49 protein-coding genes (1 of these 49 cut by a window edge) are annotated in these 57671 nt (G+C 65.5%); 27 read left to right on the plus strand and 22 right to left on the minus strand.

Going from position 1 to position 57671, the window contains the following annotated elements:
• On the plus strand, window positions 1-794 hold the 3' portion of the coding sequence (locus tag V9E98_07685) for a HAMP domain-containing sensor histidine kinase (GenBank protein ID MEI2716863.1). It extends 226 nt beyond the left edge of the window; only the last 794 of its 1020 coding nucleotides appear in the window; its start codon lies beyond the left edge, outside the window; its stop codon occupies window positions 792-794.
• Between the two features lie 45 nt (window positions 795-839).
• Here V9E98_07685 and V9E98_07690 read toward each other — a convergent pair whose 3' ends face one another.
• A complete protein-coding gene (locus V9E98_07690; protein MEI2716864.1) occupies window positions 840-2339 on the minus strand; it encodes a VCBS repeat-containing protein in 1500 nt (499 codons plus the stop codon).
• A 199-nt stretch (window positions 2340-2538) separates the two neighbouring features.
• Between V9E98_07690 and V9E98_07695 the strand changes: the two genes are divergently transcribed.
• Entirely contained in the window at window positions 2539-6093 is a 3555-nt protein-coding gene (locus V9E98_07695; protein MEI2716865.1) for a TM0106 family RecB-like putative nuclease, read from the plus strand.
• Window positions 6094-6203: 110 nt separating this feature from the next.
• Window positions 6204-8759 (plus strand): fibronectin type III domain-containing protein, encoded by a 2556-nt coding sequence (locus tag V9E98_07700; GenBank protein ID MEI2716866.1) that lies wholly within the window; start codon window positions 6204-6206, stop codon window positions 8757-8759.
• A gap of 69 nt (window positions 8760-8828) precedes the next feature.
• Here V9E98_07700 and V9E98_07705 read toward each other — a convergent pair whose 3' ends face one another.
• A complete protein-coding gene (locus V9E98_07705) occupies window positions 8829-8966 on the minus strand; it encodes a hypothetical protein (GenBank protein ID MEI2716867.1) in 138 nt (45 codons plus the stop codon).
• Between the two features lie 114 nt (window positions 8967-9080).
• Between V9E98_07705 and V9E98_07710 the strand changes: the two genes are divergently transcribed.
• A complete protein-coding gene (locus V9E98_07710; protein ID MEI2716868.1) occupies window positions 9081-9575 on the plus strand; it encodes a DUF427 domain-containing protein in 495 nt (164 codons plus the stop codon).
• A gap of 33 nt (window positions 9576-9608) precedes the next feature.
• Here V9E98_07710 and V9E98_07715 read toward each other — a convergent pair whose 3' ends face one another.
• From V9E98_07715 to V9E98_07725, 3 genes are all read right to left on the minus strand, one after another.
• Window positions 9609-10355, minus strand: a complete 747-nt coding sequence (locus tag V9E98_07715; protein ID MEI2716869.1) for a MerR family transcriptional regulator — start codon at window positions 10353-10355, stop codon at window positions 9609-9611.
• Between the two features lie 208 nt (window positions 10356-10563).
• Window positions 10564-11619 carry a WYL domain-containing protein gene (locus tag V9E98_07720; protein MEI2716870.1) on the minus strand — a complete coding sequence of 352 codons (1056 nt, stop codon included), beginning with the start codon at window positions 11617-11619 and terminating at the stop codon, window positions 10564-10566.
• Window positions 11616-12518 carry a WYL domain-containing protein gene (locus V9E98_07725; protein MEI2716871.1) on the minus strand — a complete coding sequence of 301 codons (903 nt, stop codon included), beginning with the start codon at window positions 12516-12518 and terminating at the stop codon, window positions 11616-11618. Before V9E98_07725 ends, V9E98_07720 begins: the two co-directional genes overlap by 4 nt.
• Window positions 12519-12760: 242 nt before the next feature.
• On the opposite strand from V9E98_07725, the gene V9E98_07730 reads away from it, so the two are divergent.
• The 3 genes from V9E98_07730 to V9E98_07740 all read left to right on the plus strand — a co-directional run bounded on the left by V9E98_07730 (window position 12761) and on the right by V9E98_07740 (window position 16688).
• Window positions 12761-13354, plus strand: coding sequence for a hypothetical protein (locus V9E98_07730; GenBank protein MEI2716872.1), 594 nt, complete (start codon window positions 12761-12763; stop codon window positions 13352-13354).
• Between the two features lie 595 nt (window positions 13355-13949).
• Window positions 13950-15227, plus strand: coding sequence for a VWA domain-containing protein (locus V9E98_07735; protein MEI2716873.1), 1278 nt, complete (start codon window positions 13950-13952; stop codon window positions 15225-15227).
• 549 nt (window positions 15228-15776) lie between these two features.
• Window positions 15777-16688: a type IV toxin-antitoxin system AbiEi family antitoxin domain-containing protein gene (locus V9E98_07740; protein MEI2716874.1), complete on the plus strand. Its 912-nt coding sequence runs from the start codon at window positions 15777-15779 to the stop codon at window positions 16686-16688.
• A gap of 799 nt (window positions 16689-17487) precedes the next feature.
• Here V9E98_07740 and V9E98_07745 read toward each other — a convergent pair.
• Complete coding sequence (locus tag V9E98_07745) at window positions 17488-17865, minus strand: hypothetical protein (protein MEI2716875.1); 378 nt, start codon at window positions 17863-17865, stop codon at window positions 17488-17490.
• Between V9E98_07745 and V9E98_07750 the strand changes: the two genes are divergently transcribed.
• The gene (locus tag V9E98_07750; GenBank protein ID MEI2716876.1) at window positions 17864-19441 is read left to right on the plus strand and encodes a cellulase family glycosylhydrolase; all 1578 of its coding nucleotides are present in this window, start codon (window positions 17864-17866) and stop codon (window positions 19439-19441) included. The genes V9E98_07745 and V9E98_07750 overlap by 2 nt on opposite strands.
• A gap of 380 nt (window positions 19442-19821) precedes the next feature.
• Here the strand turns inward: V9E98_07750 and V9E98_07755 are convergent, their stop codons facing one another.
• The 5 genes from V9E98_07755 to V9E98_07775 all read right to left on the minus strand — a co-directional run bounded on the left by V9E98_07755 (window position 19822) and on the right by V9E98_07775 (window position 24609).
• Window positions 19822-20844, minus strand: a complete 1023-nt coding sequence (locus V9E98_07755) for a LacI family DNA-binding transcriptional regulator (protein MEI2716877.1) — start codon at window positions 20842-20844, stop codon at window positions 19822-19824.
• A 973-nt stretch (window positions 20845-21817) separates the two neighbouring features.
• A complete protein-coding gene (locus V9E98_07760; GenBank protein MEI2716878.1) occupies window positions 21818-22786 on the minus strand; it encodes an SDR family oxidoreductase in 969 nt (322 codons plus the stop codon).
• A 161-nt stretch (window positions 22787-22947) separates the two neighbouring features.
• The gene (locus tag V9E98_07765; protein ID MEI2716879.1) at window positions 22948-23229 is read right to left on the minus strand and encodes an excalibur calcium-binding domain-containing protein; all 282 of its coding nucleotides are present in this window, start codon (window positions 23227-23229) and stop codon (window positions 22948-22950) included.
• 85 nt (window positions 23230-23314) lie between these two features.
• Window positions 23315-24100: a cytochrome c biogenesis protein CcdA gene (locus V9E98_07770; protein ID MEI2716880.1), complete on the minus strand. Its 786-nt coding sequence runs from the start codon at window positions 24098-24100 to the stop codon at window positions 23315-23317.
• Window positions 24100-24609 carry a thioredoxin family protein gene (locus tag V9E98_07775; GenBank protein MEI2716881.1) on the minus strand — a complete coding sequence of 170 codons (510 nt, stop codon included), beginning with the start codon at window positions 24607-24609 and terminating at the stop codon, window positions 24100-24102. Before V9E98_07775 ends, V9E98_07770 begins: the two co-directional genes overlap by 1 nt.
• 307 nt (window positions 24610-24916) lie before the next feature.
• Here V9E98_07775 and V9E98_07780 point away from each other — a divergent pair, with 307 nt between their 5' ends.
• Complete coding sequence (locus V9E98_07780) at window positions 24917-25171, plus strand: acyl-CoA-binding protein (protein MEI2716882.1); 255 nt, start codon at window positions 24917-24919, stop codon at window positions 25169-25171.
• Between the two features lie 73 nt (window positions 25172-25244).
• Window positions 25245-25757 carry a hypothetical protein gene (locus V9E98_07785; protein MEI2716883.1) on the plus strand — a complete coding sequence of 171 codons (513 nt, stop codon included), beginning with the start codon at window positions 25245-25247 and terminating at the stop codon, window positions 25755-25757.
• A 61-nt stretch (window positions 25758-25818) separates the two neighbouring features.
• Here V9E98_07785 and V9E98_07790 read toward each other — a convergent pair whose 3' ends face one another.
• Entirely contained in the window at window positions 25819-27441 is a 1623-nt protein-coding gene (locus V9E98_07790; GenBank protein MEI2716884.1) for an alpha/beta hydrolase, read from the minus strand.
• A 214-nt stretch (window positions 27442-27655) separates the two neighbouring features.
• Between V9E98_07790 and V9E98_07795 the strand changes: the two genes are divergently transcribed.
• Together V9E98_07795 and V9E98_07800 are read left to right on the plus strand one after the other, a co-directional pair.
• Complete coding sequence (locus V9E98_07795) at window positions 27656-28267, plus strand: hypothetical protein (GenBank protein ID MEI2716885.1); 612 nt, start codon at window positions 27656-27658, stop codon at window positions 28265-28267.
• Window positions 28268-28365: 98 nt separating this feature from the next.
• The gene (locus V9E98_07800; GenBank protein ID MEI2716886.1) at window positions 28366-28761 is read left to right on the plus strand and encodes a VOC family protein; all 396 of its coding nucleotides are present in this window, start codon (window positions 28366-28368) and stop codon (window positions 28759-28761) included.
• 64 nt (window positions 28762-28825) lie between these two features.
• Here V9E98_07800 and V9E98_07805 read toward each other — a convergent pair whose 3' ends face one another.
• The 4 genes from V9E98_07805 to V9E98_07820 all read right to left on the minus strand — a co-directional run bounded on the left by V9E98_07805 (window position 28826) and on the right by V9E98_07820 (window position 34758).
• On the minus strand, window positions 28826-30487 hold the full coding sequence (locus tag V9E98_07805; protein MEI2716887.1) for an NAD(P)/FAD-dependent oxidoreductase: 1662 nt from the start codon (window positions 30485-30487) through the stop codon (window positions 28826-28828).
• 175 nt (window positions 30488-30662) lie between these two features.
• Window positions 30663-32540 (minus strand): DEAD/DEAH box helicase, encoded by a 1878-nt coding sequence (locus V9E98_07810; GenBank protein ID MEI2716888.1) that lies wholly within the window; start codon window positions 32538-32540, stop codon window positions 30663-30665.
• 750 nt (window positions 32541-33290) lie between these two features.
• Window positions 33291-34199, minus strand: coding sequence for an APC family permease (locus V9E98_07815; protein ID MEI2716889.1), 909 nt, complete (start codon window positions 34197-34199; stop codon window positions 33291-33293).
• Window positions 34183-34758: an amino acid permease gene (locus V9E98_07820; protein MEI2716890.1), complete on the minus strand. Its 576-nt coding sequence runs from the start codon at window positions 34756-34758 to the stop codon at window positions 34183-34185. Before V9E98_07820 ends, V9E98_07815 begins: the two co-directional genes overlap by 17 nt.
• Before the next feature lie 568 nt (window positions 34759-35326).
• On the opposite strand from V9E98_07820, the gene V9E98_07825 reads away from it, so the two are divergent.
• From V9E98_07825 to V9E98_07840, 4 genes are all read left to right on the plus strand, one after another.
• The gene (locus V9E98_07825; GenBank protein ID MEI2716891.1) at window positions 35327-35962 is read left to right on the plus strand and encodes a sulfatase-like hydrolase/transferase; all 636 of its coding nucleotides are present in this window, start codon (window positions 35327-35329) and stop codon (window positions 35960-35962) included.
• Window positions 35919-37307: a sulfatase-like hydrolase/transferase gene (locus V9E98_07830; GenBank protein ID MEI2716892.1), complete on the plus strand. Its 1389-nt coding sequence runs from the start codon at window positions 35919-35921 to the stop codon at window positions 37305-37307. Before V9E98_07825 ends, V9E98_07830 begins: the two co-directional genes overlap by 44 nt.
• 133 nt (window positions 37308-37440) lie before the next feature.
• Entirely contained in the window at window positions 37441-37602 is a 162-nt protein-coding gene (locus tag V9E98_07835) for a DUF2510 domain-containing protein (protein ID MEI2716893.1), read from the plus strand.
• A 165-nt stretch (window positions 37603-37767) separates the two neighbouring features.
• Window positions 37768-38301: a hypothetical protein gene (locus V9E98_07840; protein MEI2716894.1), complete on the plus strand. Its 534-nt coding sequence runs from the start codon at window positions 37768-37770 to the stop codon at window positions 38299-38301.
• A 15-nt stretch (window positions 38302-38316) separates the two neighbouring features.
• Here V9E98_07840 and V9E98_07845 read toward each other — a convergent pair whose 3' ends face one another.
• Window positions 38317-40062 carry an aminotransferase class V-fold PLP-dependent enzyme gene (locus tag V9E98_07845; GenBank protein ID MEI2716895.1) on the minus strand — a complete coding sequence of 582 codons (1746 nt, stop codon included), beginning with the start codon at window positions 40060-40062 and terminating at the stop codon, window positions 38317-38319.
• 145 nt (window positions 40063-40207) lie between these two features.
• Here V9E98_07845 and V9E98_07850 point away from each other — a divergent pair, with 145 nt between their 5' ends.
• Window positions 40208-41599, plus strand: a complete 1392-nt coding sequence (locus tag V9E98_07850) for an amino acid permease (GenBank protein MEI2716896.1) — start codon at window positions 40208-40210, stop codon at window positions 41597-41599.
• Here the strand turns inward: V9E98_07850 and V9E98_07855 are convergent.
• Window positions 41542-42987: an alpha/beta fold hydrolase gene (locus tag V9E98_07855; protein MEI2716897.1), complete on the minus strand. Its 1446-nt coding sequence runs from the start codon at window positions 42985-42987 to the stop codon at window positions 41542-41544. The two genes, V9E98_07850 and V9E98_07855, sit on opposite strands and share 58 nt — an antisense overlap.
• A gap of 372 nt (window positions 42988-43359) precedes the next feature.
• Between V9E98_07855 and V9E98_07860 the strand changes: the two genes are divergently transcribed.
• Together V9E98_07860 and V9E98_07865 are read left to right on the plus strand one after the other, a co-directional pair.
• Window positions 43360-43959, plus strand: coding sequence for a hypothetical protein (locus tag V9E98_07860; GenBank protein ID MEI2716898.1), 600 nt, complete (start codon window positions 43360-43362; stop codon window positions 43957-43959).
• A 2-nt stretch (window positions 43960-43961) separates the two neighbouring features.
• Complete coding sequence (locus V9E98_07865; GenBank protein MEI2716899.1) at window positions 43962-44519, plus strand: hypothetical protein; 558 nt, start codon at window positions 43962-43964, stop codon at window positions 44517-44519.
• A 16-nt stretch (window positions 44520-44535) separates the two neighbouring features.
• On the opposite strand, the gene V9E98_07870 is transcribed toward V9E98_07865, so the two are convergent.
• Window positions 44536-46206, minus strand: a complete 1671-nt coding sequence (locus V9E98_07870; protein MEI2716900.1) for an SLC13 family permease — start codon at window positions 46204-46206, stop codon at window positions 44536-44538.
• 255 nt (window positions 46207-46461) lie between these two features.
• Between V9E98_07870 and V9E98_07875 the strand changes: the two genes are divergently transcribed.
• Window positions 46462-47958: a hypothetical protein gene (locus V9E98_07875; GenBank protein MEI2716901.1), complete on the plus strand. Its 1497-nt coding sequence runs from the start codon at window positions 46462-46464 to the stop codon at window positions 47956-47958.
• Between the two features lie 196 nt (window positions 47959-48154).
• Here V9E98_07875 and V9E98_07880 read toward each other — a convergent pair whose 3' ends face one another.
• Complete coding sequence (locus V9E98_07880; GenBank protein MEI2716902.1) at window positions 48155-48397, minus strand: CsbD family protein; 243 nt, start codon at window positions 48395-48397, stop codon at window positions 48155-48157.
• A 328-nt stretch (window positions 48398-48725) separates the two neighbouring features.
• On the opposite strand from V9E98_07880, the gene V9E98_07885 reads away from it, so the two are divergent.
• The 4 genes from V9E98_07885 (at window position 48726) to V9E98_07900 (ending at window position 52570) form a co-directional block, all read left to right on the plus strand.
• A complete protein-coding gene (locus tag V9E98_07885) occupies window positions 48726-48872 on the plus strand; it encodes a hypothetical protein (protein MEI2716903.1) in 147 nt (48 codons plus the stop codon).
• A gap of 100 nt (window positions 48873-48972) precedes the next feature.
• On the plus strand, window positions 48973-49707 hold the full coding sequence (locus V9E98_07890) for a M15 family metallopeptidase (protein MEI2716904.1): 735 nt from the start codon (window positions 48973-48975) through the stop codon (window positions 49705-49707).
• 156 nt (window positions 49708-49863) lie between these two features.
• Entirely contained in the window at window positions 49864-51657 is a 1794-nt protein-coding gene (locus tag V9E98_07895; protein MEI2716905.1) for a M23 family metallopeptidase, read from the plus strand.
• 16 nt (window positions 51658-51673) lie between these two features.
• Window positions 51674-52570: a hypothetical protein gene (locus V9E98_07900; GenBank protein ID MEI2716906.1), complete on the plus strand. Its 897-nt coding sequence runs from the start codon at window positions 51674-51676 to the stop codon at window positions 52568-52570.
• 41 nt (window positions 52571-52611) lie between these two features.
• On the opposite strand, the gene V9E98_07905 is transcribed toward V9E98_07900, so the two are convergent.
• Window positions 52612-53031, minus strand: coding sequence for a hypothetical protein (locus V9E98_07905; GenBank protein MEI2716907.1), 420 nt, complete (start codon window positions 53029-53031; stop codon window positions 52612-52614).
• Window positions 53032-53312: 281 nt separating this feature from the next.
• On the opposite strand from V9E98_07905, the gene V9E98_07910 reads away from it, so the two are divergent.
• From V9E98_07910 to V9E98_07920, 3 genes are all read left to right on the plus strand, one after another.
• Complete coding sequence (locus V9E98_07910) at window positions 53313-53957, plus strand: hypothetical protein (protein MEI2716908.1); 645 nt, start codon at window positions 53313-53315, stop codon at window positions 53955-53957.
• 106 nt (window positions 53958-54063) lie between these two features.
• Window positions 54064-54930, plus strand: a complete 867-nt coding sequence (locus tag V9E98_07915) for a class II glutamine amidotransferase (protein MEI2716909.1) — start codon at window positions 54064-54066, stop codon at window positions 54928-54930.
• 188 nt (window positions 54931-55118) lie between these two features.
• Window positions 55119-56615 (plus strand): peptide MFS transporter, encoded by a 1497-nt coding sequence (locus V9E98_07920; protein ID MEI2716910.1) that lies wholly within the window; start codon window positions 55119-55121, stop codon window positions 56613-56615.
• A gap of 6 nt (window positions 56616-56621) precedes the next feature.
• On the opposite strand, the gene V9E98_07925 is transcribed toward V9E98_07920, so the two are convergent.
• Window positions 56622-57371, minus strand: coding sequence for a DUF554 family protein (locus V9E98_07925; GenBank protein ID MEI2716911.1), 750 nt, complete (start codon window positions 57369-57371; stop codon window positions 56622-56624).
• Window positions 57372-57671 lie beyond the last annotated feature (300 nt).

Here is a 57671-nt window from a genome sequence, read left to right on the forward strand (position 1 = left end):
TCTCCACTCCTATCGCCGTGATGTTCGGTGTCATCGCCGGCCGACGGGTCGCGGCGCTTCAGCAGCGGGCCGCCGAAGAAGCGGCAGCCCGGCAACGCGACCGCGCCGTCGAAGACCGCCGCCGAGAACTGATCTCCTGGCTGAGTCACGACATCCGCACTCCGCTGGCGCGCATGCGGGCCCTTACTGAGGCGTATGAGGACGGGCTCGCCCCGCCCGACTACGCCACGCGCATGACCCGAGAGGTGGACGGTCTCGCGGTCATTATCGAGGACCTCGCGACGTTGTCCCGGCTGCAGGGGACCGAGGCGCAGATCCAGGTCGAGGCCCTCGATCTCTCGGATCTCGTGTCAGATGTCGTGGCCGACAACCAGCCACTGGCACACCGGTTGAACATCACGCTGGAGGGCGCGGCCCGCGGTTTGGCGGAAGTATCGGCCGATCCCACGGAACTCGGTCGGGCGATCAACAACCTCATCGTCAACGCTCTGCGGCACACCCGACCTGACGGTTTCGTCGCCGTGACCGTGACGGGATCCGACGGCACTGCGCAGGTGTCGGTGCGCGACCAGTGCGGTGGCATCCCCGATGAGCACATGGACCGACTCTTCGAGGCGGGCTGGCGCGGAACCTCTGCGCGGACCCCGGGAGACGCCGGCGCCGGTCTGGGCCTCGCGATCACCCAGCGCGTGGTCATGGCGCACGGGGGGAGCCTGGCGGTGCACAACACCGACGATGGGTGCGAGTTCAGCATCAGTCTTCCCGCGATCTCTGCCCAGCCGGTCGCGACGTAGCGGTTGAGTCGCGATCACGGACCGCGTCACGGGCGGTGTCCGACTTCAGCGTCGGGTTACGGTCAGGTCGTCCCGGGCGCGGATCCACTCTTCGGCCGAGCCGGTGGTGGGCCGCACCTTCGCGATCAGGCGGTAGGTATACGTCTCTCCCGAATCGTGTGTGCCCAGGGCACGGCGACAGATTGCGCTCGGCTTGCCCGCGACGGCGCACTCCTCCCGGGTTCGGGTGTCCTTCAGCGGGATGGTCAGACGATCAGCGGGCCAGCGCTTCGCCCAGGTGCGCCAGGGCCTACCGGCCGCCACCCGGTGCGGCTTGTTGTACTGAACCGTGTAGCGCACGGCCACACCGACGGTTCCCGGCGGCGGTGTGATGTGAAGGCTGCCACGTTCCTCGGTCAGTTTCAGCGGACTCGTGTTGAGCAGGACGCTGATGGAGTTCGCGTTCATGTTCGCGGTCACAATGTCCGGCTTGCCGTCCCTGGTGAGATCCCCGAGCGCTACACCTCGCGGTCCCTTCCCCGTCGCATACTGGGTTCGCGCGGCCAGGGTGCCCTTGCCCGTGTTGGGCAGAACGCTGACCTCGCTGCCGTCGAAGTCAGTGACGACGGCGTCCATCAGACCGTCGCCGGTAAGGTCCTGGAGAGCCAATGCGGACGGCTGGGATCCAGCGGGATACTCGACGCTGGGCTTGAACCCGCCTTTGCCGTTTCCGGTCAGGACACTGGCAGATGCGCCTTCACTGTTGGCCGTGACGATGTCCAGCTTGCTGTTGGGATCGACGCGCCCGAGTGCGACCGCGGCCGGCTTTCGTCCGGTCGGGTAGTCGACGCGATCAGCGAACCCACCCTTGCCGGTGTTCAAAAGCACACTCACGCTGTCCGCACCGATGTTGGCGGTGACGATGTCCAGGGACTTGTCGTTGTTGACTTTCCCCAGTGCGACCGACCAGGGACCGACGCCGGTCGGGTAGTCGACCTTCGGTGCAAGGGTCCCTTGACCGGTATTGACCAGGACACTGACCGAGTTCGCGCCGTTGTTGGCCGTCACCACGTCAAGTCGACCATCGCCAGAGACATCGCCCACAGTCACTGAGTAGGGGCTGGTGCCAGTAGGGGAGTCGACCTTGTCGGCGAACACGCCGTTTCCGACATTGCGCAGGAGGCTGATCGAGTTGCTGACGTAGTTGGTGGCGACTATGTCGAGACGTCCATCTCCGGTGACATCACCGACGGCTACTGACCAAGGTCCCGTGCCGACTCGGTACTCGGTCTTTGATCCGAACCCCCCGGAGCCGTTGTTCTTCAGGACGCTCACCGTCCCAGCGGAACGGTTGGCGGTGACCGCATCGACTGTGCCGTCGCTGTCGATGTCTCCCAGGGCAATGGCCTGGGACCGGTTGCCTGCGGGGTACTCCTTCTGCGCAGCGAACTTGATCTCCGGGGTGTCGCCGGCAGTCGCAGCAGGGGAAAGCAGTGCCGCCAGCGCAAGGGCGCCGCCCCCGATTATCAGTGCCGAGGTCCGGGCCCAGGTCCACGAAGTGTTCACCGTGGCAGGCTACGGGGGCAGCGACGCGCCCAGCAATCGATGGGTGCGGATGGGTGACAGTGCCTGATCAGCGCCAAGGCGACTCCGTAAACCGCTTTGTGTCGGACGTGCGGGTGATAGTGGGGTTAGGCGGCAGGTAGGCAGGTTCCGCGCGTCAGCGGAACAGAGGAATCGTGGCGGTACGGGAGGAAGGCTCAGCATGCAGTTGCTCGACGGGGGATGGGTCTACAGCCCGACGGATCTGGTGGCCCGGATGGACTGCGACCACCGCACGGCGCTCGACCTCGCGCTGAGAGCGGGCCTGCTGCCGGTGGAGCCCGGTGAAGCGGACGGGATGCATGTGCTGGCCGGCAAGCACGGTGGTGCGCATGAGCGACGGGTGCTCGAACTGCTCCGTGCCCGCCACGAAACAGTCGTCGAGATCGACCAGCCGGCCAACTCCCGCGCAGCCTTACGGGCAGCGGCTGCCCAGACCGCCGAGGCTCTCGCTGCCGGCGTCGATGTCGTGTTCCAGGCGACGTTCTTCGATGAGCACTTCCGCGGGCACGCCGACTTCGTGATCCGTGGCGCCGACGGGTACGAGGTCTACGACACCAAACTCGCGCGCAGCGCCAAGCCGGGTGCGCTGCTGCAGCTCGCGGCGTACAGCGAGCAACTCGAGCGTCTGGGATATCCCTTGCCGCGGCAGCTGCATGTCTGGTTGGGCAACGACGAGATCGTCAGCCGATCCGTTGACGATGTTCTCCCGGTCTTGCACCGGGTCCGCGCGGACCTGCTCACCCAGCTCGCAAACGGTCCGGTCATACCGCCTCGCATCTGGGGAGACCGGCGGTCCGCCTGCGGGTCATGTCACTGGTCCGAGGTCTGCGGTCAGGGCCGCGACGACGACCGGGACCTGTCCCTGGTTGCGGGCATGCGCGGTGACCAAAGCGCCAGACTCCGTGAGGCCGGACTTGTCACCATCGAACAGTTGGGTGCCGCCCCCGACAGCGCCCGTCCCGACACGATGGGCGTGGCCACGTTCGAACGACTGCGCGCCCAGGCCAGGCTGCAGGTCACGCAGGACGCCACCCGCACTTCTGCCGATCCTGTTGGCAAGGTGACCTCGGAGTACTTCTCCTCCGACGGTGTCCGGCTGTTGCCGCGCAGCAGCGTGGGCGACGTCTGGTTCGACATGGAAGGTGATCCGTTCGCCGAAGGTGGTGCTGGATTGGAGTACCTGTTCGGGTACGTCACCATCGACCAGGACGGCGAAGACAATCCCTTGTTCACCCCGATCTGGGCGCACTCCCCGCAGGCGGAGAAGGCCGCGTTCGAGCAGTTCGTCGATGCCATGGAAGCGCGCCTCGCGCACTGGCCCGACATGCACATCTACCATTACGCCAACTACGAACGAACGGCCCTCACGCGGCTGGCCGGCCGCCACGGCACGCGCGAGGCCGTCATCGATGAGTGGCTGCGCCATGGTGTGCTGGTCGACTTGATGAAGGTGTTCAAGGGCAGCTTCCGGATCTCACAGCGGTCGTACTCGATCAAGAAGCTCGAGCCGCTTTACGATCTGGTCCGCACCGAGGACATCACCACCGCCGGTGACTCCGTCGTCGACTACGAGGCGTATCTCGAGCTGACGGCAGCGAAGGAACACATCGCGGCTCAAGCCAAACTCGACGCCATCGGCGAGTACAACGAAGTCGACTGCGTCAGCACCCTCAAACTCGACCGTTGGATGCGAACCCATTTGCAGAGGGCGCGGTCCGGCGAGGCGCCGGCTGAGTGGGACAGCCGTGCAGCCGTCAGAACCGATGAACGCTCACCTGTGGATGCCGGTGCCGGTGCCGGTGCCGGTGTGGGTGCTGGTGCTGGTGCCGGTGTGGGTGACAATGCCGGACCTGCCGGGGATGAGCATGGGTCGGATCACGGCCACACCGTGTACGACGCACTGCTCGACGGTGTCCCTGAATCAGCCACCGAGCGCACTGCTGAACAACAGGCCCGCGCCATGGTGCACGCGGCGGTGGACTTCTTCGATCGCGAGGCCAAGCCGCAGTGGTGGGAACACTTCGCGCGGTTGGATGCTCCGGCGGAGGATTGGGAACCAGACCGCGATGTGCTGGTCGTCGACGCCGGAACTGCTGAGCCCTGGGAGGCGAAGCGGTCGAACTACCACCGCACGCTGCAGGTCACGGTCCGCGAGGGCGACTGGCGCGAGTACCAGCCGGGCGACGAGGTGTACCTGATCTACGACCAGCCCACAGCTGCCATGAAGACCGGCTCGACGACGGGGCGCGGATGGACCGAGGCCAAGGTCGAATCGCAACAGGGCAACGTGATCCGCATCAAGCCCGAGCGGGTGCCCATGACGGATGCCCCACCCGCGGAACTCCCGGCTGCCATCTTCCCGCAGGCCACTGTTCGCAACGGCGCCCTGGTCGAGCAGGTGCGCGCGTTCGCCGACGAGTGGTTGGCACGTGCGCCGCAGGCTCCCGACTCGGCGGTCACCGATCTGCTCCTGCGCCGGCCACCGCGACTGCACGGTGGTGGCGAGTTGCCGCTTTCCGGAGACGAGACAGCAGACATCACTGCAGCTGTCGAGGCGTTGGATTCGTCGTACCTCGCAGTGCAGGGACCACCCGGTTCGGGTAAGACCTACCAGGCAGCCCAAGTCATCCGATCTCTGGTGGCCGCAGGGCGCCGTGTCGGCGTGGTCTCGCAGTCGCACAAAGCGGTCGAGAACCTGCTCGACACGGCATTGGCCCTTGGTGTCCCGCCAGATCACATCGCCAAGAAGCCCAAGACGGGATTCGGTACGCGCAAGCCGTATCACCACGCCAAGATCGACGATTGGCTCACATTCCACACGGGGGGTGCAGCCGTCGGAGGCACTGCCTGGACGTTCTGCTCCTCGAGTTTGGCGGATCAGCTCCCGCTGGACCTTCTGATCATCGACGAAGCCGGCCAGTACTCGCTGGGCTACACGATTTCGCTGTGGCGGTCCGCGCGGAACATCCTGCTGGTCGGTGATCCGCAACAGTTGCCGCAGGTTTCGCAGGGAACCCACCCCGAGCCCGTCGACGTCGCTGCTCTCAGCTGGCTGGTCGACGGCGAGCCGGTCCTGCCCGACCGGTTCGGCTATTTCCTCGACCAGACCCGACGGATGCAGTCGGACCTCACCGCGGCGGTCTCCCGTCTGTCCTACGACCGGAGACTCGTGTCCCACCCGGATGCCGACAAGCGACTGCTGGAAGATGTGACCCCAGGCGTCCACCCAGTCGCCGTCGTCCATCGCGATCGCACCGTGCTGGCACCGGAAGAAGTCGACGCTGTTGTGCAGCTCGTTCAGCGTCACGTCGGTGCGACCTGGACGGACGGCCCGGACACCCGACCGCTTGCTCAACGCGACGTCATGGTCGTGGCGCCTTACAACGCGCAGGTCGACGCCATCCGGCGCGCTCTGCGATCTGTTGGTCTGACCGATGTCCCCGTCGGAACGGTCGACAAGTTCCAAGGGCAGCAGGCGCCCGTGGTGATCGTGTCGATGACCACGTCGTCGCGCGACGACGTGCCCCGTGGCCTCGGATTCGTGCTCTCCCGCAATCGGCTCAATGTCGCCATCTCGCGTGCGCAGTGGGCGTCGTACGTGGTGTATTCGCCTGCGTTGGCGGATCACTCGCCGACGAGTTCACCGGAGTTGGTGCAGTTGGGCGCCTTCCTCGGGGTGGTCGAGGTGATGGGGGAGAAGCCGAATGCTGACTGACCCGTGTGACCAAGGTCCCGACTTCGGGGGTGATCCGGCACGGTCACCCGGCTGTGGGGTGAATCAGTCGTGCTTCGGACCTAGCGTGGGATCGAGATCGGGAGGACCTGATGCGACGTTTGCTGCTCATTGTCGTTTCCCTGGCGGTCGTGTTCGCGACGGCCATGGCGCCCGGTGCATCGGCCGGAGAGCCTGATCCGCCCCAGGTCGATGCAGCCGGGACGATCAGCCCGACGGTCGTGCCGCAGTTACAGGTCTCGGTCGAGGTCTTCCAGGGCATCGTGGACTCGGTGACCCCCCAGCCGGAGACGAGCGCATCAGCGCTTCAGCCTTCGCCGAAGGCTTCGCTGCGGGAAGGCCGCCGCGGCGAAGTGACCGAGTCGGGTTTCGACGTCGATCCCATCGGTTGGGCGTTGAGCGCGATCGGCATCGCTGTCACCGCTGCAACCTCAGCGGAGGAGATGCAGGAGTTGCAGCAGATCAGTCAACAACTGACCCAGGTCCAGCAGACGCTGACCCAGATCCAGGCGCAACTCACTCAGATCAGCAACCAGATCGCCGCGCTCTCCGCGCAGCTCGCCGCCACCAACTGCTCGGTGCAGACCCAGGCCGCGACCTCAGCGCTGGCCAACGTGCAAAGTGCCGCGCAGTCCTACCTCGGATACGTCGAGCAAGCGGCGACTGCGACTGATCCGACGCAGACGCCGTCCGTCCAGATCATGAAGGAGTGGGCGCTCAACTACACGCTCGGCGAGACGTCGCTGCAGGAGAGTCTCAACGACATCAGCGACGTCGTGACCGGTTCCACGTCGGACGGATCCCTCCAGGCGTGTGCACAGGCTCTGTATTCCACTACGCCGTCGAATCCGGCCCTCGGGTACGAGAACACCTACTACAGCAACCTCTACCTGTATGTCTCGTACTGGTACCAGGCCCAGGTCATCGCGCTCGGCCTCTACGTAGAGGCTCAGCATCTGCTGGCCATGGACGCGGCCGGCAATGCGAGTTCCCTGCAGGCCACCGATCCCCAGGTGATCTGCGACAACCCCGTCAACTCGACAGTCACCTCCTACTGCAATGCCGCGGCGCAGCAGGTGGGAGACACCTACAGCGACATCAGCAAGCAGTTGTCCAAAGCGGGAGCCCCTTACATCTGGGGGACCGGCGGTCAGGTGTCAGCGCCATCCTCGGCCATCAATCAAGGCCCGGGCAACTACGCCTGGCTGCTGGACATCAACCAGTTCCAGGCGGGCAATTGCGCGCAGCCGCTGTCCTCCGCCCCCTCCTACGGCAAACCGTGCGGCGGAACCGTCGGGACCACGACCACGTTCGGCAACTCGACCTTCGGCAACTACACATGGGGCTCGTACTCGACGTGGCAGCCGGCCCCGTCGAAGGCGTGGTACGGCGTGCTCGCAGCCGCGACACAGCAGTTGGGCACCTACGCACAGGCCATGGTCGCGACCGGATTCGGCAACCAGAACCTCGCCGGAAGCGGTGTCTCGAACCTGATCATCTTGACGGGTGAGAGCACCACGAGCACACCGTCGTCGTTGAACCAGCAGGACTTCCAGAACAGCGTCACCGGCTTGTGCGTGATGGACACGAGCTTCTACTCCGCGTACCCTAACGCGAACCTGAAGCTGCCGCTGTGCGACAGCCAGGGCGGAACGGCGTTGGGCAGTCTGATCTCCAACTACGACAGCAGCTACAAGTCCAACGGCTACCTCGGTCAGTGGTCCAACCCGACCTCCGCGCCCTATTCACCGTCGAACGCCGGCTACTACACCGCCAGTGCCCCTGGCTGCGGAAAAGAGTTGGCATGGGGCCAGATGAACGCACCGGGATGGATGTCGGCGACGCAGCTGTGGTTGGACTGCGAGATCACGCAGTACCCGCAGTACAAACCCACCGCTCAGTACCGCTGGCCGGTCCTGCCGATCACGTCGTCGATGTGCACCAACTCGATGACCACGGCGACCGATGGCGGCGCGTACACGATGTGCGGCGCGGACTTCCAGGCCTGGCTCGCGGCCAACCTGCCCACTCCGCCGCCGAATAGTTCGCCGCCCACCGCAGTCTGGGCCGAACACTCTGCCCAAGGCGCGGCAGTCAGTTGGCAGCCACCCAAGGGATCCCCCGCACCGTCGAGCTATGTCCTTCAGTCTCGACGCAACAATGGGAACTGGCGCACGGTCACTGAGCCGATGACCTCCTCCGATGTCGACGCCCAGTCAGCCGGGGCCACGCACTCCACGAAGGTGAAGGGTCTGAAACGCGGGAACTACTCGTTCCGCGTCGCCTCGGCCTGGGTGGGAGGACGCAGCGACTGGCGCAAGTCCGAGCGTAGGGAATTCGTGCCCGGCGGCAAGTACTCCTCGCGGTACTACACGTTCCGGAAGTCGGGGAAGGTCCGGGTCGCGGAGGCCTTCAGTGACGGGCGCGTGTATTGGGTAGCGAAGAAGCGCACCGGCTTCGGGTGGCTCGACAACAAGCGCATCAAGGGTCATTGGGCCAAGAACCCGGTCAACTGGGCGGGGTCCTGGAAGCAGCGCTCGAGCGGATCGTGGCGCAACCTGGCCTGGGACGGTTGGCGGCGCGCCGATGGCCCGGCCCGGAGTCGCGCCGGCATGCCGTTGAAGAATCGGCCCCTGCCCACCAGTTGAGCCAACGCGTCCGCGCCTGTTGAGTCAGCCCACCGGCGTAACTGTGTGATGTGGGGTGATGGCCGTGGCTCAGTTGCCGCCGGCCAGGTTGGCCTGGGGCACCACGGGCTCGCCACACATGGGGCATTGGATCTCGTCCACGATGTCAGCGACGACGGTGCCGTCCCACCCGCAGTACTCACACGCGACGTCGATCGGGACGGCCATGCCGGGACTCTACTCGGACAGTTCCTGGTCTGGTCGCCAACGCTATCGCCACCACCGAGCGCAACTCGATGTCACTGAAGTGCGGCCCCGCGACCGACACTCCACACTGCCCTCATGAGACCAAAGCCTGATGCTCCCCTTCCGGGGCAGGAGTCCGTTTGGCGCTTCCCCCGGCCCCCTGCCGTGCGTCCGGCGGACGCGCGGGTCCGCGTCGTCCACGAGGGCATTGTCGTCGCCGACTCGCTGTCGGCGGTGATGATCTGCGAGACCGCTCACGCACCCGCCTACTACGTGCCCCAGCCGGACCTCTTGGCCGGTTCCGTGGTGCCCAACGGCCGTTCGTCCTGGTGCGAGTTCAAGGGGCGCGCCGAGTACGGCGACCTGCACGTCGGGGCAGTGGTGGTGCGTGACGCGGGCTGGTGGTACCCGGACCCGAACCCCGGCTACGTCGACATCCGCGATGCCGTGTGTTTCTACCCGCAGAAGGTTGACCTGTGCGAGGTCGACGGTGAAGCGGTGACCCCGCTGGCCGGCTCCTTCTACGGGGATTGGCCGACCTCTCGGTTCGCCGGTCCCTTCAAGGGGGGCCCGGGTACCGAAGGCTGGTAACGAGTTGCCGATCGGTGTGAGGCGCGAGGTCTACTACAGTCGCTGCGCCGCGAAGGCTGTCATGGCAGCGCGGACGAACTGCGCGCCTTCGGGTCCGCCGTAGTTGGCGGCGAAGCGGTCGTCAGCCACGTACATCTCGCCCAGTCCGGTGAACTGTTCCGCGCTCGGTCGGCGTCCCTGCCAACCGGTCGCCACCCACTCGTAGTGCCGCTCAACCGTTTGCTGCACCTGCGGATGGTCCGGTTCCAGCCCGGCGGTACGGGCTGCCGCGTACTCCGCAGCGATCTCGCGGTGGGTCCGGCCGAAGTCGTCTCGTTCGCTGTCGGACAATTGCGTCCACCAGCGGTCGCCCTGCTCCCATGCCTTCTTGCCCCAGCGTTCCTCAGCCTCGTGCTGGTACTTCCGGTGGTCGAAGCCGTCGAACATCTCCTCGGCCACGAGTGGCCTCCCGTCCTCGATTCTCGCGATGGTGCGCTCGATGCTCGTCGCCTGGCGCGCCAGCCGTCGTTGCTCGGCCTGCAGCCAGTTCCGGTGCTGGTTCAGGGCCGTGACATCGTCCACGTCGCCGGCCAGAATCTCACCGACAGCGACGACGCCGAGTCCGAGCTCGCGCAACAGCAGAATGCGTTGCAGGCGCCGGAGTCCCGTGTCGTCGTAGTACCGCATCCCGTTGCTGCCGAGTCGGCTGGGTGACAGCAGTCCGACGTGGTCGTAGTGCCGCAGGGTCCGGCTGGTCACCCCGCTGATGCGGGCCACCTGCTGGATGCTCCACTCCGTCACGATGCCAACGGTATGGGTTGACGCAGCGTCAATGTCAAGGGCGGGAGTTCCAGTATCGGGGGAGTCGGTAGGTTCCGGTCAGCTGAGTTCCGGTGAGCCTGAAACCCAATCAGCACCGTCGGAGGACTCGCGAGACCGATCTTGTGGGGGCTCCGCGCTGGGGCTCGGTGCGGTCGCCGGGTTCGCTCCCGCCGACAGCCTCAGTGGGTCAGACCAGGCCGTGATGAGTGAGGAGTTCGCGGGCCTTGCGAGCAGTCGCGGTCCGGTAGTCGGCGAAATCCGATCGATTCATCAGGGCGATGTCCTCGACCAAGATCGCACCAGGACCCAGTCGGAACATCAGCATCGCGAGGCGATCCTCGAACGGCTGCTGCAACGTCACCAGCACTTCCGCCCCGGGAGCGCGGGTCGTTCGTTTCGGCGGCACCTCGATGTCCGCGGTGAGCGCTTCGAAGGACGGGTTGGCGTCCTCCGGGATGACGATCCGGAACGTGACTGTCTGCCGGTTCCTGCGGATGAGTCGGTCCTTGTCGCGCGGTTCCTCGAACGTCTCGTCCAGCAACTGCGGGTCGGAGATGTTGCGGACCAGGTACGTCCTGATCCGCCCGTTGTCCGCCACCGGCCCGGCATCCAACTCGTAGCCCAGATGTGTATGGCGCAGCACGTATGGGTCAACGACCCGCGTGCTTGTTCCGGGCTCCCATTCGCGGCTGTAGGTGAACCGGAGCTTCCGTTGCTCCACGATCGCGCGCCTGATCATGGGCAGAGTCGGCGACGTCGGGAACGTCTGTCCGGCCGTGGACATCTCCGGCACCCACTTCACGCGCAGGACGTCGATCGCGGAACGCAGATCCTCGTTCTCGGGCTCCTGGGCCATCAGGTGATCGGCGTAGATCAGCAACTCGACGATCTGGGAGACCTCCAGCATCACGCCGAACGGATCGGTCGCACTGATGTCCCGATCCAGTGCCACCCACACCGCCGACTCCATGTCGGGGGCTTCATGGTCGAAGAACCAGTCATCCCTCGAGATCCCATCCCAGTTCGGAGGCGGCGCTTCGCGGGCCAAGAGCAATGGGCTGACGCCCGACTCGTCGACCAGGAACTGGCCGTCGTGGTAGCTGGCCAGGTTCTGGCGGGTGTCGTACACGTCCATGCCCAACACCTTGGCGAGGTCGTCGATCGACAACCCATCCGGATGCAGCGTCAGAACCTGCAGTGCCTCGGCCGACTTCGCGAGACGGTCGGCGTACTTGGCGGTCATGGCGACCCCGCCACGTAGCCCCACAGTTCCCGCCGCACCTCGGTTCGAAGTTCTTCGGGACCCACCAGCCGCGCGCGAGTCCCCAGTTGGTAGAGCCGACGGCGCCACAGCCAGCGGTTGGTCACGGGGATCGACAACTCGACGGCGTCGTCCGTCTGGTTCCGGGACAGTGGCTGCCCGAGCTCACGCACCACTCGGTCCTCGTGCTCCGGGTCTGTGGCAACCACGGCCACGATCGGGTCGCCGTCGGGAATGCTCAGCGGGTCGGAGTCCTTGGCCACGCGCTGCGCCGGCGAGGCGGAGCCGGGTGCGCCGATGCGCAGGTCTTGGATGCGGTCGATCCGGAAGAACTTCTGCACTCCGTCCTCCCGGGCGATGATCCGCCATCGGCCGGTCCCGGTGCGGCGCACCTCGTCGACGTGCACCGTGCGCGGGATGTCTTTGTACGTGAAATGCACGAGACACCGGTGCTTGAGTGCGTGCAGAACCTCCTCGACGTCCAGCGCCACCTGCAGGTTGGCGTCGATCGGGGCGGGAACCGTTGTCGATGGATGTTTGGGCAGCCCCAGTTCTTCGGGGCTGCGCCCGGCCGCCGTGACGGCGCGGGACAGTTCCCGGATCTGCCCCTCGGTCAGCGACGTGCTCAGCCGGGGATCCTGGTCGAGAAGTCGATGGGCCATCTCCTTGCCGTCCCCCCGCGTCTCGATCGCCCAACCCCGGTCTCTCAGCAGACGGATGTCGCGGGCGATGGCGTCCCGGGCGCTCGCTTGGGGGTAGTCGAGTTCCACCATCATCGTGTCGCGGTTGACCCATCCGGGCTTGGCCTGGGCCAGTCGGGTGAGCAAGCGGACATGGCGCTGCATCGCCTTGCCCTGGTCGCGTCCCGGTTGCCTGGCCACCACATCTCCCCGTGTTCCCGTATCCCGGACTCCGTGCTCCGGCCTTCAGCCTTTCGATATCCGTTTCCCGAAATCTCGTACTCCGGCCTTCAGTCCAGCAGGTGCGCGTCGCGGTTGCTCGTCGGCCGCCGCGCTCGCCGGCTGCTGCGTTTCTGCGACAGCTGGCCGCAGCATCGGTCGCGGGTTGTGTCGGAGGCCGGGTCGATCCTCGTGGTGGGAACAGCACAACGGAGGAGAAGGCGATGACGAACAAGAAGGCGATGACGAACAAGAAGGCGGCGGAGGCCGCACCTGCCTTACCGCGGCAGCCCGGTGCTGGTACTCAACAGGCGCAACAGGCGCAACAGGCGCAACAGGTCAGTCCCGCCGACCTGCCCCGTAACCCGCAGGCCACCATTGCCTTGATCGACGTGGACAACATCGTGATCGGCCGCGACGGCCGCATCGATGCGGTGCGCGCACATGCCGCATTGGCGGAGGTCTACGTCCAACTCGGCAACGCCGAACTCAGCCTCGCCGTGGTGTCCGAGCCGACCCGTGTCGCGCTCGGTTCTGACGTGTGCTTCCGGTTCACAGGGTGGACGTGGCGTGCCGCGGAAATCGGCAAAGACGCCGCCGATCACCAGCTGTGTGACTTCGCGCTGACCGTGCTGGAACAGCGGATGGGGGCCCGCGTCGCCATCGCCTCGGGTGACCACATCTTCGCGGCACTCGCCGATGTGACCGATATCGAAGTCGTCGTACCTCGCGGTCATCACGGCGTTGCGCGGGCGCTGCGGCCCTACCTGCGAGTGCGTCGACCCGCAGACCGGCGCCAGTTCGAACTCGCGACCTGATCAGCTCGCAACCCACACAGTCGGCGACCAGATCAGCAAATGACCAGATCAGCAATCGACCAGATCCGCGAGGTGACCCGGTCATCTCGCGACCGGTCACTTCGCCCGCCAGCTCGAGAGGAGCTTCGTCATGAACTCATGCGTGTCTTGTCTGACATGGTGTATCGCGATCCCGGTGCTCTTCATCGCCGGGTTCGTGCTCGGACCCTGGCTGATCGTCCTGGCTGCCGTTGTCGTCCTGATCGCAGTGGCGATGACCCTGGGCTCCGGGTCGCAGTCCCGCGGGATCGATCGGTGCCCGACATGTGGGCGTCCATACGGTCCCATGTGCGGAACCTGTCAGGGGTGTGGTCCGGCGCGTCGCGGTCACTGGTGAGTCAGATCGTGCGAGTACCCCGGCGACGCCAGTCACCCGACACCGCGGTCACCCGTCGCCGCGAGTCACCCCAGCATTTGTGTCGGACGTCGGGGCGACAGTGAAGGTGAGGGCTGAGAAACCGACGCCCTCCACAGCCGTGGCCACCCTGGACCGGGGACAGGGTGGCCACGGTCCCAACAACCGAACAGTCCGAACATCAGCCCAACTGGGGGAATCATGCACATCAGCGCACATCTCGACATCGACGTGGTCGCCGTGGAGAACGACGACGTCGTCACCGTCCTGCTCGACCTGACCGCCCCGACCGGCGAAGTGGACGCATCCCGTCCCGAGCAAGCGGTCGTTGTCGTCCTCGATCGCAGCGGCTCCATGACCGGTCCGCCGCTGGAGTCCGCGAAGCGAGGTCTGCTCGCACTGGTCGACCGACTCGACGAGCGCGACTCCTTCGGGCTTGTCGTGTTCGATGACGTGGCGGAAGTCGTGATTCCGGCGGCGACGATCAGGCAGTTGGGCCGCGACTGCATCCGGCACGCAATCGGTTCGGTGCAGCCACGCGGATACACGGACATGTCATCGGGATACCTGCGCGGTTTGCAGGAGGCCCGCCGAGTTGTCGGCTCCGGTGGCGCCACGATCATCCTGTTGTCCGACGGCCACGCCAACTCCGGAATCACCGATCCGGCCAAGTTCCGCGACATGGGGGCCAAGGCTGCCTCGCAGGCCATCACCACCTCCACCATCGGGATGGGAGTGGGATACGACGACGAGATCCTGTCCGAGCTGGCCATCGGCGGCACGGGCAACCACAGCTTCGCTGAAGAAGCGGACTCCGCGGCCGCGGCCATCGCTAGCGAACTCGCGGGGCTGCTGTCCAAGACGGTGCAAGCCGCCAACCTGCTGATCAAACCGACCGGCACCGACGTCGCCACCATCACGGTGCTGAACGACCTGCCCAGCCAGGGTGTGGCCGGAGGCGTGCTCGTCGAACTCGGCGACTTCTACTCCGGCGAACAGCGGCGCCTACTCTTCAGCATCGGCGTCCCGGCCATGGCAGCACTGGGTCTGGCCATCGTCGCGGAGTTTGTGCTGGAGTTCGTGTCGATTCCCGAACTGGAGTCGCACACGATCATGATGCCCGTGTCGGTGAACGTCGTGCCGCTCGACGTGGCGAATGGTCGGGTGCCGGACGCCACCGTGCAACGCGAGAAGTTGCTCCTCGACATCCAGGCCGCCAAGCGCGACGGCGAGCGCGCCATGCGCAGCGGTGACATAGACGAGGCGAGGGCGTCGTTGGCTATGGCGCGGGGAGTCCTCACAACCCTCGGGCCCGACGTCGACGGGACGGTTGCCGAGGAACTGTCCGAGCTCGATCAGTCGATAGCGCTGCTGGATGACGACGTGTTGTCCGCCGTGCGCTTCACCAGCTCCAGCCGCACCAAACGGTCGCGCGGCTACTCCGGTCGTGAGCAGGGCGGCAAGGTCGACCCCGCATAGCCCGCCCGGACCACGCTGGCCCCACCCCCACCGCCCACCGCCCCCCGCCCGTTCCCGCCCCGGAACCCCCGATGTCGCCATATCCGGCGACATCGCGTCTTCGGTTGGCGGGGTTGCGGCAATCCGTCGGCGGGAGCGAGTGCGACCGGACGTTTCACCTCTCGCGTCACCGCTCCTTGCGAGGTTGTGGGTGGGCGATTCGCTCGTGCCCTCAGTGGTCGGAGGACCGCCGTGAAGCTGCCCGTGATCGGCTCGCGGGGTGACGGCGCGAAACGCCCCGCCTCGGCCCGCTGGATCAAGGCCGGCAGGCATACCGAACTGGGCCACCTGGCGTACCGAACAGGCTGGCTGGCAGCCCCAACAGGCCCTACTGGCACACAGAAGGACCCGATCCCGCCATCCCGTGCTCAAAGGTTGCCGGATTTGGCGAGATTGGTGAGGGCGTCCCATCATCGTGGTCTCAGTCGGGATCGTGAGACCCGGCTTGGCTGGTACCGGGGCTGGGGATGACGCCTGCGGGCGCCTCCGAGTTGCCCTCACGATCGGCTCATGACCAAGTGCTCGAATCCACCGCTGTCCCGTGCGCTGGCCCTCGCCTCTCGCCAAGGAGGTGTCCTGACGCGATCTCAACTCCACGGTGTCGGCGTGAGTCAGCGGACTCTCAGTCGGCGAGTCGCGGAGGGGTTGTGGTCGGCCCGCGGTAGAGACGTCGTGGTGCTGAGCGGAACTCCCGATGATCTGCTCACCCGCTCCCGGGTGGCGGGGTTGCGCCATCCAGGTGTTGTGCTCACCGGCGCTTCGGCCGCCGCTTTCATCGGTGATGGACCCTGGAGTGGAGTGGACTTGGGGACCCGGCCGTGGATCGTCGGACGCCGGCATCAGGTTCAGGCGGCGCGGGTGATCACTCATCCTGGGATCACCGCCAAGAGCGTTGGTCCGTGGCGCATCGCGGGTATCCGGGACACGGTCGTTGATCTCCTGAGATTCCTGCCTCTGTCAGAGGCGCGAACGGTGGCCTTTCAGGCCGTTCAGTCTCGGAAGCTCACCATGGATCAGCTTGCCGAGCAGGCTGGCCCCTTGCTGGGCTTGGCCGGGATGCGTCAGTTCGATCGCATCGTGCTGGACCTCGCGACGGGCGCTCATTCGCACGGTGAACGCGAGTTGGTATTGCTTCTGCGACGCGCTGGGATCACCGGCTGGCAGTCCAACGTCCGCGTCCGACTGCCCGGCGGGTACGCGGTAGCCGATGTTGCCTTTGCCGAACTGCGCATCGCCATCGAGGTCGACGGTCGCGCCTTCCACACGGACCGGCGGTCGTTTCAGCGAGACCGGACTCGGCAGAACCGCTTGGTCAGCGCCGGTTGGGAGGTCCTGCGCTACACGTGGGAGGACGTCACGCAACGGCCCGACCAGGTGATCGCCGAGATCGCGGCCGCGTGCTCCCGCGCCGGGGCGCGCTGAGCGTCACCAACCTCACGACGAGGAGCACATGGCGCGATCGCGGCTCCCGCTCAAGCCGGGCCCGCCGAGCGTCAGCAACCTCACGAAGCAGAACAAGTGGCGCGAGGAGCCGCCTGCTCGCGCGCCGGGGCACGCTCGGCGGCACCTCCTCGACCACTCCGCCGGATCCGATCGGGCCCAGGATCGGCGGGGAGGGTGCTGCCGGGAGGGCTTCCAGTCGCGTGCGGAATCGATACCGCACGCGCGATCGGGTCTTGGGGCTTGTGTCCGGCGAAAGTCAGGTGCTCCTCTGGGGACACCCGGAGCGGTTCGGACCCGGAAGAAGTTGCCACCCGATCGGAGCCGAACCGGATCCTGTCCAAGAACGTCACAAGACGTGCGGACCGGGAGTCCTCGTGGAACACCCACCACGGCGGTCGCCCCGTCCGACGGTGCGAGGCCGGACCCAGCCGCGCAGTTTGAAGGGACCACATCTGCTCATGAGATCGCGCACGCTCCCCACGGTTCTGCTCATGGTCGTCGGCGTTGTGCTGGCCCAAGTCGGTCTGTCTGCGGTGTCGGCCTCGGCTTCAGCCGCCCCCCTGCCCAGCCCCACCTCAGTGGCAACTCCGACCGGATCGCCCAGTCTCACTGTCACCGCAGCCGGAGCATCCCCGTCGGCTACCGTCCTTACGACCGGTTCGGCCGTGGAGCTGAAGTTCATCCACAGTGAATGGGGTGGCGGAGCCGGTCGCACCACCACCGCAACCATCACGAACACCGGTACTCAGCCAGTCAGTTCGTGGACGGTGAAGGTCCCCTACAGCGACGGCATCATCGACGTCTGGAATGGATCCGGTTCCAGTCGCAACGGCACATTGACGGTGAGCAACGCCGCCTGGAACGGCACGATCGCACCCGGAACCAGCACGACATTCGGGTTCAACGACACCTCAGCCAAGACACCAACCCCGCCGACATGTGACGCGACATTGAACGGATCGACCGGGGTTTGCTCCATCTTCGGAGCCGCACCCAGCCCCAGTCCGACTTCGACAACCACGCCGACGCCCACGCCCACGCCGACGCAGACCTCCCCGCCGACCGTGACGCCGACCGCGACCCCGACGCCCGCGCCGACCGTGACGCCCGCGCCGACCGTGACGCCCACCGCGACCCCGACCCCGACCCCGACCATGTCTCCGTCACCGACCCTGGCGCCAGGGATGCCGGCACTCCCCCTGTCGACGAACGGCAACAAGATCGTCGACGCTGACGGCAAGGAGATCGTGCTGCAGGGCGTCAACTGGTTCGGATTCGAGACGAAGAACCACGCGCCGCACGGGCTGTGGACGCGCGACTACAAGGACATGCTCGCGCAGATCAAGTCACTGGGATTCAACGTCATCCGGTTGCCGTTCTCGCTGCAGGCACTGACGTCGAACACCTCGTCGGGGATCGACTTCGGGGGTGGGAAGAACGCCGGTCTGGCGAACAAGACGCCTCAGCAGATGATGGACGAGATCATCGCCGAAGCAGGTCGCCAGGGCCTGATGGTCATCCTCGACAATCACTCCCAAGCTGATGATGGGTTCCAGTACGACCTTTGGTACGGCCAAGGCGGCTTCACCGAGGATGACTGGGTCGCGCGCTGGCGAGAGCTCGCGCAGCGGTACCGGAACGCGCCGAACGTGATCGGTGCCGACCTGAAGAACGAGCCGCACGGTTCCGCGACCTGGGGCACTGGCTTGACCACCGACTGGCGCCGAGCGGCTGAGCGCGCCGGCAACGCCGTTCTGGCCCAGAACCCTGATCTGTTGATTCTGGTCGAAGGGATCGAGAATCAGGTTGAGGGCGGCCAGCAGCTCGACGCTCACTGGTGGGGCGGCAACCTGGAGGGCGTGAGGAAGAACCCCGTGCGCCTGGACGTCGGCCACAAGGTCGTGTATTCGCCGCACGAATACGGTCCCGAAGTGTGGACTCAGCCGTGGTTCTCCGCCCCCGACATGGCAGCCGTGCTCGCCGACCGCTGGCTGAAGGGTTTCGGCTACATCCACGACGAGAACATCGCGCCGATCCTGATCGGTGAGTTCGGCGCCAAGGACGTCAGTACTGCCTCCCTCGAAGGGCGCTGGTTCCGTCAGTTCGCCGACCACCTTGGTCAGAAGGGCATGAGCTGGACCTTCTGGGCGTGGAACCCCAACTCCGGTGACACCGGAGGTGTTCTCACCGACGACTGGACGACGGTCCACCAGGACAAGGTGTCGCTGCTCACCGCACTGATGCGGCGCGAGCGGATTCCGTACGGTGCAACCTCGACCCCGACCCCGACCCCGACCCCGACCGCAACGGCAACGCCGACCCCGACTGCAACGGCAACGCCGACTCCCACCCCGACTCCTACCGTGACGGCAACGCCCACTCCCACCCCGACTCCTACCGTGACGGCAACGCCCACTCCCACACCGACGCCCACCAGCACCGGGCTCAGTGTTCGTTTCGTCCGCGGTGACGCGTGGGCAACTGGGTACTGCGCCACCACGGAAATCGCCAACAAGACGCCCCAGAAAGTCGACACCTGGACTCTGACGTTCACGTTGCCTTCCGGCACCTCGATCTACAACTCCTGGAGTGGCAAGGTCACTCGTTCCGGCGACACCTACACCGTCACCCCACCGACATGGGGAGCGAAGATCAACCCCGGCCAGACCGTCTCGGTGTTCGGCTACTGCGCCAACGGGACGGGAATGCCCACCAGCAGTTCAGTGCGATAGCCAGTTCGGTCCGACTACCCCCTGCGCAGGACGTGATGTCGCCGCATCTGGCGACATCACGTCCTCGGTTGGCGAGGTTGCGGCAATCGGTCGGCGAGCTCAGGTGCCAATCCCTGGACGCGGAAGCTCAGGCCGCTCGCCGACTCCGGCCCGCAATTGGGACCCGCAACCTGGAATGGTGCCCTGCCTGACCTGCGACCTCGCGCGCAGATTGCCGCTTGTCGGCCACCTCGTGCCGCGAGGCAGCCACATGCGGCGCGATAACGGCATTGAGTCGGGCGGCGGCGGGTGGCGGCTGAGTCAGGGCGGTGAGTCGGGCGGGCGGTACCTGATACCGGCGACTGACGAAGGGTGGCTGCAGCGGGTCGTCCCCGGGCCGGTCACGCCTGGTGGTGCCGCAGTGAGGACGCTCGCGGAGTCAGCCGGTACGGGAGCAGAACGTGCTCGTGGTCGCCACCCTTCATGACGCGCAACGCCAACTTGGCAACGACGTGGCCACACTCGGGCCCCATCAGACTGACGGTGGAGATCGGGGGTGATGTGAGTCCGTCCAGCAGGCTCTCGCCGAATCCAACCACGAGCACGTCGGAGGGAACCCGGCGTTGGCCGTGCTCGGTGATGGCAGCCAGCGCTGCCTGGTTGTCTCCGGTGAGTGCGTACACAGCGTCGCAGCCGGCGGCGAATGCTCGCTCCAACTGGGTGGTGGGACTCTCGGATAGATCCACCTCGATGATCTGGGGCGCCACCCCGTGATCGGAGCACCAACTGCGGTAGCCGGTCGTCGTGGGGTGGCGGGCTATTGACGTCACGTGTCGATTCACCAACAGGCCGGGATGTTTCGCCCCCTGATCCCTCAGGTGGTCCATGACATCTCGCACCACCATCACGTGATCGTGGCCGACCGTCGAGAACTGCCCGTGCGCCTGCGGGTCGCCGGCGACGATGCGGGGGATTGAGCCCGGCAGTTCGCGGACGGCGGCATCGGAGGTGGGGTCATCGGTGACGGTCAGCACGGCGTCCACCGGGAGGTGGCGCATGCTGTCGACTGCCGTATCAGTCACGGTGAGCACTCCGACTCCCGCTGCCGTCAACTCCTCGGTCAGCGCGAACATCAGCCCGGGCCAGAATCCGGTTTCGACGAAGCCTGGCAGCAAGGACAGGTGACGCCGCAGCAGGATTCCCAGGATCGGTGCCTGGCCGAGACGCAATGCCCGCGCTTGGGGGTTGCTCCGGTATCCCATGCGTTTGGCGACAGCGCGGACATGCTCGCGGGTGTGTTCCGACAGGCGGCCGGTTCCGTTCAAAGCCGCAGACGCAGTGGTCCGTGACACCCCCGCCCGCAGTGCAACCTGCGCGAGGGTGACCTGATGCCCGGTGTTGTTGGTCACTACATGGCCTCGCACACGCTCTCCGGTCGACCTTCGCGTTGTCTATCACTGCTGATGGGATGGTGTCAGGTCCCTCGACGATCGCGGTTCCGCTCTGGCGATTGACCTGATGGACTACTCAAGGGGGATCCTGTCGATACCGTCGACGCTGTGACTGACACCTATCAACTGACACTGCCCCTGACGCGATTCGTGCTCATTGCCGGGGCCATTCTGACTTTTCTCGCTGGTGTCCAACTGTTCGTCTTGAGTGACTACACCGCCGACTACTTTGCATGGACGATCGCGGCGGGATCGACAGCCGCGGTCCTGGGTTCGTTCTATTGGACGGCTGCCCTCTTGGCTTTCCTCAGTTGGCGCCGTCCCGAGTGGGCGTATGCGCGAGCCGGCGTCGTTGGGGTGACCTTCCTCCTGTGGGCGACGTTGGCCACCATCTTGATGCACCTGGGGAACTTCCATCTGCAGGGTTCCGGGGTGGGACGGTGGTCAGCCTGGATTTGGTTGGCCCTCTATGTCATCTATCCGATTCTGGTGACAGCCGCATTGGTGCTTCAGTTTCGGGCCGGCGGAGTCGACCCACCCCGCACCGCACCTCTCTCTTCGGCGTATCGATACGCACTGGGCGTCGCCGGTACGGTGTCCGTGATCCTCGGCGTGATGATGTTGATCCTCCCCGCGGTCGTGGCCGAATACTCTGCAACCCCGCTGACACCGTTGACATCGCGTTCGATCGGATCGTGGTTGCTGGCGTTGGGTGTCATCTACGTAGTCATGATGGTGGAGAACGACGCGGTCCGCATCCGTCCACCGGCTGTCGCCTCCGGTGTCGGCGCCGTTCTCCTGGCGATCGTGCTGGCTCGTTACTGGCCAGCAACTGAACTGGGGTGGACTGCGTTGGGCATTCCTATTGTTCGTGGCAGTCCCGGCGACTTTGGGCATCGCCGGGCTCTACTCGGGGCGAGTCAGAGGATCGTCCGGGATGGGTTCCTCATGACACCCCAAGCCCGTCCTTGGCGACTGCTTCGAACCAACGGTGGGGCAGTACACGCTTGGCCACCAGCGCGATTCGGTCACGCCCCGGACCGACGGAGATCCGGCGCCGCGGGCGTCGGGCGTCCAGTTGCGCGGCGATGACACGGGCCGCAGCGACCGGGTCGGCACCATTGCTCTCGTCGTGCTCCATCACGCGCACGGCCCGCCGGAATGCGGATGTGTACGGTCCACTACCCGCGGCAGCCTCCCGTCTGCCCGACGTGAAGTCGGTGCGGAAGTTGCCGGGCTGGATCAGCGTGACGTCCACACCGAACGGAGCGACTTCGTACGCGAGCGCCTCGGCCCAGCCCTCGAGAGCGAACTTGCTCGCGCTGTAGTAGGCCTGGAACGGGATTCCCACCTGACCTCCGATGCTGCTGATCAGCACGATCCGACCCGAGCGCGCCCGCAGTGCCGGAAGGGCCTCGGTGGCCACCCGCACCGCCCCCCAGAAGTTCGTCTCGAACTGGGCCTTTGCCTCGGCTGGAGTGGTGGTCTCCACTGGACCCGCGAGGCCCCAACCAGCGGCCAGCACCAGCGCGTCGATGTTGCCGCGGTGCGCCACTGCACTGGCCACGCCCTCACGCACTGACTCGTCGCTGTCGACGTCCATCACCAGTCCACGCCAGCCGGCCCCAGCGGTGCCTCGGCGGCTGGCTCCGATCACGGTCCACCCGCGGGAAGTCAGCACGTTCGCGGTGGCGCGGCCGATACCCGCGGATGCCCCCGTCACCAGGGCGACCCGCCCGGTGGCGGGCCCGGCGTTGTGCGGCGAGCCGGTGGCGGGGGCGCCGTTGTGCGGCGAGCCGGTGGCGGGGGCGCCGTTGTGCGGCGAGCCGGTGGCGGGGGCGGCGTTGTGCGGCGAGCCCGAGCCCGAGGGGGAAGGGTCCGAGGGGGAAGGGTCCGAGGGGGAAGGCGAAGTCACGGCCACTCCTTCAGGTGTGCGCGGAGAAACCGAGACACTGCCTTCGCAGTCACCCGTCGCCCGCAGCAGTCGGGTGGTTGTCACCACCCCTGAGGGTGAACCTACCGTCGCAGCGGTGGGGAACCAGCAAGATTCTCAACCGCTGCGACGCCGCGGCCGGATCACCGGGTTTCGCAGGCGACCTTGTTTCCGTTGGGATCCAGCGCACTGTGTACCTGCAGGTACAGGCGCTTGCACACGATCGGTCGCTGGAAACCCTTCTTGACGATACGGTCGGCAGCCTTCTTGCTCTTGGCCACCCCGCCGCTGTAGTCCTGCCGCAGTTCGGAGCATGACCCGGTGCCGGCTTTCATCTCGGCGTGACCGGTGGCCGGGACCGCCACCGTTGCCGCGGTCAAGGTCAAGATCCCGGCGATGGCGGCTATGCGAGGTCGTACTGTCATGGGGTTTCCTTCTCTCGGTTGCAGGACCGGCCTTGTGGTCCTTGGTGTTGTTGTGGATCGGTCGTCCGGTCGAGGAGCCGCGGGGTCAGCGCGGGATGAAACCTTGGTCGAGATCCCAGGGGCGGATCGGGCTATTGGCGATGAGCCAGGTCTCGATGTCCTTCATCCACCCCGTCAGGACGAGCACTCCGACGAGGATGAAGACTGCACCAAGTCCGCGGCGGAACCAGCCGTCAGGGTCGGCGGCCCACCGTGCTCCGCGGACGGCGCGCTGGCCGAGGAGTGCGATACCCAGCAGGGTTCCGCACAGTCCGGCGACGTAGGCCAGGAGCAGGAGCATCCCGAATGCGGCGTCGGCGGGCAGCACCGTGACGATCACATATCCGTACAAGGGGGAGCAGGACGTGAAGACCGGTCCGAGGGCTGCCCCGGTGAGGATCAGCCCCAGAGTCCCGTCGGTGCGGCGCGCGGCGCTGAGTCGGGCGCTGGAGCGAGCCTGTAGTCCCAATGCCGTACTGGCTCGTTCCCACAGATGCGGGAACAACGACACGACACCGAGCACGATCAGCAGGCCACCGGACACCCATTCCCACACCGAGGTGGGGATCCCGATCAGGGTGGTCGTCGCCTTGAGCAGGAGGGTGAAGACGATGATCGACGCCCCCAGGGAGGATGCGATGATCACGGGCCCACGGATACGTGATCGCTGTCTCGTCGCGACTGCCACGGACCCAGAGCCGCTCGAGGCTTGACCGTTGATCGGAGTCTCCGCAGCGACCGAGCCTCCGACGATGATGGGGAGCAAGGGAAGCACGCAGGGCGCCAGCGTGGTGAGCACACCGGCGATCAGGGCGCCGAGAAGGGCGATCATCAGACCAGTTGACTGTCGATCTCATCGACAGTGGTCGAACCGGTGAACTTCGTCAGTTCCTTGCCGTCGGGAGCGATCTGGACGAACGTGTGCTGGGTTGTGACACCGTACTCCTGCTTCAAGTCGGTGTTGTCGTCATAGTCGACACTGACGACAGTGAGCCCCTCGGGGATCGAGGTCGACTCCAAGTTGCCCTTCGCCTCCTGGCACGTCGGACACCAGGTCGCGTTGAAGAAGAGCACGACATCGCCAGCCGCGTACTTCGACGAATCCGCCTGATAGTCCGCGTAGCTGATGAACGCCCCGGGCACCGTTGCCGGCTGCGATGGCTTCTTGCCGTCGGGCGTGGGCTTCGAGTCGGGTTCCGCGGGCGTGTTCGACGTCACGGGAGCGGGGGTGGCCGCGGGGTCGGCGGCGGTCGAGCCCGATCCGGACGAGCACGCCGCCAACGAGAGAAGCAGCACCGCGGCGATTCCCGGCACCGTCGCTGCGTTTCGAGTGATGGTCACTGTCGTCTCCTTCGGTGAGGCTTTGCGCGTTTCGCTGCTGTTCTTGGGGCTTTGTCCGTCACTCAAGGACAACTCATAAAGCCGCTTCGCGAAAGTTGGATTCGATTACCAGAGTCTTACGGTGGTGGGAGTTCACCGCATCGGCAAGCCCGCTTCACCGCAGGGCGGGTGATCGACTCTCAGGTGCGGCTCCGGTGCGTATGCGTAGGCTCCGGTCGAACCGCGCGGTTGCGACCTGGCCCCTCACTCCCGGACGATCACATGAGAACACCCGCTGGGGTTGTCAGCCTTTCGATAGGAGCAGACCATGGCAGAACTCGACGACCGATTCGAAGCAGCGGTTGCCGCATCGAAGACGCTGACGAAAGCGCCGGACCAGGACGTCATGCTGCAGATGTATGCCCTGTTCAAGCAGGCCAACGAAGGTGATGTTGCGGGCAAGCGGCCAGGTTTCACCAACCCGGTCGGACGCGCGAAGCACGATGCCCGCGCCAAGATCGCCGGCATGTCGAGTGACCAGGCGAAGCAGGACTACATCGCGTTGGTCGACTCCCTGAAGTAAGGCACCGGGTGGAAAGCCGTGCCTGGCCATGGGGTGGCCGACCCGCGGTTGCATTCGAGAACGAGAGGCGCTCATGAGTCGACTGCTCAAGACCGTTGCACTGCTCGTCCTGGGCGTCCTCACACTCGGACTCGTGTGGCTGATGGGAATGCGCAACAAGCGGTCAATCGTGGTGCGCACGCAACGGCGGATCAACCGTGCCGTCTTCAACCCGCGCCAGATGAAGACCGCAGGGCGGCCTGGCGCCTACGCCGGGATCGTGCACCACATCGGACGGACGTCGGAGCGGGACTACCGGACACCGGTCGGGGTCATGCCGACGGACGACGGTTTCGTGGTGGCGCTCGTGTACGGCAGCGAGACGGATTGGCTGAAGAACGTGCTGGCGCGGGGTTCAGCCACCATCACCCACGACGGTCGGACTTACGACGTCGACCAGCCGGCAGTTGTGCCCCTCGCCTCGGTTGCGGACGCCTTCCCTGAGTCGGAGTTGCGCAGCATGCGGGTGGTAGGGGTACGCGAGTGCCTGCGGGTCCGGAGGGTGCCCCTAGGTGCGGCCGGCAGTTCCGCCGCGGAGCCCATCTGACCCTCCGAACCACGAGGCGAATCAGTGACGTCGCCCTCGCGAGCCAAGCTTCCGATCAGCGTCAGCGCAGCTGTCCCCACTGATCGGTCGTCAGCGCCGAACTCGTCACGCTCGGGGGTGAAGGCGCGAACGGGCATGTGCGGCTCTGCGTGAGTTCCTTCCCCTGGATCACGAAACGGTCGATCGGCTTGTTCACGCACGACGACGACGTCGCTCCCCAGATGACGTGCTGACTGCTCTTGTACTTCAGCAGTGGCCGGTCGAAAGCAGCCTGCATGCTCTTGGCCCATGCCAGGGGAGTGGAACCGTCCTTGGTGGCGTTTGCCAGCAGGACCGGAACGTCGCCCAACTTGGCGCGCTGCTTGTTCTTGGTGACCAAGGGGATCGGATCCGGGTCGATGGAGTTGAGCCCGCGACACCCGATCGCGTACATCATGGACAACGAGCCGCCGAACACCGGGTAGTCGCGCGCGTTGACCTGCGAGATCTGAGTCTCCTGTTTCGCTGTGAGTCTCTGGTCGTAGTCCAGGCAGTTCACCATGGAGAAGCCGCCACCCTCGTTGCTGTTGGGAAGTTGCTTCCACGCGGCCAGGCGAGCTCGGGCCAGTTCGGACTGCTCATCTGTTCCGCGCGCAAGGTTGACGATCTCCGCCGCCGCCGACAGATCGCCCCACGCGCTCTGGAATGCGACGAAGTTGCCCGCCACGTCGAGCCAGTCCCAATGAGAGAACACGCCACCGTTGTCCAGTGGTATCGGAGTCTCTACCAGGGAGTCGCCCGTCTCCATGACCGCCTGGTAAGCGCTCGGGTCGTGGTTGCGGATGAACTGCAGTGCGAGGTCTTGCGCGGTGCCGCCGATCTCCGGCAGTCCGATGTAGTTGCTGGACGGGTCGATATTGCCGTCGAGGACCAGTGCCCGCACCTTGTCGGGGTACTTCAGCGCGTAGACATAGCCGATCCGCGTGCCGTAACTGGTTCCCCAGAACGTCAGCTTGCGGTCTCCGACAGCCTTGCGTAGCTGCTCCAGATCGCGCACGACGTTGTTGGTCCCCATGGCCCCCGCGATATTGCGTGCGTTGCGGACGCATGCACGGTTGGCGGCGGCCAAGTCCGCGGCCGACTTGCGTTGGACTGTTGCCCAATTGGGGGTGGTGGTGTCGGCCGGCCGGATGGGCCAGGGGCCTTCACAGGTCCCGAGGCTCGGCGTCGACGCACCGATTCCACGGGGATCAAACGCCACGAAGTCGAAGCGCTTCCGTACCGCCGGTGACATACGGGCGGCGACGGAGTCGATGAATTCGGTACTCGGGCCCCCTGGCCCACCGGCGTCCCAGAACAGTGAGCCGATGCGCTGGTCCGCGGTGCCCGTGGCTGGGATGCGCGCCAGAGCGATCCGGACGGTTCCACTGCCGGACTTGCCGTAGACCTTGGGCACCTTGACGGTGGCGCATTGCTTGTCCGGCTGGGCGTCGGAGGGGCAGTCCGCCCAGTTGACCGTCGACTGCGACGCCACCGGTGCTGACGCGGCAGGGGCCGCGATGCCCGTGGATCCCGACGCGTTGCCGGGGGCAAGCATGATGTTCCCGCCTGCCACCGCGGCAACTGCGAAGGTGGCCACCATCGAGTGGCGGGGGAGCTTCCGTTCAGAGCGCGGTCTTTCGGTCGGCGAGGCAGCGGCAGTCATACGTTCAGTGTTCAGGCTCGACCCGACGCCCTGCAACCCGCCTCGCTGGCGGGTGACCGGTGAGGATCACAGACCCGGCCATGGATTGAAGAGTGATCGGGGTCAGTGGCGTCGCTACCTGCCCAACCTGAGGTATGCCATTGTCGTCAAGGAGCCCTGACCGGCGTGCGCAGGAGGTCCTGAAGTGCAGGCGTCAGGTACGTGAGGTGATGGTGTGACGGAACGGATGGACCACGCGGAGAACCCACGCTGCACCAACGCCGTCGACATCCTGTGGATCCCACTCGGTGCTGGCGCCCATGCTGCACGAATCAGTGGCCGGATCTTCGAGGCCGTGGCTGCGGCGCTCCAGCGGCGGCGAGCCTGCGACCTCTACCATTCGGCGTTGCAGATCCACACGCCCGAGGGTTGCTATGTGGTCGAGCAGACACCCGTTCCGGCAATCGGCAGTCCGGTGAACCGCGGCGTTGTGGCGGGGGGTGTCGTGGGGTTTCGGCCTGCGGGGCGGTGGCGGATCTTCCGTTACGAGATCCGCCGCTGGCGCCATGGCGTGATTCCAGACGCCAACTACGCGGTGGGTGGGCCGCAACGTCTGACGCAGGACCCCGCAGTCGTGCGTCGTGTCCTGGCCGTGGTCCCCGATGTCCCCACCCCGGTGTGGGGACGCGACGAGTTGCGAACGGGCGAGATGTGGAACTCCAACAGCATCGTGTCCTGGGTGTTGACCAGCAGCGGTGTCGACACCACGAGGATCAATCCACCGACTGGTGGTCGCGCCCCCGGCTGGCGTGCCGGGCTGGTGGTCGCGGCTCGTATGGCTCGCTGACAAGACCCGGCAGTACAGTCGAAAGGCCTCGGGTGAGGCGCCGGCCAGGGTTCGATCGAGGAGCTCGAGAACGGCCGGATCGAGCGATTGGTGTGGGTATGTCGCGAGTGGTCCACTTCGAGATCCAGGCCGATGACCTGGAACGAGCCAAGAGTTTCTACGGGGCGGTGTTCGACTGGAAGTTCGAGGACTACGGCCACTTCACCGGATCCCCCTACTGGGGTGTCGTCACGGGCCCGGATGAGGAGATGGGCATCAACGGCGGGCTGATGCCGCGTCCCGCTCCTGCCCCGGGGCCAGGACACGGACTGGCCGCATTCGTCTGCACCATCGGGGTGGAGGACTTCGACGAAACCGCCGCGAAGGTACTTGCCGCGGGCGGTCAGGTCGCACTGCCCAAGATGGCGTTGACCGGTATGGCGTGGCAGGGCTACTTCCTCGACACCGAGGGCAACACGTTCGGCGTGCATCAACCCGACCCCGAGGCGAGGTAGCCGCTGCTCCCTCGACACGTGGCTTGGCGCGGTTCGCGGCGCGACAGCTATGCCCGGATCCGGGCTATGCGTTGGGCTGTGCCGAGCGGCCGGGCAGGCCGGGCAACGACGGCAGCGCTCGGCGCAGCGCCGACTTCACCATGCCGGTCATCAGCGTGCCGCGCTGCAGTGTCGTTGCCGTGAGCACACCGCCGAACATCGCGCCCGCGACGCCGCACGTCACGATGTCCTGCCCGGTCAGGTACAGCCCGGGAATCGGAGTCGTGGGTTTGAGGAATCCCTGCCGCAGTCGCTGCGGGGTGTGGTCCAAGCCGTACAACTCACCGCGCGAGTAACCGGCGAAGTGTTGCGTGGTCAACGGTGTGGAGATCTCGGCGATGGCGACCTGCCCCCTCAGTTGCGGCAACTGCGAGAAGACGGCTTCGAGCATGCGATCGGCCAGCCCGTCCTTGAAGGCTTGGTACTCGGAATCGCGGCGTTTCCACCTGCTGCCTTGCCAGTGCTCGAACCATTCGTATGGCGCTGCGGTGATGACGTCCACGGTGGAGTGCCCGGGATGACGGCGCTCGAAGTCCGGGTCCTTGGCCGCGGGGAACGACACGTATACCAGCGGCAGGTCCGCTTCCGGGTCTGTGCGGCTGTCGCGGAAGGTGCGGTCGTAGTCGTCGTTGGGGTAGATCCACAGGTTGTGCTTCGGCAGTTCCAGCTCCTCTGCCGTCTTGTCGAACCCGAGATACAGGCACAGGTGGCCCATCGACGGCGACACCTGGGTGAGGTCGGTCAGCAGCCCCTTGCTCTGGGCGACATCGTGCGGCAGCAGGTGCGTGAAGGTATTCACGACGCCGGCATCACTGACCACGATCGGCGCCCGGATGACCTTGTCGTCGGCGGCCATACGGACACCGACGGCATGACCGTCCTCGATCACGATCTCAGCGACTTCGGCGTTGATGAGGACCGTTCCACCCGCGCGCTCGATCACAGGGATGATCGACTCCGCGATCACCCCCGACCCACCGACGGGGTAGTAGCCACCCCGGAAGTAGTGACTGGCGACCAGGGCGTGCATGGCGAAACTGGACTGCGCGGGAGGCAGCCCATAGTCACCGCATTGAGCAGTGAGCACGGCGATCAAGCGCTGGTCGTCCGTGAGTTCCTCGAGTACCTGGCGGGTCGTTCGGTCCGACCAGCGCCGGAAGTTGCGTTTGAGCAGTGGGCCGGCGAGCGCCGCAATGGCGCTGGGAAAGGTCTTGCTGGCCTGGAAGGGCATCGAGGCGGACACGGCGGCACGGACAGCATCGAAGTAACCGTCGATCGCCGACTCTTCGGCAGGGAACCACGACACGAGCGCGTCACGCAGATTCCGCCGTCCCTTGGGCAGGTCGTAGATGTCGCCGTCGATGATCACGCGGTCGTAGACATCCCCCATGTCCGCCCACTCGATGCGGCCGTCGCTGATGTCGTCGAACACCCTGCGGGTGGGCGAGCCGGGGGAGACGTCTCCGACGTAGTGAACCCCGACGTCCCACTCGTAACCAGGTCGATGGAAGACGTGCGTGTAGCCGCCGGGCGTGTAGTGCCGTTCTAGCACCAGCACCTTCTTGTCGCCATGTTTCGCCAGCATGGCCGCACAGGCCAAGCCCCCGATCCCCGAACCGATGACGATGGCGTCGTAGTCATCCGTCACCGGGTGACGCTTGTAGGGCTGGGCAGTTCTCCTGCTCATCGGGCATCTCCCACCTGGACTGGTTGCGCCGCCTGTTGGTGCTGTTCTGCGATTGTCCCGCACCGGTGTGTGGTCATCGGCCCCGGTCATCCATCGGTCTGCCCCGCCGGGTGCTTCGGGTTCCCGCGCCTGTTGCCCTGGGGGCGGTCGATGTGCTGCCTGGGGAGCGGTTCGGCTACTTGCGCCGCTTCGGAGGTCCGGAGTCGGTGTGTCGGTCCCGGCGAACCTTCACCTTGTTGCCCTTGATCCTGGTGGAGGACAGGGCGCGGATCACGTCCTTGGCCGCATCTGACGGAACCTCAACCGTCGTGAAGCGGTCGGAGATGCGTACTGCGCCGACGTCGGCGCCCGTCAATCCTGTCTCGTTGGCGATCGCGCCCACAATGTCTCCTGGGCGGATCCCGGCATCGTGACCCGCACCGATGAACAGTCGATCCCTGCCCTTGCCCGGTGCTCGGGAGGAGTCGAAGTCCCTTCTGCCGCCCTTCCCGCCCTTCCCGCCTTTTCCTCTTCTTTCGCCCTTTTCACCGTGCCGACTTTCACCGTGCCGACTTTCACCGTGCCGACCGTCTCCACCGAGCCGACCGTCTCCACCACGACCGGACTCGCGGTAACCCTTGCGTCCGCCGCTGTCTCGATCTCGGTCCCGGTCTCGGTCTCGGCCCCGGCCCAGGTCCCGGCCCCGCCCCCGGCCCCGATCCCTGCGATGGTCACGGTCCTGGTCACGGTCACGGTCGCGGCGGGCTTCCACCACCGGGATGTCCTCCTCGCCGGCGTCACCGATGGTCGCGAGGTGCGCCATCTTGATCGCGGCGAGCGCGACATCGTCGGGGTCGAAGTCATCGGTGAGGGAACCCAGCAAGCCGCGGTAGGCGTCGAGGTCGTCGTCCTGACAGATCCCCGCCAGGACCGCGCGTGTGGTGGCCATGCGACGCTCCCGCAACTCGGCCGAGGTCGGGATCCGGCCGATCTCGATGTGTTGCTTGAGCGTCCGTTCGATGCTGCGGATCAACCGCTGTTCGCGCGGCTCGGCGATGGTGATCGCTGAGCCCTCCCGACCGCCACGCCCCACCCGACCGATCCGATGGACGTACGACTCCGGTGCCGCCGGCACATCGAAGTTCACCACGTGCGTGAGTTGGTCGATGTCCAGACCACGAGCGGCCACGTCGGTGGCCACCAGCAGTTCGGCATCTCCTCGGCGCAGACGGTTCATGACGCGGTCCCGCTGCCGCTGGTCCATGCCCCCGTGAAGCCCTTCGGCCCGGTAGCCGCGACCGTTGAGGGTCTCGGTCAGTTGGTCCACCTCGTCACGTGTGCGGCAGAACACCAGCGCCGCGGTAGGGGACTCCAGGTCCAGGATCCTGCCCAGCAGCGCCACCTTGTGGGCCCGGGCCACGATGTAGACGGTCTGCTTGATCGCGGGCCGTTCGCCCTCGGGCAATACCTCGCGGGGAATCTCGATGCGCTCGGGATCGGTCAGATGCGCCTTCGCGATCCGGAGGATGCGCTTGGGCATGGTCGCCGAGAACATCACCGTCTGACGTTGTGTGGGGGCCTGCTCCAAGATGGCGTCGAGGTCCTCCGCGAACCCCATATCGAGCATCTCGTCGGCCTCGTCCAGTACGACGGTCGTGACGTCGTCCAGGACCAGGACCTTCCGCTCGAGCAGGTCCAGTGCCCGCCCGGGAGTCGCCACGACGATGTCCACACCTCGTTTGAGAGCGCTGATCTGCCGACCGATCGGTTGACCGCCATACACCGGCAGAGTGCGGGTCCCGAATGGGCGGCCATAGCGGTGGATCGCCTCGGCCACCTGCATACACAGTTCTCTCGTCGGCGCCAGTACCAGGGCAGTCGGGCTGGTCCCGCCAGTGTTGTCGGCGCGCTCACTGAGCATCGGTAGGGCGAACGCCGCGGTCTTTCCCGTGCCCGTCGCTGCTTGGCAGAGGAGATCCTTGCCGCTGAGCATCTGGGGTATCGCCGCTCGTTGGATCGGCGTCGGCGCCTCGTATCCGAGTGCTGCGAGGCTGGTGACCAGTTCCGGTCTCAACCCCAAGCTGTCGAATCCAATCTCATCCAGCGTTTGGCCGGGGTCTTCCGAGCTGAGTTCGGCTTGATCCGAGGTGGGCGCGGAATGCTCCGACCCGCGTTCGGTGTCTTCTTGCCCCGACCCTAGGTCGGTGTGTTCCGAGGTCGGTCCGTTGTCCGCGTGCACGTGCCACATCCCATCCGCCGCAACGCCGTCGCGGGTCGTTCGGAGCGTAACGCAGTGCGCAACGCGTGGCCGATTCCCGCAGACGGGGGCTCACCTCCGTCGTGGGCTCTGAGGCCCAGGTTCCAACCTCCCGAGTGCCGCGACCACGCCACATGTGACGGGGTCACGGCACGAGGTGGCGGGTTCAAGTCCCTTTCGCGGTGAGCTGGGGAGACTTCCGCCCTCGGCTCGGAGGCCCCGGTTCCCCATTCCCGGATGCCGCGACCACGCCACATGTGACGGGATCACGGCTCGGTGTGGCGGGGTCGAGTCATTCTCGTCGCGGCTCGGGGGTCCCCGGTCCCTGTCGGCTCGGTGGCTCTGGGCTCAGCCGCTCGGGGTCCGGCGGTTCGGGGTTTGTGGGTGAGCGGTGTCCACCGCTGGGTTGCGTCCCATAACGCCCAGCGGTGATTTGACCGGTGTTCGTGTGCGGTTCAACCACGAGCTCGCGCGCAGAATGCCGCGAGCCCGCCACCCGGTGCTCAGATCACGCCACCTGCGGCGAGGTCCCGTCGTTGGCGGTGAGGCTTTGTCGGCCGCAGCGAATCAGGTTGCCAGGGCTTCCGGGTCGGGGGTGTCGGCCAGGGCATCAACCTCGCTCTCGACCTTCCAGGACGGCTTGCGGAACAACCAGAACAGGAACGGCATGGCGAGGAACGCCCCGGTCCCGATGACCACCACCGCGACGTAGGCGCCGGTCGACATCCCGGTCGCCTCTTCCGTCGGGATCATCGAGACGATAAGTCCGAGCAGGCACACGAGCAGTCCGACCCCGATCACGGCGACGAGTCCGACCCATTTGCCCGGGATCCGGTAGGGGCGCGGTGTATCGGGTTGGGAGATGCGCAGTTTCACCAAGGAGACAAGCATCATGCCGTACATGATCAACGTCATATTCGTCTGGATGATCGCGAACAGGAACCACGCGTTCTGTACGGATCCCAGGAGTCCGTAGCCCAGGGCCAAGACGGAACTCACAGCCGCCTGACCCAGGATGATGACGACGGGCATACGGTTGCGGTTCTCCTTCTGCAACGCAGGCGGCAGGTTGCCGCCTACCCGCCCGGCCACCACCAATCCTCGCGACGGGCCACCGAGGATCTGCACCAGAGCCGCAGCCAAGCCGGTGACCAGGAGGAATGCGAGAACCGCGGTCATCCAACCGACATTGAACTGGTCGAAAATCGCCTCACCGGACTGGATGAGGCCCGTGACGATGTTGATGTCTCCGCTGGGGATCACCACGGCAAGTGCGAGCGTGACGGGCGCGAAACACAGGAAACACAGGGCAACCGCGATCAAGTTGGAGCGAGGAATGGTCCGACCCGGGTTCTCGACGTCGCCGCTGTGGATCGCGGAGATCTCGATGCCGGAGAACATGAGCAGGGCGCCGGAGATGAACGCGACATTGCTGAAGCTGATATCGGGGACAAGGGCGTCAGCCGAGATTTCCATGGCAGGGGGATTGCCAGGCGACCAAGAACGCGACCGCGAACCCCACCAACAGCACCGCCGGAATCAGGGTCCCGGCGATGACGGAGTACCAGGCGAATCCCTTCGCCACACGCAATCCACGCAGGGCCATCGCGGCAGCCAACCAAGTGACCAGCACCACGATCGGGATCAGGAACGCGGGGCTGTTACTCAGGTTCGGGTCGATCGGATACGCCGCTTGCAGAGCGAGAGTGCCCATGATCCCGGGCCACGCCACCACGAAGTTGGCGAACTCCAGCCAAATGATCATGAACGCGGCCGCTTCGCCGAAGGCAAGTCGCGTCCACACGTAGATACCACCGGTACGGGGCCAGGTGGAGCCCATCTCGGCCGATGCCATGGCCGTCGGTCCGAGGAACAGCACGATCGCCGCGAGGAACAACACGATCGAACCGAGACCGAAGGTGGCCAACTGCGGGGTCGTGTTGACGTTCGCCAGGAACGAGAAGGTGAAGATGGCGAGGCCGGTGACACCGAAGACCTTCTTGCGGGTGACCCCGGGGGCCGGGGAGTCACTCATCGGGGTTCCCCCTGATGACGCCCCTGCTCACTGGGTCGCCCGCAGTTCTCCCGGCTCCGCCTTCGCTCGGGGCTTCGCTCGGGGAGAGTCGACTCGGGCGCACGTCGATCACGCATGGACTGCCCACGACGACACCACCTCCCGCCACACTCCCGCCACACTGAGGTCCCTGTCGAACCCAGGCCGCAACCCTCGGGCTCAACTCAGACGCGGTTCCGCACGCCGACAGCGTAGGGCGCCTGCGAGCGGGTCGCGTGGCGAGTTGCGGCATACGGGTTCGGGGCAGTTCATGGGTGGTGATCGGGGGACGTCCGCTGGTGATCGGGGAAGGTCGGTGGTGCAGCGGGGGAGGGTCGGTGGTGACCTGGGGGAGGTCGGTGGTGACCCGGGGAGGGTCGGTGGTGACCCGGGGGAGGGTCGGTGGTGATCGGGGGAGCCGAGGGTGAGCGGTGGAGGCCTGCCGGTGATCGGGCGAGGTCTGCCGGTGATCGGGCGAGGTCTGCGCTGATGGTGGCGAGGTCCGCGGGTTGCGAGGGTAGAGTGCGCAGATCACACCCGCGGAGGGCGCATGGACACTTCCCACTCCGGATCACAACCCCCGGCCGAGCCGTCTCCCCGGGGGGAGGGCGGATCCCGCACGGACTCGGGTCTCACCCGGCGTCGACTCATGCAGGCCGTGGGTGCATCCGCCGGACTCCTGGCGGGTGCGACGACCCTCGGGTCCACAGTGGCCGCCAACTCCGTCGAGGTGGCCAAGCCGGCGCCATTCACTCCGCGCGGCAAGTTGCGCCGGCGCCCCAACTTCCTGGTGGTCGTGGTCGATGAGATGCGCGCGCCCGCGGTCTACGAGTCTGAGGCGCTCAAGCGTTGGCGTCGGCAGGAATTGAAGACCCTCAATGCGATCTCTCGCCGCGGGTTCAGTTTCGACAATCACCAGATCATGTCGGCGGCGTGCGCTCCGAGTCGCACGTCCTTCTTCACGGGCCAGTATCCGTCTCTGCACGGCGTGACCCAGACGGACGGGGCTGCGAAGGCAGCCGTCGAGGAGGACCTGTACTGGCTCGACCCCACCACAGTCCCGACCATGGGCCACTACTTCAGGGCCCGCCGGCTACGAGACCTTCTACAAGGGCAAGTGGCACATCTCGCACGCCGACCTGATCCAGCCCGGAACCTGGGATGCGCTTCCCAGCTACGACGCTGAAGGGCGTCCCGATGCCGACTTGGAGAAGGTCTACCTCGAGGCGGATCGGCTCGACGCCTACGGTTTCACCGGCTGGGTCGGTCCGGAACCGCACGGCCAGAGTCCGTTGAACAGTGGATCATCGAACCCGACCAGCAACGGCCGCGACGCGTACTACGCCTCCCAGGGTGTGGAACAACTCAGGCGTCTGAGGCAGTCGAACAAGCCATGGTTGCTCGTGACCTCGTTCGTGGATCCGCACGACATCACCATTTGGGGAAACCTCACGCTCGCGTCGCGGAACTACTACCTTGCCCAACAACTGCAGGGGTCAACGGTCCCCAGGGATCTCTTCGACTCCCGTTACGACACCTCCAGCAACGAGGATCTCAGCGGCAAGCCCACTGCCCAGGCCAGCTACCGCGGCGTGTACGAGCAGGCGTTCCAGCCGACCGAGAACAACGACGCCTACCGGCGCTTCTACTACCAGTTGCACGCGAACGTCGATCAACAGATCGGCAAGGTGGTCAAGGCACTCAAGGGTGGTGGCACGCAGTTCTACCGCGACACCATCGTCGTCTTCGTCTCTGATCATGGCGAGTTGCTGGGTGCTCACGGCGGCTTGTTCCAGAAGTGGCACCAGGCCTACGACGAGGTGCTGCGCGTTCCCTTGGTGTTCCACAACCCCTCCCTCTTCCCCAAGGCAAAGGCCACGGACGTGCTGACCTCCCATGCGGATCTGTTGCCGACGATGCTGGGTCTCGCAGGTGCCGACATGAAGAAGGTCCGCCGCCAACTCAAACGCACACATACGCAGGTGCGTGAGTTCCCCGGGCGGGACTTGTCCGGGCTACTGCTGGGGGAGAAGAAGCCGGACCGCTACAAGCAACCGGTCTACTTCATGACGGACGACGAGCCGACCCGAGGTGCGAACCAGGAGACGACGACCGGTGTGATGTACGCGGCCGTGACGCAGCCCTGTCATGTGGAGACGGTGATCGCGAAGCTGCCGACCGGCCCCAACGGCGCCCCTGAGCAATGGAAGTACAACCGCTACTGGGACAACCCCGCGTTCTGGAGTGTCCCGGGGGTTCGCGATGTAGTCACGATGATCGAAGGGAACGTCAACACCCCCGGAGACAAGCAGGCCACGACCACCGTCAAGACAACACCGGTCCCTGACCAGGTCGAGGTCTACAACATGACCAAAGACCCCACGGAGATGAACGATCTGGCGCGCGACTCTCGATTCCGCGATCAGATCGCGGAGTTGGCGGCACTGCTCGTCGACCAACGTGATGCGAAGCGGCTGGAACCGCGGATCCGGCGCCGTGAGCCGGGAGTCCCTGGCGGAGTGGGGGTCTGAGACGCATGTCAGCAGGCGTGCAGCACAACGTGTCGGTGCGATGTCACCTGTGTCGCCAAACGCGGCAGGATTGGTGGGGGAACAACCACTTCCCGGGGAACAGCAAGGTCTTCGGGGCGGCCAGTGAGGAAGCATGAGCCAACACATCGGTGCGATCGATCCCGGCTGGTACCCGGACCCCCACGGGGAACCCCGCGAGCGCTATTGGGATGGCCACGCATGGACTGACAAGACGCGTCCCATGGTCATCTCCATCCCGGCGCGCCCCAAGCCACCGGAGTCGAAGTCGGAGTAGTCCGTCGCGGATGGCCCCGCGTGGTCTCACCGTCAGATCGGGCGGTGGCCGTGCATCGTGCGCTGATCTCTGGAAACGTCCCTGATAGGGCCCAGCACGCCGGGCCCCGCATCACATGGCCGAGCGCGAGGTCAGAGAGAGTCCAGGAAGAGTTGAGGGAGAGCAATGTCCGAACCCACTGACTACGTCGTCTACGCCGCGACCTACAACGACACCGAATCCGCCGTCGATGACTTCGCTTCGCTGCGTGAGGCAGGTTTGAAGCACATCACCGCCGCTGTCGTGGTCAAGGACGACAACGGCAGGGTCCACGTGCACGAGAAGACAAACGCGGGCAAGGTCGCCGGGACTGTCGGGGTCATCGGTGGAGCAGCTCTCGGGGTGATCTTCCCTCCCGCCGGTGCGGCTGTCCTGGCCGACGCCGTGGTCGGAGGAGCCGTGTTGGGAACGATCGGGCACTTCGCCGGTGGCTTGTCGCGACACGATCTGAAGGAACTCGGCGCCATGCTCGAGGAAGGCCAGGCGGCGGTCGTGGCCGTCGGGGTCGATGAGGTCGGCACCGACATCGACCGGACACTGTCGCGTGCCGCCAAGAAGGCGAGCAAGTCCCTCGACAAAGGTGACGTCGAAGCTGCGCTCGAGGAGTTGGCGAAGGGTGTCGATAAGGCCGCGGACAAGGCGACGGAGGATCTGGCCTGAGTGACGGCCCTCTGGTCAGCGAGTTGATCGCAGGGACACCGGGGGCAGGTCGAACCAGCGCAGTGCCTCGAAGTCGTCACGGACCAGTCCGGCGGACACCAACTCCCCGGATTCGGTCGGCTCGGTGTTCGGCCGGGCGTCGGCGAGGATCCGGCGGCCCTGCTCGAGGTAGTCGAGCAGCGCCGACTCCGGGGCCCGGTCGTTGTTGTGTGGATACTGCATCGCGCCGTTGGAGTCATAACTGATCTGCGACAACCGCTGTGGCGGTTCGATCGGGCCGCTGCGGTGTTTCCACAACCCCGAGACAGGGTCGAACGTGTAGTCGGGCAGCAGGCGCCAGCCGTCACTCGCGATCAGGTCGACAGCCGCCAGGATGTAGCGGAACACGTTTTCGGAAATGAAGTAGTTGAAGTTGATCCGGATCCAGCCCGGTTTGATTCCCTCGCAGCCCTGTGCGACCTCACGGCTGAACTCGTGGCTCTCTTCGAGGTTGATGCCCAGCAGTCGATGACCGTAAGGGCCGGCGCAGGAGCATCCACCGCGTGACTGGATTCCGAAGAGGTCGTTGAGCATCGCGACGGCCGCGTTGTGGTGCAGATACCGGCCGCTGGGGGTGTGGATGGTGAACGAGACGATGGACAGGCGGTCGGCCTCGTGGCTGCCCAGGATCTCGATGGCCGGGTTTCGTTCCCAGACTCGCATCGCCCGGTGCACGAAGTCGGTTTCGTGGGCCCGGATCACGTCGATCCCGACTGCCGACTTCAACTGCATGACCAGTCCCGCCCGCACTGCTTCGATGATCGCTGGGGTGCCGCCCTCCTCGCGATGGACGATGTCCGACAGATACACGTGCTCATCGGGGTTGACGAACAGAACCGTGCCGCCCCCGACCACATCGGGGACGCTGTTGGTCACGAGCTCGCGGCGGACCACCAGCACTCCCGGGGTCTCGGGACCTCCGATGAACTTGTGCGGAGAGAAGAAGATGGCGTCGATCGCCAGATCGTCAGCGCCGGGTGTCATGTCGATCTCCACGTACGGGGCTGCCGCGGCGTAGTCCCAGAACGCCAAGGCGCCGTGCGCGTGCAGCAATCGGGTGATCCCTTGGACGTCGGACATGATTCCCGTGACATTGCTCGCGGCGCTGAAGGAGCCGATCAGCAACGGCCGGTCCGCGTATGTGACCAGTTCGGATTCCAGTTGGGACGCATCGATCTGGCCATCCGGATCCTCATGGATCACGACCACATCGGCAATCGACTCTCGCCACGGCAACTCGTTGCTGTGGTGTTCGTAGGGGCCGATGAACACCACGGGGCGTTCGTCGGCTGGGATGTGATCAGTCAACCGGTACTTGGCGTCGAGATCGGCAGGAACCCTGATGTTGAGGATCCCCACGAGTTTGTCGATCGCCCCCGTGCACCCCGCGCCGGCGAAGATGACGGCGTACTCGTCGTCTGCTCCCACCGACTCAGCCACCAGTGCGCGAGCGTCTTCGCGCAAACGGGTGGTCTGCAGCCCGGTCCCGCTGCTCTCGGTGTGGGTGTTGGCGTAGCGCGGCAGCATCTCGTTGCGGATGAAGTCCTCGATGAATGTCAGGGCGCGACCGCTGGCCGTGTAGTCCGCGTACGTGACCCGGCGCGGACCATAGGGTCCATCCATCACCTGGTCGTCACCGATCACTGAGTTGCGCACGGTGAGCATCAGAGGCGTGTCGACCAGTTCAGGATCGCGGTCCGGGATGGCAGTGAGAGAACTCATATTCGCAGGGTATGGCAGCCTCTCCGACGCGTCGCGCTGTCGGTGGTGAGTCGCCTCCTCCGATGCCTCCCGGGCACTCCAGAGGCCTATGGTGGAGGTAACGGTCACATGGCGCGTACGTGGTCAGGTGACCCGAAGGAGCGCCATGAGTGCCGCCGATACACAGCACCAGCCGTCCGCCGTGTCCTCGCGGTCGACATTGGGAATCGTCCCGGCCACGGCGTTGGTGATGGGTTCCGTGATCGGGACCGGCGTGTTCCTGCTCCCAGCCGCCTTCGCCCCCTACGGACCGATTTCGCTGGTGGGTTTTGGCCTGGCAGCTGTCGGTGCCGTCGCTCTGGCGCTCACCTTCGGTGCGCTGGCGCGGCGTGATCCAGGCGCGGGTGGTCCGTACTCCTATGCGCGCTCGACGTTCGGAGCGCTGCCAGGGTTCCTCGCCGCGTGGTTCTACTGGATCACCGCGTGGGTGTCGCGCGCCGGAATGGTCGTCGGATGGATCGTCTACGTCGAGGTGTTCGTGAACACCGATCGCAACGTGATCGGCAGCATGGTGATCGGGATGGTCGGTCTGTGGTTGCCCGCCGCCATCAATATCTCGGGGCTTCGCAACATGGCATCCGTGCAGGTCCTCACCACAGTCCTGAAGCTCATTCCGCTGGTGATCATCTCGACGGTCGGGCTGTTCTTCATCGACTGGAGCCTGTTGACGCCGTTCGACCTCTCTGGCGAAGCTCCGTTGGCCGCGATCGTCTCGTGCATGGCGTTGGCGGTCTTCGCCTACCTGGGTGTCGAGACGGCGTCGGTGGCTGCGGGGCGGGTGCGCAATCCGCGCCGCAACGTCCCTCTGGCCAGTCTGTTGGGCACACTCGCGTGCACCGCGGTCTATCTGATGTCGACCCTGGTGGTGTTCGGAACCGTTTCCAACGCCGATCTGCAGGCCCCCGGTGCCCAGCCCTTCGTGCTGTCGTTCGACGCGATGTTCGGCGGATCGTGGGCTGGTTACGCGGTTGCCATCGCAGCCATCATCTCGGGGTTCGGCGCGATCAACGGGTGGACGATGGTGTGCGCCGAGATCTCGCAGGTGGCAGCTCGCGAGGGACTGTTCCCGAAGCACTTCGCTCGCGAGTCGGATCGAGGGATCCCCGTTTTCGGCATCGTGTTGTCGACGGGCCTGGCGTCGCTGCTGGTCGTCATCGGTTTCGTGGGTCAGGCGGGCGTGGGGGTGTTCACGGTGATGGTGTTGCTCGCTGGGCTCAGCGCTGCGGTGCCCTACGGACTCAGTGCACTGGCCTTGATCGACATCTCCCGGCGTCAGTCGACCCGCACTCCCGGAGCACTCTGGTGGCTCGACGGCGCCGTCGCGACCGTTGCGGTCGGTTTCGTCATCCTGATCATCTACGGCGCCTTCACCGCGGAGGGAACTCGCATGAACCTGCTGTGGATGTCCCTGGCTGCGCTGGTGGTCGGACTCTTGATCTTCTATCGGATGGCGCGGAAGGCGAAGTCCCCGTCCGGGACGGCCCCGGGGTCGACGTGAGCCCGCAGGAACCGGCGAATCGTGATCGCACCCGCTGAGTATGGACTGTTGAGCGATTGGACATGCCCAGCGTTGCGCCAGAGGAACAGCTCTGAGTTGGGGAACAGCGCGGCGGTCATCTCGGCCTCCGCCGGAGATGTGACGTTGTCCAACTCGCCGGCGACAACAAGTACCGGGATATCGGGGGCAGTGGCTGACTGTGGGGCGGGCGGCTCGTAGAGATCGCCGGGGCGAGGCGCACCCAGACACTCCCGGTACGAGTAGTCGGACTTCATGACGATCTCCTCCGCGGTGAAAGGGGCGAAGGCGTCTTGGGGATACGCGGCTATCGCGTCCGCCAGTTGTCGGCGACGATCCGGGTCCGGTGCGTTCTTGTCCCAGATCATCGGATAGTCGTTGCAGCTGATCGCCATCTCCTGCCCGACGGAGTATTTGCCCGGAGCTCCGAACCCGCGACGCCCGGGGGCAGTGAGTTCGCGGTAGCTCCGCTCGTATCCGGCGAGGTAGTCCGAGATCGCCTGATCGATGTCCAGGTAGTTCTCTGGTGTCGAGTAGCCGGCAGCGCTGATCGCGTCCAGCAACGGCCCGATGTCCTCACCTCGGCTGTGTTGGAGCGCCACGAACCGGTCGAGGCGCCGGCGCGCATCGCCGTGGCACGTGGGGGAGCGGTCACAGGCGGTTGTCAGGCCCTGGATTCCCGTTGCCCACAGGCTCGGGTACCACGGGCTTTCCCCGCGGACCGGGAATGCGCTGTCGAGGACGAGGGCTTCCAAGGTGTCGCCGTGACGGAACGCGTAGGACTGGGCCAAGAAGGTCCCATAGGAGTCGCCGTACATCTGTACCCGCTCGTACCCCAGCGCCGCGCGCACATCGTTGATGTCGTCCGCGGCTGCCGATGTGCGATAGGAGTCCCAGCGGGTGCCCAACTGTTCGGCGCACCGCGCGACACCGAGCTCGTCATCGACACGTTCGCGCTGTAGATCGGGGCAGTCGATCGGTTGGGATGAACCGGCACCACGGGCGTCCACCAGGATCAGTTCCCGGTGGCGAAGTAGGGAGCCGAACGTGGCCACGTAGCCGGGTGCGCTGTCGATGCTGCCGTATCCCGGACCTCCTTCGATCGCCACGATGGCACCCTGCGATGGTGACCCTCGATCGTCGCGGGGACGCACAGCGAACGCGACGTCGATCTCTCCCCGTCGAGGTTCCGCTCGTTCCAGGGGTAACCGCATGGTCCCGCAGCGCAGCCGAGGGTGGTCGGGGCAGGTTTCGAGTTCGGCCATGGTGATGCTGCCGGGCGCCAACGCCTCGGGAGGACTGTCGAGAGTCGCGTTTTCGGGGGCTGCGAGATTCTCGGGGACTGCGAGGAACAACCCGCATCCGCTCACAAGTGAAATGATCAGGACCGCCATGAGGCCGCGGGCAGCGGGATGTCCGATCCGCCGGCTACCCGTTCGTGCCGGGGGACTGTCCGTTTGCGCCGGGGGACTGTCCGTTCGCGCCGGGGGACTGCCCGTTCGCGCCGGGGAAGGAGCGCGACGGGGCCACCAGTCCATGGGTCATTGTGCCGTGTGATCGGTGGAGATGCTGTCCGTGTGACGCCGCGGAGCCGTCCAGACGCCGCGGAGCCGCCCAGACGCCGCGGGGCCGTCCAGACGCCGCGGAGCCGTCCATTGGTGTGGCTGTGGTTCCCATCAAGTCCCCGTGAGCGGTAGCCTCCCGAGCACGGTCCGGATGCCACATGAGACTTGGAGGCTGTGGTGACAACCCCCGCTGATCCCGCATCGACACCGGTGCAGGATCCCAATGATCCGAACGTCCTCGAGCAGCGGTTCGTCGAACTCGTGGGTGAGAGTTGGAAGCGATGGAACATCTGGGAACACGCGCGCCGTGTCGATGATGTCGCCCTGGGTGCGGTCATCGCCTCGTACGTCGACTCGGGCTGGCAGTTGATCGATCTCGAGTCCGACGGGCATACCCATCAGACTCGATTCCAAAGTGGTGATCACCGACTGGCGGTCGGGGTCGTTGCGCTGGCGGAGGATCCCGCGCAGGCACAAGCCCTCGGACGTCTGGTGCAGGTGAGCGTCGCCTACGGGCAGCGCGTCCGAGACGTCGGCAGGATCATGTCTACGGTCAAGCAGGAGATGAAGTCGTCGCTGATCACCAATGCGAATGAACCGGGTGTGGTGACGTTCGACGCCGACATGAGTAGCGGTTACGTCTACGCCCAAGTCAACCTCCTGTTGAATCTCGACGACTACTTCGACGGCTTGATCCAGACCAACCCCATCTCGCGGGATCTGTACTCCGCGGTGCACTCCCTGTCCCGCTACCTGCACGGCCGGATCGGAGGCTGACCATGTTCAACAAACTGATGGACTACGCGAACAAGAAGGAGATGCGGGAATCCCGCGACGAGGTGGTCGTCGGGCAGATGATCGCGTCGATGGCGCGGCTGGGGTACCCCACGATCGCGTTCAACACGGGAACCGCGCTCGACACCGGATTCCAGGCGATCCTGTTCTCCACCCCGAGTGACCCGGTGCTGCACACCGTCCAAGTGACACTGGACCGCAAGACCGGCGGCGGATCGATCAGCGAGAAGATCGTGGGTTCGAAAGCGACCCTGACGGTCACTGCCGAGGTGAAGAACTACATCGCCGACCCCGATGACCTGCTCGCCATGTGGCGCACTGACTTCGCCAATATCGGCAAGATGCCGATGATGGGGCAGGTCAAGCTCGATCACCGGTTGAACAGCATCCTGGCCAAGAAGTCCACGCTCATCGAGCTGTCGGACTACGACGGTCCCGAGGACCGCGAACGGATCGACGGGCTGCTCCACGGCATGATCGGTGAGGTACGTCAGGCAGTGGCGCAATACAAGAGGCATTCCCCGTTCGAGCAGGACATCTGACCCAGGCGTCAGCGGTTCAGCGCAACAGCGCGTAGGTGACGACGCACACGCTCACCAAGGAGACGGCGATCAACGGGATCCCGAACCGCACGAACGACATCATGCTGTAGCCGCCGGGGCGCAGCACCATGATGTTGGACTGGTGGCTGAACGGGTTGATGAAGGTGAACGAGATGCACGTGCCGATCAAGGCGAGCAGCATCACAGGATTCAGTTCCATGGAGGCCGCCAAGGTTATCGCCACCGGGGTGAGGATGGAGGCTGCTGCAGCGTTGGTCACAAGATTTGTGAGGATGGCCGTGGTCACGGCGAACACGACGACGAGCAGCGGAAGGCTGTCGGCGGACAGGTAACCGATTGCCTGCGCGATCAGGTCCGCGATGCCGCTCTCGACCACGATGGCTCCCAACCCGACCGATCCGGCCAGGATGAACAGCACGTTCCAGTCCAGGGCCCGTACGGCCGCCCTGGGCGTCAATACTCCGGTGACGACCATCAGCACAGCGCCCGTGAAGGCGGCCAACTCCACGGCGACCAGACTCAGCGTGGCTGCCAGGATCACTGCGACGAGGATCCCCAGCGCCAGCCACGTGCGACCCGGCTGCGGAGCCTTCCCGGCCACGTCCTGCCACAGGCGTAGTTCGTCGTGTTCGCTCAAGGCCTGCGGGGAGGCGCAGGTGACGAAGATGGTCTCACCGGGCAGGGCCTTGGTCTTGCGGAGCGGCCGATCCGATTCCGCGGCGATCACTTGGACGTCCCCTTCGTCTTCGAGGTCTCGCAGGGTCCCGTGTTCCCCCGGCCCTACGGATGCCGAGTACAGGCGCTGCTCGGACAACCCGAACCGAGGGCTGCCCCACAATGCCCTGACCCCGGCCTCGGTGGCCTGGAACACCAACGTGTCTCCGGCGGCCAGATGCTCCGTCGGATCGAGTTTGTCACCACGGCGTCGGATGTACAGCAGGCTGTACTGCTGGGTGGCGTCGATACCGACGTCCGCCGGCAGTCGGCCGACACCGATCGCGTTGGAGGCCACGGGAATCTCGACACGCCAGTCCAGCGCTGGCTCGCCCGCTTGCTCCCCACCTCGGAAGAACCGGGGAGCGGTGATGAGAAGTACGACCCATCCCACCAGACAGACGGGCAAGGCGATCGGCGCGAACGAGAACATGCTGACTGCTACTCCGGACGTCCCGGCGATGCCCGCGATCAGGAGGTTGGAGCTGGTGCCGACCAGCGTCGTCGACCCAGCGAGGGTCGTTGCGTGCGCTATCGGGAGCAGGACCTGTTTGGCGGGGATGCCCCGTGTCTGTTCGAGTTCCTTCACCGCCGGGATGAGCATCGCCACGATCGGAGTGGTGTTGATCAGCGACGAGATGATTCCGACCGGGGCGATGATGCGGCGCAGAGTCTGGGCGGCCGACGTGACAGTCGACAGGAGCCGCCAGGTGACGCGTGAGACCACGCCGGTATGAATGACGCCCTTGGCGATCACCAGCATGCCGGCGACGGTGATGACACCGCCGTTGCTGAGCCCGGAGAACAAGGCCTGCGGCGGGGCGATACCCGCCACTCCGGCGACCGCGATGGCGCACGCGAGGGCCAAGGTCGCGGGAACCCGGCCCGAGGCCATGGCCACGAGGGTGGCCAGCACGATGAATGCGGCGAAATAGATCACTGCCTCTGCCACTCCCTTCTCGGCCGAGCGTCACGCTCCGGGACCGAGCGGCGCGAATCTGTCGGTCAGTACAGCAGGTGAACGGGGTTCGACGCAGATCTGAACAGCAGGTGACGGACAGCCAGGTCGCCCTGTCGTTCTGCCGCACTGGTCGCCCATCCGCCGACCGGGGGGAATCGAGGGATTCCCCGTCCCCTCACGCGGCTTGGCGGCCTATGCTCACCGGATCACGCCCAATGCGGGCGGGAGCTGAGCAGAGGATCCGGTATGCGAAGCACTCCACACTCACGGCGATTCACATGGCCGACGATCGGCACCGCGATCATCGCCATCGTGGCGGGGCTCGGAATGACCACAGCGAACCCCGCGACAGCAGCGGACACCACGCCGCAGGACTCGGCCAAATCCGTGATCTTCATGGGCGACTCGGTCACTGCAGGGTTCGGCTACTTCGGGCAGAAGGAGAACGCCAAGAACGTCACCGGCAAGGTGAACAACGAGTTCCCCAGTGCTTGGTACTTCGGCGACAACAGCCTGTCCGACTGCAGTCCGCCCAGCTCCGGTACGCCTGACGACCGATGCAGCAACAACAACTTCAATGGTGCTCCGTGGAGCGCGGGGCCGTGGCAAGCCGGCCCGAACGCGCCCGATGTCGCCTACTCCTACCAGATCGCCGGATCCCAGGATCCGAACGCTGCCGCACCAGTGGAGAACTGGGCAGTCACCGGATCCACCCCCGCCATGTGGGATGACGGTGGCGCCTTCAACTTCCAGTTGAAGAACATCAAGGACACCCACGTGGTCATGACGTTGGGCGCGAACCCGATCCTGGCGAGTTTCCTCCAGGTGAAGTTGTCACTGGTGCCGGTCACGAACGGAGCCTGCGCGGACTCCACCCAATGGCTGGGCTGGACCGGATGGTGGGCATACCCGCCGTCGAATGTGGTCAAGTGCGCCGATCAGCAGTGGTCTCAGAACAAGCAGACCGATCACCTCGTGAGCGTCTACAAGACCCTGTTGAAGAACAACAACAAGGTCCTCGCCATGGGCTACTACCGCGCCTGCCCATGGTCGTTCGGTGTGTGGCAGCCGGAGGGCAACGTCGCCAAGGGTCCGGCGGCGGGCAACTCCTGCCCGTCTCAGAAGCAGCAGGTATCGGAGTGCAGCAGGTGCCGGGTCGACGGCAGCACCACTCAGTGGGAGCAGGCGGTGGCCGCGCAGAATGCGATGAACGACAAGATCGCGGCCGCCGTTGGGACAGTGCAGGATTGGGCTCGGGGTCAGAGCGGCATGAAGCCAACTGATCTGCAGTACGTGCTCCCCGATCCTGGTTCGTGGCAGCAGCATCAGGCATGGCACAACGACTCCTGGATCTTCAAGAACGACACCTGGATCCATCCGAGCAAGGCGGGCCATGCGCAACTCGCCAAGGTCGTCACCGGCAAGATGTGTTCGGCGTGGGGTCAGTGGTGCGGCACGCAGCCCGCGTGGGACACGACCCCTCAGATCGAGGCAGCCCGGATCACGCAGGAACTGCGTGGATCGGTTCCGGACGTGATCAAGACCAATCGGCCGACCGATCTGCCGAATCGCACCAAACGGGACCTGCCTATCGGATGGGGCAGCGATACGCCGGGGAAGTGCACGGTGTTCGAAGGTGATGTGGTGGGCAAGAAGTCCGGACAGTGCACGCTCACGGCTTACTCAGCGCGCAGTGGTGAGCACAAGGCCCTCGACGAGGAGTACGTGTTGCGGGTCAAGTGATCCCTGCGTCCGGCTGCCTGCGTCAGGTCCGCGTCCGGCAACGGTGGACAGGAACTCTCGAGGAGCGATCACACTCTCGAAGATCGACCAAACCCTCGAGGGTCGACCACCGGACACGCGGATCCGCTCCCCCGAACGTGGCTTGGCCGCCCATCACGGTGACGTGATGAGCGGCCAAGTGACGTCTGATGTCAGGTCAGTTGCGGACCTTGTTGAGCCACTCCTCGACCTGGCGCCGACCACCCTGAAGGGCGTCGCCGGCCTTCGTGCTCGCGTTGTTGAGCAGACGCTCGAGTGAATCAGTGGCACCGGCCAACTTGTCCTTGGCCTCGCCGGTGATCCGATCGATCCGACCCTCGTTCTCCAGCGACTTGTCTCCGGTCACGGCGCCGGCGGCAACCTTCGCGCGACCCTTGATCTTGTCCTGTGCTCCGGCCATGTCGATGTGCTCCTTCGTTCTTTGACGGTCACCTTGCTGGTGCCCGGCCTGACCCCGGCTTCCCCCCGACGCTGCGACGGCAAACCCTGTGAGGAAGTTTGTGGCCCTGACCACATCGGGACCTTCGTCCTGAATCGGCGTTCGTTCATGGTGTCGGCTCGCTCGGGTCGGTATTCCTGGAGTTGGTACGTTCTGTCGCTCTGGCAACGTCCAGAGGGGTGGTCCAGGGGGGTGGTCCAGAGGGGTGGTCCAGAGGGGTGAACGTCCTGAACAGCAAGGAGAAGAGCAAGGAAGCAAGGAAGCAAGGAAGCAAGGAGAGGTGAGGGCAGTGATCGAACATGCTGAGTGCCCGTCCTGTGGTTGGGAGGGTCAGGTCCTGCCGGAGCGTGGTCGGGCCCTGTGCCCCGAATGTGAGTGGTACTTCTCGCTCCCCGATGATCCGCTCGATCGCCGCATTCTCGGTGCCGACTCCTGACTCTTGAGGACCTGCCGACTCCGAACACAAGAGCGCCCGACTGTCGAGGACATGGGTCGATCGCAGGGCCGCAGGTACCCTGTGCCACGGAAGGACCGTGATGACCAGACTCAGTGGACGGGTGCCGCGCGCGACCAGTCGGGCGCACGAGCGCACCATCATTCGCTCGATCTCAGCCGTTGTCGGCGCTGCGGCTCTGGCGCTCTCCAGCGCCCCCGCACCGGGTGCCATCGTGAGTCCGCGCGCCGACGAACCCTCGTTCGAGTTCCTCGTACGTCCGCTGACCGCGGGGGAGCGCGACGTGATGACACCGAGTGTGTGGCGCCGCGGCTGTCCGGTACCTCTGCGAAAACTTCGGGTGGTGCAGGCGGATCACTGGAACTTCGCCCGAGGGATATCCGAGGGGCGCCTCGTGGTGCATCAGGACGTCACCGATGATGTCGTCTCGATGTGGGCGGGATTCTTCGCCGAACGGTTCCCCATCCGCAAGATGATCCCGATCCAGCGGTACGGCGGCAGTGACTTCGACTCGATCGAGGCCGACAACACGAGCGCCTTCAACTGTCGCCCGATCGCCGGTGGCCGACGTTGGTCGCAGCACGCGTACGGCCGCGCCATCGACATCAATCCGCTCGAGAATCCCTATGTCCACCGCGGCCGCACAGTCCATCGGGACAGCGTCCCGTTCCTGGACCGCTCAGATATCCGACGCGGGATGTTGGTGGAGAACAGCCCCGCGCTGCGGATGATCGACGAGGTCGGCTGGCGGTGGGGAGGACGGTGGAAGCGTCCTCAGCCCAAGGACTACCAACACATCTCCGCTAATGGGCACTGACCCCCGCATCTCGTCACCTGGGACGACAGAGGTCCGTTGTAAGGCGCAGATACCGGTGGGGGCATTCATCCGGACGGGGGAACTAGGGCAATTCTCCTGCGCGCGAGGCTTGGGCCCGCAAGGATACCCTGGCAGAGAACAGATACCGGAGACCTGATGCTTCCCCCATGGCTTCGACGGACGAGTGCGCTCACCAGCGCTGCGTTCATGTGCGCTGCTGTCGCCGTCGCGCCCAGTTCGGCCGTGGAGGTGGACCCCGTCGCTGAGGCTGCCGCGCGATCACAGGAGATGACCGAGGGGCTGGCTCCGCTTCTTGAGGCAGTTGAGGCTGCGCGGAACAAGCGCATTGCCGCCGACCGCAAGTACGACGAGTCTGTGGCCGCACTGAAGCGCGCCCAGGCGCAGGTGGTCGGGCAGCAGGGCGAAGTCGGTGTCGCTCGCGATGTCGTTGGCTCGTACGCTCGTGCTGCCTACCGGTCGGGGCCGTCGGAGTTGGCCTTCCTCGCTGGACTTCTCGATGCCGAATCGCCGACGGACCTGATGCGTCGAGCCGACACCGCCGAGCGCGTGGGCACGCGCAAGGACAGCGAGTACGACTCCGCGCGGCAGGTGTTGGCGAGGGCCCAGGAGGTCGCCGCCCAGGCGGTGACTGCTCGAGACCGCGCGTCCGAGGCTGCTCAGCAGGCCGCAGCCGCCGAGGCTGACGCACTGGCCAAGGTCAGCGACTACACCAGCAAGTGGGCTGACAGCCTTGCTGCCGGCGGGGGCGGTGGAACCGATCAGGATGCGGCCAACAGCGCTGCTGCGTCCGCGTGGGCTGCCTGGCTCAACCGACCCGAGGCCAAGGGTGCTCCCACGATCACGGCTGAGATGGTGCGCACCGGCAAGGATCTTCCCGAGGGTGTCCGCGTCAAGAAGAAGAAGCTGCCAGGTGTCGCGTTGTGGACGCCGCCGACCGAAACGACCGCCGACAAGAAGGCCCCGAAGACCGTGGTCCTGCTGCCGGACCGGACTGTGCAGATGACCACATACGCGATCTCGCGTATGGGAGCGGCCTACAAGTGGCGCACGAACACCCACGATGCGATGGACTGCTCTGCGCTGGTCGATCGTGGCTGGGCCATTCCCGCCGCCGGAGCCGCAGCCGCCGCGGCCGATCGCAGCGAGGTCCCCAGCGGTGTCCCAGGTCTCGCAGGCCGCATGAAGTTGGTGGACACGGACACGGTCCTTCCCGGTGACGTCATCTTCTATGTCGATGGAGACCATGGGGTCAACCACGCCGGGATCGCCGTCAGTGCGGACACGATGATCGCGTCAGAGCCATTGACCGGGGGCGTCAACGCCGTCCGGATCAACCCCGATCGGCTGTGGCAGGTGGGGCGACCCGCCATGGGATTCAAGAACGACAAGGCCACTGCCAAGCGCTTGTCGCGCGGCGCAGTCCCCATGGCCACCGGTCAAGCGTGGCAGTGTGGGGTGGATCCTGAGGAACTCGCGTTCCTGTCGCCCGGGGGTCGTTGGTTCTTCCCGACTGACGATGAGGACTGGCGCACGGAACGCATCAACCCGGGCACCGAACCGGGAATGCGGATGCACCCCGTCCTGGGCTATGCCCGGTGCCACGACGGGTGGGACACCGGCGATGGGATGGGTGACCCGATCGTCGCGGTCGCGGACGGTATCGCCGTGCTGTCGCCGAACAACGGCGGCGCTGGGAACATGATCACCATCAGTCATGGCGACGGTGTCGAATCGGTGTACATGCATCTGTCGGAGTTCGCACCTGGCATCAATGGCACGCTCGTGCGCCGCGGTCAGTTGATCGGCAAGGTGGGTACCACCGGCTTGTCGTCGGGACCCCACCTGCATTTCCAGGTCAACGTCAATGGGCAGGCCGTCGACCCTCGCCACTTCTTCTACAACGATCCGATCAAGCCGGCCTGCAGCTGACGGCAGAATCCAGTCCGTGACCCATCCGCCGCTGACCCGAGCGCGGGCCGAAGCGGTCGTGGTCGCACTGCTCCTCACCGGGTTTGCTCTGGCAGGATGCGGCGGGCAGTCGACGCAGCCGACCGCGCCCACCACCAGTCCGTGGTTCCCGCCCTCACCGACAGCGACTGCGAGTCTGAGTCCTTCTGGGACACTCACGCCCACTCCGGCGCGCACACGGGAACCACCGGACCTGAAGGGACAGACGCGCAATGCCATCGCTTTCGCGCCTCTGTCCGACCCCGAGGACATCACGGTGCTCGGCAGCGTGTCCGACTCTCGGGCTTGGTCCACGTCGAAAGTCCTGGTTGTGCTTGCCTACATCCAGACTCTGGCGGGAGGCGACCCGGACAATCTGACCACCGAACAGCGCGATCTGATCGAGCTCGCGCTGACGGAGTCGGACATGGACGCCCTTCTGACGTTGCGTGCCCAGATTCCCGGCGGTTCGGGAGCTCCCATGACTCAGATACTGCGTTCGATCGGCGACAAGGACACGACCGCCCCCGACATCCGGGAAGGACTCATGGAGTGGGGACTCCGTGACCAGGTCAAGTTCATGGCAGCTCTTTCCGATGGCCGAGTGGTGTCGAAGAAGGCCAGCAAGTACGTACTCGCGAACATGAAGCCGGTGAAATCGGAGAGTTGGGGTCTGGGCACCATCGGGGCCAGCGCCTTCAAAGGGGGCTGGCTCGAGCCCAGCACCGAGACCCGTCAGATGGGAATCGTCGGGGACTACGCGGTGGCGATCATTACCAACGGGGTTGGCCCCGCCGAGCTACAGATCGACGGGGACTACGCGCACGTCAGGCAGATGAATCGGCTGGCGCGAATCCTCGAGAAGAATCTGGCCGCCGACCAGGCCGCGAGATAGCGGCGCTGATCGACGGCCAGACTCTGAGACCGGACGAATGGTCAGTCGGCGAATTGCCAGAACTTCACGTAGATCTCCGTGGCGGTGTCAGCGCCGCGGAACTCGCACTCCCACTTGGTCTTCGCGCCCGTGGGCTTCTGTCGCTTGATCTTGGTGACCTCGCAGCGGTAACCCTGGATGTTGGCCTTCGTGCCCACCACCGAGTCGATCTTGATGGTCTTGCGGGTGACCTTGCGCATGGTGCCGCAGGACACCATGTCCTCGTAGGCCTTGGCGATCTCGCTTCCGGCCAGGTCGACGAGCGGACTCACGCCGAAGTTCTCGACGCCATAACACTGCACGGCGATGTCCTTGATCGTCGTGTCCTTGTCACTGATTGCGTTGGCTGGTGCGACGACGGCCACAGCGGGGACGAGTAGGGCAGCGCCCAGCGCTGCGGCTGTCAGGCGGTGACGGGTCATGAGTTACCTCCGGGGTTTCTTCTTGCTTGTGGGACGTACGATGTGGGCTCGACTGTAGCCAGTGGTCGGCGGGCAATCGGGCAGCGACTCGATATCTTTCGTGGCTGGCAGGAGTTCCTTCGAATCCCCCCTTTCCCGTCTTTGTCTCGCTCCGGAATCAGGGCGTCACGGACCGTGTTTCCCGCGAATTCCGTCGACTGACCGAAATGCGGTTGTCCGCGAAGACGGCCCCGAGGGGCCGATGAGGCCTATCTCACTTATGTCGCTGAAATGTTGAAATTGTGTCGCAAAGGCAAGAACCCTCTCTCGAGTACCTGCCCGACGAGAAGCCCGACGAGAAGCCCGACGAGAAGGAAGTACCTGCAGCGATGAACAGCGAGAGAGCGACGACGCGCGTGAGAGCGCTGACCGGATTGATCCTGGCGCTCGGCGTCATGTTCGCCGGCCTGATGACCACGACCACCGCAGCCAACGCGGCGGTAGCGGCCCCGACCGCCTCCAAGAAGCAGATCAAGGCCAAGGCGGCAAAGCCGTTCTTCAATGGCTGCAAGAAGACCGGCCGCTTCAACGAGCGCCGGTTCGACTTCGACGTCGACGCCGTCATGGCCGGCCGGTGCATCGTGCATCGGGTCCGCGGGATCGAACTCGTCAGCTCCTACCGTGGGCACATGCCCCGGGCGGAGAAGGCGATCGATGTCATGGTGAACATGAAGGGCAGTTGTAAGGCGGGCCGCAAGAGCGGCAACATCGCGGCTCGATACTTCATGAACAACGCGAAGAAGCACGGTATCCGCTACATCATCTGGAAGAACTCCTATTGGGCGTCCTCCAGCAAGCCGACCAAGTGGAAGAACTGGCGCCACGGCATGGCCAGTGGCAGTTGCACCACCAAGCACTTCGACCACGTGCACGTGTCGTTCAAGTGACATCAGGCAACTGACACGCGGCAACTGACATCAGCGGGCTCGAACCCGCAGCAGACGAGGGGCGGTACCGGTCGCGGTACCGCCCCTCGTCGCGTAGTTTCCCCTCATGTGCAGGCTGTTCGGACTCCACGCCGGCGGGCATGAGGTCCACGCCTCCTACTGGCTGGTCGATGCGCCAGACAGCGTCCTGGTCGAAAGCCACCGAAACCCCGACGGCGCCGGAATCGGTTGGTGTGAATCGCGCGGTGACTGCCACGTCGTGAAGTGGGGAAGAGCCGCCTACCGCTCGGCGCAGTTCGAGCGAACCGCTCAGAGCGTGACCGCGAACACCGTGGTGACCCACGTGCGGGCGGCCACCACCGGGTCGGACAGCAAACGCAACAGCCACCCGTTCCTCATCGAGGACCGCCTCGTGGCCCACAACGGAGGCTTCGGGGATCTGCCGGCTGTCGAGCGCCGGCTCGGCGACTACCTCCGTTTCGTTCACGGGGACACCGACTCGGAGCGATTCGCGGCCCTGATTGCGATGGAATCCGATCGGCACGGCGATGTCACAACGGGCATCACAGCTGCGGCTCAATGGCTCGCCACCAACGTCCCGCTCTACTCCCTGAACATCGTGGTGACCGCTCCGGGCCACCTGTGGGCCTTGCGCTACCCCGATCAACGGGCTCTGCATATCGCTTCGCGCGTGGTCACGGCCAAGACGGACGATCAGGACTCCGATGCCGGTTGGCATGGATCCTCAGCGGTTGCCCGGCACGACTTCACCACGAGCGGCCCCGACTCCGTGCCCATCGTGGTCCTGGCCAGTGAGCGGATCGACGGGTCCTCCGACTGGCGGATGCTCGATCCGGGCGAACTGGTGCATGTCGGCCCCGATCTGCAGATCACGTCCACGACCGCGGTGCCCGCAGCCCCGGCCCACTTCCACCTCCCCGCAGGCGTGGACCACAACGACGACAGTGACTGATCGGGAACTGATCGAGGACTGATCGGGAACTGATCGAGGACTGATCGGGAACTGATCGAGGACTGATCGGGGGTTGATCGGGGGTTGATCGGGGGCTGATCGGTATCGATCGACAAATGACCGGGCAACGGGGCGGCAACTGATCGGGGTTCCGGACAACAACTCTCGTCAGGACTATGGTCGAGAACGTGGCTCAGACCGCCGTGCCCTCGCAGTTGGACGACAGGGGCTTCATGGGGCAGCCCCGTGCGCTGTCGACCCTCTTTTTCACCGAGATGTGGGAGCGCTTCTCCTACTACGGCATGCGCGCGCTGCTGGTGCTGTACCTCACCGCTCCGCTGGTGTCGGACACCGGCTACGGCCCCGGGCTTGAGATCGACAAGGGCGACGCGATCGCCATCTACGGCGCGTACTCGGGACTCGTCTATCTGACTCCGATAGCCGGCGGCTGGATCGCGGACCGGATCGTGGGTGCACGCCGCACCGTGTTGTACGGCGGCATCGTGATCGCCTTGGGCCACTACTGCATGGCGGTGCCGCTCGAGCCCACCTTCTGGGTGGGACTGCTCCTGATCGCTCTCGGTACCGGATTGCTGAAACCCAATATCTCCGCCATGGTGGGCGACCTCTACAGCGAGACCGACACGCGCCGCGACGCCGGCTTCTCGCTGTTCTACATGGGCATCAACATCGGCAGTTTCGCGGCTCCCTTGGTCACCAGTTGGGCGGCTCAACAACGCGGGTTCCACTGGGGCTTCGCGATCGCCGGAATCGGCATGACTCTCGCAGTGATTCAGTATGTCCTCGGGTGGAAGCGACTCCATGGTGTCGGCGTCAAGGCTCCCGACCCGGCGAACGCAGCGGACCGAAACCGTTTCCTCATGATCCTGGTGGGGGCGCTGGTCTTCATCGGTGCCTTGGCCCTGGCGATGAGTCGGTTCACCGAGGGGTCCATTTTCGACGATGTGGCCACGGCCATCACGATCTTCATCCTCATCGTGCCCTTCGTCTACTTCACACAGTTGTTCCGGCGCAAGGACTACACCGAACGGGAGCGGGCGCACGTGCGCGCATTCGTGTGGATCTTCGTGGCGGCTGCCGCGTTCTGGATGGTGTTCGAGCAGTCGGGTTCCACCTTGACTCTGTTCGCCGAGGACGTCACCGATCTGACGTTCGGAACCTGGGAGATGCCGGTCGGCTGGCTTCAGTCGGCAAACCCGCTGTTCATCATCATCTTCGCCCCGATCTTCGCCGCGCTGTGGACCAAGTTGGCCGACCGGGCACCCAGAACGTCGATCAAGTTCGCCATCGCTTTGGTGGGTGTCGGGATCTCGGTTCTGATGCTGGTGATCCCCATGTCGGCGTTCCAGAACTCCGGTGCCCAGGCTGCGCTGTACTGGATCCTGGGCACGTACCTGCTCCAGACCTGGGCGGAGTTGCTGTTGTCACCCACGGGCTTGTCGGCTACCAGCAAACTCGCCCCAGAGGGTGCCAGCGGGCAGATGCTGGCTCTGTGGTTCGTGGCCACCTCCGTGGGCACCAGCATCGGTGGTCAGATCGGCAAGTTCACCGCCGACAACCCGGTCAATACTTTCCTGCTCAGTGCGGCAATCCCCATGGCGATTGCGGTTGTGCTCTTCATCTTCCACAGAGTTGTCAATCGAAGTATGGATCCGGTCCACTGATCGAGGTCAGTTCCCCAGCAAAGCGGCAACGGCGCCGGTCAGCAGCGGAGCAACCAGCAACGCCGGGAGCAGGTCGCCCACGGGAGTGGCGCGAACGTTCATCAGTCGCAGCCCGATGCCCAGCAGAAGCACTCCACCCGTGGCCGTGATGGAGGCAATGAGGGCATCAGGCAGGAACGATCCGAGCGCGACTCCGAGAACAGTGACGACGCCCTGGTAGACGGCCACCACCACCGCCGAAACAGCCACCCCCCAGCCCAGTGTTGCGGCGAACGCCAACGCCGCGAACATGTCGAGCGCGGACTTCAGTACCAGTTGATCGATCCCCAGCCCCAGCCCGTCACTGAGCGCGCCAAGGATTGCCAGGGGCCCGATGCAGAACAACAGCGAGGCCGTCACGAAACCCTCGATGAACCGTTCCCGGGATTCGGAGGTGTCACCGGTCGAGAGTTTCCTTTGTAGCCAGCCCCCCAGTGATTCGAGACGCTGCTCCACTCGAAGCAAGGATCCCGCCACCCCACCGATCAACAGCGCGGCCAGCACGATCATGAGAGTCCAACTGCTGCCGACCGCCGCTACGAACGAGTCGTCGGTGATCGCCACGATGTTGACCGCACCCACCACCAACGTGACGAGGCCGAGAGCGTCCGTGACGGTATCTCTGGTCCGTTGGGGCAGGCGATGACCGACTGCGACTCCGACCCCTGCTCCCACAACGATGGCGACGACGTTGATCAGCGTCCCGAGGCCCGGCATGTCTCGACTGTAGTGGCGCCGCTGAGGCCTCTCTGGCCCGCCCGTACCGGCCGCCGCACCCGGACGACTTGGGGATCTCGGGGCCGGGTGTCGGGTCTCCGGGGCCGGGTGTCGGGTCTCCGGGGCGGGTGTCGGAATGGTCTCGCTTTCGTCTCTCTCCGCCTGGGTGCCCTATGGTGGGGGAGCGGTCAACCCGTGACCGCCTTCCACGGACAGTTCGTCCGTGAGGTCCCGTCAGTGTTCTGAGTCAGATACTCATCACCTTCGCGGCCTTGACCGAATCGAAGGAATCTCTCATGT

The organism is Candidatus Nanopelagicales bacterium (genome assembly GCA_037045355.1).
Classification (GTDB): Bacteria; Actinomycetota; Actinomycetes; order S36-B12.

Coding starts and splice junctions, on each gene's coding strand:
- V9E98_07695 (MEI2716865.1), top strand. CDS start 2,539: ATGCAGTTGCTCGACGGGGGATGGGTCTACAGCCCGACGGATCTGGTG.
- V9E98_07700 (MEI2716866.1), top strand. CDS start 6,204: ATGCGACGTTTGCTGCTCATTGTCGTTTCCCTGGCGGTCGTGTTCGCG.
- V9E98_07705 (MEI2716867.1), bottom strand. CDS start 8,966: ATGGCCGTCCCGATCGACGTCGCGTGTGAGTACTGCGGGTGGGACGGC.
- V9E98_07710 (MEI2716868.1), top strand. CDS start 9,081: ATGAGACCAAAGCCTGATGCTCCCCTTCCGGGGCAGGAGTCCGTTTGG.
- V9E98_07720 (MEI2716870.1), bottom strand. CDS start 11,619: ATGACCGCCAAGTACGCCGACCGTCTCGCGAAGTCGGCCGAGGCACTG.
- V9E98_07730 (MEI2716872.1), top strand. CDS start 12,761: ATGACGAACAAGAAGGCGATGACGAACAAGAAGGCGGCGGAGGCCGCA.
- V9E98_07735 (MEI2716873.1), top strand. CDS start 13,950: ATGCACATCAGCGCACATCTCGACATCGACGTGGTCGCCGTGGAGAAC.
- V9E98_07740 (MEI2716874.1), top strand. CDS start 15,777: ATGACCAAGTGCTCGAATCCACCGCTGTCCCGTGCGCTGGCCCTCGCC.
- V9E98_07750 (MEI2716876.1), top strand. CDS start 17,864: ATGTCTCCGTCACCGACCCTGGCGCCAGGGATGCCGGCACTCCCCCTG.
- V9E98_07745 (MEI2716875.1), bottom strand. CDS start 17,865: ATGGTCGGGGTCGGGGTCGGGGTCGCGGTGGGCGTCACGGTCGGCGCG.
- V9E98_07765 (MEI2716879.1), bottom strand. CDS start 23,229: ATGACAGTACGACCTCGCATAGCCGCCATCGCCGGGATCTTGACCTTG.
- V9E98_07770 (MEI2716880.1), bottom strand. CDS start 24,100: ATGATCGCCCTTCTCGGCGCCCTGATCGCCGGTGTGCTCACCACGCTG.
- V9E98_07780 (MEI2716882.1), top strand. CDS start 24,917: ATGGCAGAACTCGACGACCGATTCGAAGCAGCGGTTGCCGCATCGAAG.
- V9E98_07785 (MEI2716883.1), top strand. CDS start 25,245: ATGAGTCGACTGCTCAAGACCGTTGCACTGCTCGTCCTGGGCGTCCTC.
- V9E98_07790 (MEI2716884.1), bottom strand. CDS start 27,441: ATGACTGCCGCTGCCTCGCCGACCGAAAGACCGCGCTCTGAACGGAAG.
- V9E98_07800 (MEI2716886.1), top strand. CDS start 28,366: ATGTCGCGAGTGGTCCACTTCGAGATCCAGGCCGATGACCTGGAACGA.
- V9E98_07805 (MEI2716887.1), bottom strand. CDS start 30,487: ATGAGCAGGAGAACTGCCCAGCCCTACAAGCGTCACCCGGTGACGGAT.
- V9E98_07815 (MEI2716889.1), bottom strand. CDS start 34,199: ATGGAAATCTCGGCTGACGCCCTTGTCCCCGATATCAGCTTCAGCAAT.
- V9E98_07820 (MEI2716890.1), bottom strand. CDS start 34,758: ATGAGTGACTCCCCGGCCCCCGGGGTCACCCGCAAGAAGGTCTTCGGT.
- V9E98_07825 (MEI2716891.1), top strand. CDS start 35,327: ATGGACACTTCCCACTCCGGATCACAACCCCCGGCCGAGCCGTCTCCC.
- V9E98_07835 (MEI2716893.1), top strand. CDS start 37,441: ATGAGCCAACACATCGGTGCGATCGATCCCGGCTGGTACCCGGACCCC.
- V9E98_07840 (MEI2716894.1), top strand. CDS start 37,768: ATGTCCGAACCCACTGACTACGTCGTCTACGCCGCGACCTACAACGAC.
- V9E98_07845 (MEI2716895.1), bottom strand. CDS start 40,062: ATGAGTTCTCTCACTGCCATCCCGGACCGCGATCCTGAACTGGTCGAC.
- V9E98_07850 (MEI2716896.1), top strand. CDS start 40,208: ATGAGTGCCGCCGATACACAGCACCAGCCGTCCGCCGTGTCCTCGCGG.
- V9E98_07865 (MEI2716899.1), top strand. CDS start 43,962: ATGTTCAACAAACTGATGGACTACGCGAACAAGAAGGAGATGCGGGAA.
- V9E98_07875 (MEI2716901.1), top strand. CDS start 46,462: ATGCGAAGCACTCCACACTCACGGCGATTCACATGGCCGACGATCGGC.
- V9E98_07880 (MEI2716902.1), bottom strand. CDS start 48,397: ATGGCCGGAGCACAGGACAAGATCAAGGGTCGCGCGAAGGTTGCCGCC.
- V9E98_07890 (MEI2716904.1), top strand. CDS start 48,973: ATGACCAGACTCAGTGGACGGGTGCCGCGCGCGACCAGTCGGGCGCAC.
- V9E98_07895 (MEI2716905.1), top strand. CDS start 49,864: ATGCTTCCCCCATGGCTTCGACGGACGAGTGCGCTCACCAGCGCTGCG.
- V9E98_07905 (MEI2716907.1), bottom strand. CDS start 53,031: ATGACCCGTCACCGCCTGACAGCCGCAGCGCTGGGCGCTGCCCTACTC.
- V9E98_07915 (MEI2716909.1), top strand. CDS start 54,064: ATGTGCAGGCTGTTCGGACTCCACGCCGGCGGGCATGAGGTCCACGCC.
- V9E98_07925 (MEI2716911.1), bottom strand. CDS start 57,371: ATGCCGGGCCTCGGGACGCTGATCAACGTCGTCGCCATCGTTGTGGGA.